Origin of the sequence: Billgrantia montanilacus (assembly GCF_003336675.1) — a bacterium.
GTDB lineage: Bacteria > Pseudomonadota > Gammaproteobacteria > Pseudomonadales > Halomonadaceae > Halomonas > Halomonas montanilacus.
Window position 1 is genome coordinate 225,622 of the sequence record NZ_QPII01000005.1, and the last position, 57,671, is coordinate 283,292.

47 protein-coding genes and 1 pseudogene (1 of these 48 running past the window's edge) are annotated in these 57,671 nt (G+C 59.4%); 21 read left to right on the forward strand and 27 right to left on the reverse strand.

Going from position 1 to position 57,671, the window contains the following annotated elements; translation table 11 throughout:
* Positions 1 to 2,020, forward strand: partial view of a GAP1-N1 domain-containing protein gene (locus tag DU505_RS09600; RefSeq protein ID WP_114478760.1) — the 3' portion only. Its footprint begins 749 nt before the window's first position; 2,020 of the gene's 2,769 nt are visible here — the last part of the coding sequence; the start codon falls outside the window, past its left edge; the stop codon is at positions 2,018 to 2,020.
* Positions 2,021 to 2,470: 450 nt separating this feature from the next.
* Here DU505_RS09600 and DU505_RS09605 read toward each other — a convergent pair whose 3' ends face one another.
* From DU505_RS09605 to DU505_RS09630, 6 genes are all read right to left on the reverse strand, one after another.
* On the reverse strand, positions 2,471 to 2,968 hold the full coding sequence (locus tag DU505_RS09605) for a JAB domain-containing protein (protein WP_114478761.1): 498 nt from the start codon (positions 2,966 to 2,968) through the stop codon (positions 2,471 to 2,473).
* A gap of 11 nt (positions 2,969 to 2,979) precedes the next feature.
* Positions 2,980 to 3,591: a lambda exonuclease family protein gene (locus DU505_RS09610; protein ID WP_114478762.1), complete on the reverse strand. Its 612-nt coding sequence runs from the start codon at positions 3,589 to 3,591 to the stop codon at positions 2,980 to 2,982.
* Between the two features lie 56 nt (positions 3,592 to 3,647).
* Positions 3,648 to 4,409 (reverse strand): ERF family protein, encoded by a 762-nt coding sequence (locus DU505_RS09615; RefSeq protein WP_114478763.1) that lies wholly within the window; start codon positions 4,407 to 4,409, stop codon positions 3,648 to 3,650.
* A gap of 10 nt (positions 4,410 to 4,419) precedes the next feature.
* Entirely contained in the window at positions 4,420 to 4,605 is a 186-nt protein-coding gene (locus DU505_RS09620; protein WP_114478764.1) for a hypothetical protein, read from the reverse strand.
* A gap of 77 nt (positions 4,606 to 4,682) precedes the next feature.
* Entirely contained in the window at positions 4,683 to 5,651 is a 969-nt protein-coding gene (locus DU505_RS09625; protein WP_114478765.1) for a DUF932 domain-containing protein, read from the reverse strand.
* A 68-nt stretch (positions 5,652 to 5,719) separates the two neighbouring features.
* The gene (locus tag DU505_RS09630) at positions 5,720 to 6,031 is read right to left on the reverse strand and encodes a hypothetical protein (protein ID WP_114478766.1); all 312 of its coding nucleotides are present in this window, start codon (positions 6,029 to 6,031) and stop codon (positions 5,720 to 5,722) included.
* Positions 6,032 to 6,563: 532 nt separating this feature from the next.
* Between DU505_RS09630 and DU505_RS22315 the strand changes: the two are divergent.
* The 3 genes and pseudogenes from DU505_RS22315 to DU505_RS09645 form a co-directional block, all read left to right on the forward strand.
* Positions 6,564 to 6,875: pseudogene (locus DU505_RS22315) on the forward strand (IS21 family transposase); the annotation flags it as partial.
* Between the two features lie 360 nt (positions 6,876 to 7,235).
* Entirely contained in the window at positions 7,236 to 7,412 is a 177-nt protein-coding gene (locus DU505_RS23095) for an AlpA family phage regulatory protein (RefSeq protein ID WP_422667013.1), read from the forward strand.
* A 216-nt stretch (positions 7,413 to 7,628) separates the two neighbouring features.
* Entirely contained in the window at positions 7,629 to 8,723 is a 1,095-nt protein-coding gene (locus tag DU505_RS09645) for a YagK/YfjJ domain-containing protein (RefSeq protein ID WP_114478769.1), read from the forward strand.
* 63 nt (positions 8,724 to 8,786) lie between these two features.
* Here DU505_RS09645 and DU505_RS22320 read toward each other — a convergent pair whose 3' ends face one another.
* Positions 8,787 to 9,605 carry a hypothetical protein gene (locus DU505_RS22320; RefSeq protein WP_147273062.1) on the reverse strand — a complete coding sequence of 273 codons (819 nt, stop codon included), beginning with the start codon at positions 9,603 to 9,605 and terminating at the stop codon, positions 8,787 to 8,789.
* 203 nt (positions 9,606 to 9,808) lie between these two features.
* Between DU505_RS22320 and DU505_RS09650 the strand changes: the two genes are divergently transcribed.
* The 6 genes from DU505_RS09650 (at position 9,809) to DU505_RS22325 (ending at position 21,457) form a co-directional block, all read left to right on the forward strand.
* Positions 9,809 to 12,688, forward strand: coding sequence for an SNF2-related protein (locus DU505_RS09650; protein WP_114478770.1), 2,880 nt, complete (start codon positions 9,809 to 9,811; stop codon positions 12,686 to 12,688).
* Between the two features lie 159 nt (positions 12,689 to 12,847).
* Positions 12,848 to 16,174, forward strand: a complete 3,327-nt coding sequence (locus DU505_RS09655; protein WP_114478771.1) for a DNA methyltransferase — start codon at positions 12,848 to 12,850, stop codon at positions 16,172 to 16,174.
* On the forward strand, positions 16,164 to 16,754 hold the full coding sequence (locus tag DU505_RS09660) for an ATPase (RefSeq protein WP_114478772.1): 591 nt from the start codon (positions 16,164 to 16,166) through the stop codon (positions 16,752 to 16,754). The genes DU505_RS09655 and DU505_RS09660 overlap by 11 nt, the downstream gene beginning before the upstream one ends.
* Positions 16,751 to 16,945 carry a hypothetical protein gene (locus DU505_RS09665; RefSeq protein WP_114478773.1) on the forward strand — a complete coding sequence of 65 codons (195 nt, stop codon included), beginning with the start codon at positions 16,751 to 16,753 and terminating at the stop codon, positions 16,943 to 16,945. The genes DU505_RS09660 and DU505_RS09665 overlap by 4 nt, the downstream gene beginning before the upstream one ends.
* Positions 16,945 to 20,322, forward strand: coding sequence for a DEAD/DEAH box helicase family protein (locus DU505_RS09670; RefSeq protein WP_114478774.1), 3,378 nt, complete (start codon positions 16,945 to 16,947; stop codon positions 20,320 to 20,322). Before DU505_RS09665 ends, DU505_RS09670 begins: the two co-directional genes overlap by 1 nt.
* Before the next feature lie 109 nt (positions 20,323 to 20,431).
* On the forward strand, positions 20,432 to 21,457 hold the full coding sequence (locus tag DU505_RS22325) for a hypothetical protein (RefSeq protein ID WP_147273063.1): 1,026 nt from the start codon (positions 20,432 to 20,434) through the stop codon (positions 21,455 to 21,457).
* 202 nt (positions 21,458 to 21,659) lie between these two features.
* Here the strand turns inward: DU505_RS22325 and DU505_RS09680 are convergent, their stop codons facing one another.
* The 10 genes from DU505_RS09680 to DU505_RS09710 all read right to left on the reverse strand — a co-directional run bounded on the left by DU505_RS09680 (position 21,660) and on the right by DU505_RS09710 (position 30,179).
* A complete protein-coding gene (locus DU505_RS09680) occupies positions 21,660 to 23,459 on the reverse strand; it encodes a DUF726 domain-containing protein (RefSeq protein WP_114478776.1) in 1,800 nt (599 codons plus the stop codon).
* Between the two features lie 377 nt (positions 23,460 to 23,836).
* Positions 23,837 to 24,253, reverse strand: a complete 417-nt coding sequence (locus tag DU505_RS22330) for a hypothetical protein (protein ID WP_147273064.1) — start codon at positions 24,251 to 24,253, stop codon at positions 23,837 to 23,839.
* Between the two features lie 33 nt (positions 24,254 to 24,286).
* A complete protein-coding gene (locus DU505_RS09685; RefSeq protein WP_114478777.1) occupies positions 24,287 to 25,303 on the reverse strand; it encodes a helix-turn-helix transcriptional regulator in 1,017 nt (338 codons plus the stop codon).
* Positions 25,304 to 25,362: 59 nt separating this feature from the next.
* Positions 25,363 to 26,001, reverse strand: a complete 639-nt coding sequence (locus DU505_RS09690; RefSeq protein WP_114478778.1) for a DUF2201 family putative metallopeptidase — start codon at positions 25,999 to 26,001, stop codon at positions 25,363 to 25,365.
* 610 nt (positions 26,002 to 26,611) lie between these two features.
* Positions 26,612 to 26,893 carry an ATP-binding protein gene (locus tag DU505_RS22960; RefSeq protein ID WP_281271454.1) on the reverse strand — a complete coding sequence of 94 codons (282 nt, stop codon included), beginning with the start codon at positions 26,891 to 26,893 and terminating at the stop codon, positions 26,612 to 26,614.
* On the reverse strand, positions 26,890 to 27,087 hold the full coding sequence (locus DU505_RS22965; RefSeq protein ID WP_281271455.1) for a hypothetical protein: 198 nt from the start codon (positions 27,085 to 27,087) through the stop codon (positions 26,890 to 26,892). Before DU505_RS22965 ends, DU505_RS22960 begins: the two co-directional genes overlap by 4 nt.
* A complete protein-coding gene (locus DU505_RS09700) occupies positions 27,084 to 27,458 on the reverse strand; it encodes a hypothetical protein (RefSeq protein WP_147273065.1) in 375 nt (124 codons plus the stop codon). Before DU505_RS09700 ends, DU505_RS22965 begins: the two co-directional genes overlap by 4 nt.
* Positions 27,459 to 27,482: 24 nt before the next feature.
* Positions 27,483 to 27,641: a hypothetical protein gene (locus DU505_RS23100; RefSeq protein ID WP_181872783.1), complete on the reverse strand. Its 159-nt coding sequence runs from the start codon at positions 27,639 to 27,641 to the stop codon at positions 27,483 to 27,485.
* Positions 27,642 to 28,426: 785 nt separating this feature from the next.
* Positions 28,427 to 29,689 carry a tyrosine-type recombinase/integrase gene (locus DU505_RS09705; protein WP_245947861.1) on the reverse strand — a complete coding sequence of 421 codons (1,263 nt, stop codon included), beginning with the start codon at positions 29,687 to 29,689 and terminating at the stop codon, positions 28,427 to 28,429.
* Positions 29,690 to 29,981: 292 nt separating this feature from the next.
* The gene (locus tag DU505_RS09710; RefSeq protein ID WP_114478825.1) at positions 29,982 to 30,179 is read right to left on the reverse strand and encodes a hypothetical protein; all 198 of its coding nucleotides are present in this window, start codon (positions 30,177 to 30,179) and stop codon (positions 29,982 to 29,984) included.
* 110 nt (positions 30,180 to 30,289) lie between these two features.
* Here DU505_RS09710 and DU505_RS09715 point away from each other — a divergent pair, with 110 nt between their 5' ends.
* Positions 30,290 to 31,153: a pirin family protein gene (locus tag DU505_RS09715; protein ID WP_114478781.1), complete on the forward strand. Its 864-nt coding sequence runs from the start codon at positions 30,290 to 30,292 to the stop codon at positions 31,151 to 31,153.
* A 56-nt stretch (positions 31,154 to 31,209) separates the two neighbouring features.
* On the opposite strand, the gene DU505_RS09720 is transcribed toward DU505_RS09715, so the two are convergent.
* Complete coding sequence (locus tag DU505_RS09720) at positions 31,210 to 33,708, reverse strand: EAL domain-containing protein (protein ID WP_114478782.1); 2,499 nt, start codon at positions 33,706 to 33,708, stop codon at positions 31,210 to 31,212.
* A 554-nt stretch (positions 33,709 to 34,262) separates the two neighbouring features.
* On the reverse strand, positions 34,263 to 34,496 hold the full coding sequence (locus DU505_RS09725) for a hypothetical protein (RefSeq protein WP_114478783.1): 234 nt from the start codon (positions 34,494 to 34,496) through the stop codon (positions 34,263 to 34,265).
* A 331-nt stretch (positions 34,497 to 34,827) separates the two neighbouring features.
* Here DU505_RS09725 and DU505_RS09730 point away from each other — a divergent pair, with 331 nt between their 5' ends.
* On the forward strand, positions 34,828 to 35,583 hold the full coding sequence (locus tag DU505_RS09730) for a phosphatase PAP2 family protein (protein ID WP_114478784.1): 756 nt from the start codon (positions 34,828 to 34,830) through the stop codon (positions 35,581 to 35,583).
* 324 nt (positions 35,584 to 35,907) lie between these two features.
* Here DU505_RS09730 and DU505_RS09735 read toward each other — a convergent pair whose 3' ends face one another.
* Entirely contained in the window at positions 35,908 to 37,188 is a 1,281-nt protein-coding gene (locus tag DU505_RS09735; RefSeq protein WP_181872789.1) for a Y-family DNA polymerase, read from the reverse strand.
* 2 nt (positions 37,189 to 37,190) lie between these two features.
* Complete coding sequence (locus tag DU505_RS09740; RefSeq protein WP_114478786.1) at positions 37,191 to 37,631, reverse strand: LexA family protein; 441 nt, start codon at positions 37,629 to 37,631, stop codon at positions 37,191 to 37,193.
* Between the two features lie 575 nt (positions 37,632 to 38,206).
* Between DU505_RS09740 and DU505_RS09745 the strand changes: the two genes are divergently transcribed.
* On the forward strand, positions 38,207 to 39,052 hold the full coding sequence (locus DU505_RS09745; RefSeq protein ID WP_114478787.1) for a hypothetical protein: 846 nt from the start codon (positions 38,207 to 38,209) through the stop codon (positions 39,050 to 39,052).
* 125 nt (positions 39,053 to 39,177) lie between these two features.
* Entirely contained in the window at positions 39,178 to 40,584 is a 1,407-nt protein-coding gene (locus DU505_RS09750; RefSeq protein ID WP_114478788.1) for an esterase/lipase family protein, read from the forward strand.
* A gap of 12 nt (positions 40,585 to 40,596) precedes the next feature.
* Here DU505_RS09750 and DU505_RS09755 read toward each other — a convergent pair whose 3' ends face one another.
* The 4 genes from DU505_RS09755 to DU505_RS09765 all read right to left on the reverse strand — a co-directional run bounded on the left by DU505_RS09755 (position 40,597) and on the right by DU505_RS09765 (position 44,335).
* Entirely contained in the window at positions 40,597 to 42,009 is a 1,413-nt protein-coding gene (locus DU505_RS09755; RefSeq protein WP_181872784.1) for a patatin-like phospholipase family protein, read from the reverse strand.
* Entirely contained in the window at positions 42,006 to 42,233 is a 228-nt protein-coding gene (locus DU505_RS22555) for a hypothetical protein (protein ID WP_181872785.1), read from the reverse strand. The genes DU505_RS09755 and DU505_RS22555 overlap by 4 nt, the downstream gene beginning before the upstream one ends.
* 10 nt (positions 42,234 to 42,243) lie before the next feature.
* A complete protein-coding gene (locus tag DU505_RS09760; protein ID WP_114478790.1) occupies positions 42,244 to 43,713 on the reverse strand; it encodes a c-type cytochrome in 1,470 nt (489 codons plus the stop codon).
* Positions 43,714 to 43,960: 247 nt separating this feature from the next.
* Positions 43,961 to 44,335, reverse strand: coding sequence for a hypothetical protein (locus DU505_RS09765; RefSeq protein ID WP_114478791.1), 375 nt, complete (start codon positions 44,333 to 44,335; stop codon positions 43,961 to 43,963).
* A gap of 370 nt (positions 44,336 to 44,705) precedes the next feature.
* Here DU505_RS09765 and DU505_RS09770 point away from each other — a divergent pair, with 370 nt between their 5' ends.
* From DU505_RS09770 to DU505_RS09800, 7 genes are all read left to right on the forward strand, one after another.
* Positions 44,706 to 46,517, forward strand: a complete 1,812-nt coding sequence (locus DU505_RS09770; protein WP_114478792.1) for a peroxidase family protein — start codon at positions 44,706 to 44,708, stop codon at positions 46,515 to 46,517.
* Between the two features lie 13 nt (positions 46,518 to 46,530).
* Positions 46,531 to 47,439 (forward strand): hypothetical protein, encoded by a 909-nt coding sequence (locus DU505_RS09775; protein WP_114478793.1) that lies wholly within the window; start codon positions 46,531 to 46,533, stop codon positions 47,437 to 47,439.
* Positions 47,436 to 48,791, forward strand: a complete 1,356-nt coding sequence (locus DU505_RS09780; protein ID WP_114478794.1) for an NADH:flavin oxidoreductase — start codon at positions 47,436 to 47,438, stop codon at positions 48,789 to 48,791. The genes DU505_RS09775 and DU505_RS09780 overlap by 4 nt, the downstream gene beginning before the upstream one ends.
* 7 nt (positions 48,792 to 48,798) lie before the next feature.
* The gene (locus DU505_RS09785) at positions 48,799 to 50,349 is read left to right on the forward strand and encodes a c-type cytochrome (RefSeq protein WP_114478795.1); all 1,551 of its coding nucleotides are present in this window, start codon (positions 48,799 to 48,801) and stop codon (positions 50,347 to 50,349) included.
* Positions 50,350 to 50,421: 72 nt separating this feature from the next.
* Complete coding sequence (locus DU505_RS09790) at positions 50,422 to 50,814, forward strand: hypothetical protein (RefSeq protein WP_095621012.1); 393 nt, start codon at positions 50,422 to 50,424, stop codon at positions 50,812 to 50,814.
* Between the two features lie 221 nt (positions 50,815 to 51,035).
* Positions 51,036 to 52,559 carry a putative bifunctional diguanylate cyclase/phosphodiesterase gene (locus tag DU505_RS09795; RefSeq protein ID WP_245947864.1) on the forward strand — a complete coding sequence of 508 codons (1,524 nt, stop codon included), beginning with the start codon at positions 51,036 to 51,038 and terminating at the stop codon, positions 52,557 to 52,559.
* Between the two features lie 102 nt (positions 52,560 to 52,661).
* Complete coding sequence (locus DU505_RS09800; protein ID WP_114478797.1) at positions 52,662 to 53,087, forward strand: DUF3617 domain-containing protein; 426 nt, start codon at positions 52,662 to 52,664, stop codon at positions 53,085 to 53,087.
* A gap of 55 nt (positions 53,088 to 53,142) precedes the next feature.
* On the opposite strand, the gene DU505_RS09805 is transcribed toward DU505_RS09800, so the two are convergent.
* Positions 53,143 to 56,289, reverse strand: coding sequence for an efflux RND transporter permease subunit (locus DU505_RS09805; RefSeq protein WP_114478798.1), 3,147 nt, complete (start codon positions 56,287 to 56,289; stop codon positions 53,143 to 53,145).
* Positions 56,289 to 57,413: an efflux RND transporter periplasmic adaptor subunit gene (locus tag DU505_RS09810; protein ID WP_114478799.1), complete on the reverse strand. Its 1,125-nt coding sequence runs from the start codon at positions 57,411 to 57,413 to the stop codon at positions 56,289 to 56,291. The genes DU505_RS09805 and DU505_RS09810 overlap by 1 nt, the downstream gene beginning before the upstream one ends.
* Positions 57,414 to 57,671: the final 258 nt, after the last annotated feature.

The following is a 57,671-nucleotide window of genomic DNA, read 5'->3' on the forward strand; positions in this document are numbered from 1 at the left end:
AGGGCGAGGAACACTCGCAGATGCGCTGCTTATCGTTCGAACTCAAGAGGCGTTCCCAGGGGGGCTTTGCCTGCCATCTGAGGATGCAGAGGTAGTAAGTGCGGCGCTCTTGAAACTGCCGGACAGCTCTGCGGGTGAGATCCGCACGGCATCGTTGACGAGGCTCGAACAGATTCAAAATCTTGACGCTGTCACAGACGCTGTGGCGCAGTGGGTCGAGACCCGAATTGTAGATGCTGACGATCAAGATGCCCTCTGGATTCTCCAGCACCACCTCAGTCCCTCTCATTCCGAATGGTGGAGGAAGGGGGTCAGCGAAGGGCTCGCTTCAGCTGTCAGCAGAGCCTCACGGTCGCTGGCTTCAGCCATCTGGCGATGGCTAGAGCTCCGACCTCAGGCGATCCAGTGGCTCCTCAGATACTTCGATTGCTCGGGCCCGACCGAGTCTTGGCTCGCGTCCGATGCTCCGGACTTGCCGAAAGGCCCGTTGCTGGACGAGATGGAGCAAGTCTGCTCTGCGATGAACTGGCCCACTTTGCTGGCCACCATACTCCGTGGCAGGCGGCACCTCTCGGATGTCGTAGGTATCGTCAGAACCGCCACAAAAACCCCGGAGGCAGGTCTCGAGGCGATGCTGGCGAGCCGCGGGGCTTCCGAGGCAGTGATCGCCGCAGCGACAACGGGTTGGCCACCGCTACTGGATCGAGCCGCAGAAGCTACGCGTGAACAACCACAGCTGTTTTGTGGTGTCGACAATCAGCCGGCTATCTCCGAGCTGCTGCGTAGGCACCTGGGTCTCGGAGGGCAGTTTCCAGAGGCCTTGATCACCACAAGGTTCCTCACGCGGGTATTCGACAGTCTTCTCGACGGTGACGATGCGGCAATAGCGATATCCGCAAAGCTTCCGACAAGAGCAGGCGGGGTCACCCTCGACTACGATAATGCTACAGCGGTGTTGGTGCAGATGAACGGTGATGTACTGGCCGGTGCAGCCGAAGCTTGGTGGGGACGTTTCACAGCCAGCGAACACGTCGCGGCGCCTCCGGAGCCAATTCGCCGCCTCGTTGTTGACTCGATTCGCAAACGCACGAAGGAAGCACCCATTGCCGTGGTTATACGACTGCTGAAACTGCTCCCTTCCATCGACGAGTCTTCGTTTGCTGATTGGGTGCTCCATACAAGCTTCTTCTGGGAGGACGGCGACCATCAGCGAATGGCCCAAGTGTTGGAGGCGAGACAATGGAATTCAGCTGCGACTTCATTTCGGCGATCATGGAAGCAGGAGCTTAAGCTTGTAGCGTGGTACGCGCAGTCCCTGCTGTCCTGGTCCGACTGCTTTTGGTGGCCGCCCTCGGGGGCTGGGTCAAAATCATTCGCAGGATTACCTGCGGCACACACCATCACGAGTACTGCAATGCGAATTACATTCTTGGCTGCCAACCCACTCAGTTCAAGCCGACTCGCACTTGACGAGGAAGCACGTTCCATCGACGAGAAGGTCCGCGACTCTAAGCACCGGGATCTCGTCACATTCCGCACGCGATGGGCCGTTCAGCCGCAAGACCTGCAGCAGGCACTGCTGGAGGACGAACCCGTGGTGGTCCACTTCTCCGGCCATGGAGGCGGGTCGAGCGGCATTGTACTGCACGCTCAAGACCAGGGAGCTGAGCACCTCGTCGCGGAAGATGCTCTCGTTGACCTCTTCAGAGTTCTAAAAGATGAGATTCGGGTCGTTGTGTTGAATGCGTGCTACTCGGAAGTCCAGGCGCAGGCGATCGTTCAAGAGATCGACTTCGTTGTAGGTATGTCGGACGCTGTGGCTGACGATGCAGCGAGGGTATTCGCAGCCGCCTTCTATCGCGGACTCGCTTTCGGTCGTTCGGTGCAGACAGCATTCGACCTCGGCATCAACGAGCTCCGCTTGGCTAGGCTTGGTGACGAAGATCATATTCCAAAGCTTCTTGTCCGTTCTGGCGTAGATGCCAGCACAGCGAAGCTGGTCGGAACAGCTTCGCTGTAGAATCCCAGGTTATTGTCTCCGACGCTGGTTTACACGAAACGCTCTGGCGAGTCCCCGATTTTCCGAGCCCTTGGGAGGTCTACCACTTGCGACCGAGCCCTCATCTTGGCAGGCAAGCTCCACAAATTTTGACTATTCCCTCGGCCAATCGGTACCTCGTCGCCAGTGGGTGGCCTGTCTCACTTCGGCTCTGTGGTTTCGCGGTGCCGACAGTAGCGTGGCGGCAGGCTGAGCGCAGCCAAGGCACTTATGCGGCCTGAAGGCCAGGAGCCACAGAGGCCGGAGCAGGTGGATGCAGCGGACGTGGCTTCGATCGAGCGCTGAACATGACGTTTATATCAGTAAGGCCTGAACATCCCTCCCTCCTGGCCGAATTTTGTCTCTCACCAAAAAAAGAGTGCGGAAGATACCGGTGCTACCCCTGAGGGCAGCACCGGGGTTATTTCGTAACTACAGATACCCGTGCTCCGCAAACGACTCGCAACGCTCGCTACCGACCACGATGTGATCGATAACCCGCACCTCGACCAGTCCAAGCGCCTCTTGCAGGCGCTGGGTAATGCGCCGGTCGGCGTCGCTGGGCTCGGGGTCACCGCTTGGGTGGTTGTGGACTAGGATCACTGCGGCTGCGTTGCAGGCCAAGGCCTGCTTCACCACCTCCCTAGGGTAGACACTGGCCGAGTCGATGGTGCCGCGGAACAGCTCCTCAAAGCGGATCACGCGATGCTGGCTATCGAGGAAGATGGCACTGAACACCTCATGCTCGTAGTCCTGCAGCAAGATCTGCAGGTACTCGAACGCCAGCGCCGGCTGGGTGATCTTGCGCCCCTTGGCCAGACGACGACGGGCGAAGGCCTTGGCGATGTTCAGAAGCTCCGCTTCGGTCACCGTGTCGGTAATGCGATAGGTACCGGCGGTCTCGCCGGCACTCAGCTTGCGATGGTTCATGATTGTTCTCCTCAAGCCGCCATCACTTGCGCCATGCGGCGCTCCATTTCTTCGTAGAACGCCTCGACCCGCTCGGCGATGGTGCGAATCAGCGCCTCGTCCCGGTAGGCGCGCTTCACGAACAGCGGCATACCCGGCCAGTAGCTGACGAAGTCGATCCATTCCCGCTCGCTGACCCACAGGCCCCCCTGGCACTGGGCCACGTGCTCCTGGGGCAGCTCACCCTCGAGCAGCAGCTCGATCTGGTACTTGGGCAGCTTGGTCTTGATCTCGGCCAGGCCGTTGCTGTCCACCAGGCAGTCCGGCGAGTAGCCCACGCCGTGGTTGAGGATGATGCCGACCTGCTCGAGGCGGGGCAGGCCAGAGGCTTCCTGGTAGAGCTCCCGCGCCACCGGTTCCAGTTCGTGGCCACGTTGCGTATGGGCATTGCCCTGGAAGGCATCCGAGGGTTCACCGGTGATGCGCTCGCCGATCAGCTGATGCATGTAGCTGATGGCGCCAGTACCGAAGCCTCCGGGCCCTTTGCCCTTGACCAGCAGGGCCTTCAGCTCGGACATGGTGACGATACCGAGGCGTGCGGCATGCCACTCGGGCGTGCCCTGTTCCAGTGTCAGGATCTGCATGACAATCTCCTTGTGACATGACGGCATAGCGGCGAGGGGTAACCCTCGCCGATCGCTCAGTGACGTTGACGGTTGGGCAGCGCCCGCTTGTGCAGGGAGGCGCGTAGCTTGTCGAAATCGCTGCGGGGGACCCGTTCGACCTCGCCGTACTTGCCGACGAACCACTCCTGGGTAGTGACAGGGCAGGCGATGATCAGCTGCTTGAGCTGACTCGCCTGGAACGGTGTGACCACCTTCAACGGTGGTGCGGCGCCATGACCGTTGTCGTCCTGGCCGCGGGTGGTGATGTTGAGCAGCGCGCACAGCACGTAGCGCTTGCCATAGCTGGTGGAGGAGCCGAAGGCCTGTACGGCGTTCTTGTTGCCGCTGACATCGGCCGGCAGCAGCATGCTGGTCTCCTCGCGATGACCACCCTGGTGCATTAGTACACCAGTCACCTGGATGCCCCGCTCCTGGGTCTGAATACGGAAGCTCACCGCGAAGCCGTGGCGCTGCATAATGGGACGCACGGTGTCGACGATATCCTCCAGCGTGGCATAGGCGCCGTTGTTGCCCTGGCCTCGTTCGGTAATGCTCGGCAGTTCCGTCTGCATGGCCGCCATGGCGGCGCTGTATGCCATCAGCGCCTGACGATCGAGGACACGCTCCTGCATCTGCAGCAGTCGCTCCATCTTGTCGATATCGACCTCGGGGTTGAGGGCAGCACGCTCGATCACCTGGATGATCGCGGTGCTCTCCTGCAACGGCTGGGCCGCCGGTACCTGGCCGTTATGCCCAGATAGCTTGGGGGAAGACGGCGGTTGGGTGGTGGTTGCCATGTTGGCCTCCTTACAGGTAGCGGTTGATGACCTCATGGAGCTGCTCGGCAGGGACCGGCTCCAGCGTCACGACCACGCGGTAGACCCGGCCCTCGGCCAGCACGTGGGTATGGGTTTCACGTTCATTGGCCCTCAGCAGTTGACGCGTCAGCTGGGTCAGGGCGCGGCAGATCTCGAATGACAATCGCGATGACATGAGTCCTCCAGAAATAGAAACGCCCGGCCTTTGGTGAGCCGGGCGCTATGCCATGATGGGATTGGGATGAATGAAGATCAGGCGACCAGCGCCATGGCCGACGTCAGGGCCTTGTCCTTGAGGCTCGCGCCTTGGCCGAACCAGGCGGAGTCCATGCGGTAGTCGTTGCTGCGAGCGCGCTTCTCGTGGTCGACGTACTCGGTGATGGCGTTGAGCAGGCCCCAGGCGGTGCCCTGGGCCGTGCAGAGCTGCGAGCCCCGCCCTTCGCCCTGGTAGAGCTTCTGGACGCGGTTGAGGGCCCGGACGTTGGGCAGCTTGGAGGGGTCGTCCAGCGGCGCCTCGGCGTTGCAGATCACCGACTGGAAGTAGGTCTTGATCTCCTCCTGGCTGACCTTGCGCTCCGCCAGGGTCTTCATGCGGTACATGAAGTCGTCCCACTGGGAGACCGAGATACCCAGCTGCTGCTTGACGCGCTGCGGGTTGAACTCGGTGCTGTGCGGTACCTTCACCCCCTGCGCCATACCGTCCACGGCAATGGTCAGGGTGTTGTTGCACACCACCCGCACCGACGTGGGTGTCGCCACTGTCGCCAGCGAGCCGTCACAGGACGTGGCCAACAGCAGATAGGCATTGACCTGGTCCTGCCCCTTGATCGCACTGCCCATCCCACTGCGGGCCAGCGCCCAGAACTTGCGGCCGCCCTTGAGCACCCCGGCGGTCTCCAGCTCATAGCCGGCGTACTCGGTCAGGTCGCGGTAGAACTCGAGTACCTCTTCCGGCTGGACCACCTTGTAGCGCTGCGAGACCACCGACAGGGGTGCCCGGGTATCCGAGCGATAGAGCACCTTCTGCTCAGGGAAGGAATGAATGCTGCCCAGGTGACCAGCACCATCGGCGATGAAGCGCACCGGGGATGCCTCGATGTGCCAGTCCATGCCGGCCTGCTGCCGCCAGACCTCCAGCGGTTGATGACGCGACAGCTGCTGCCCCAGGCCATGCCAGGGGGTGTCGCCGACGTAAGCCATTTGCTCGATCAGATGTGCCATGGGAAATCTCCTAGACGAAAAAAAGCCGGCAAGGCGCCGGCGGATAGGAAGAGGGAGGGTTGGGTGGGTCAATTCAGTACGCGGAAGCTATGGCCGCAGCCAAGGCACAGCCAGGGCGTGCCTTCACCGTGAGGAAACAGGTGCTGAACCAACTGGTTTCCGGTGGCTGCCCCGGCGATACCGCCAGTGGCAGCTGCAATCACCGCGGTGGCGATTCGGCTGAGGGGAAAGGGGCTGGTAAGTAGCCGACCGGGGTAGTAGAGCGACGTGTAGGCGCCCTTGAGGGAACCTGCCAGCGCGCCGGCAGCAATTCCCAGCTTGCGGGCGGTCTCGAGGTTGATCACGCGCTGCGTCTCGCAGCGTATACAGGGTGGGGGCATATGACGTCTCCTGTGCCGGTGGAAAAGCCCGGGAAGGGCTCAGGCCACAGGAGTGATATAGAGCTCAAAGATCTTCCATTCGAGGAAGACTAATATTGTTTTCATAACGCATTGAAATATAAGAATTAGGAACTAATTGTAAGTATGGACACGAACTAACTTAGCTTGCTGTTTGACTTGCTCAAGCGGCGGATCACTACGGAAAAACCACTGGCCACAATATGCTATAGGGTCTTGATTTCGAGACCGGCTGATCTTACCCAGCTTTAGTGGTGGAGACGGGCAAGGTTCTAGAGGGGAGCCTCAATCCTTGCATGTTCTTCATCTCGGCGAGATGGCCAGATGCCACTGCTCCGTATGGGAGGGTGCCCACCGATGTAGAGCGACAATCAAGATGACCAAAGGACGGCGGGATCCCCGAGGGGGATCCCGCCGGGTGATCGCGGCTAACACGGCATTGAGTGGTCTGCTCGCCAAAGAGGTGTCAGCGCCGGGGCGACACATCGCCGTGTCAACGTAAGTGAGGCTTTAAATGACTTTTCACCGTATTGATAGTCCCATCGCCCTCGCTGTCAAGGTCACGTTCAGCACCGCCACTGCCTACCGCCTACAGAATGACCCGCGGCTGCCGTCGCAAACGGCGACACCACGCACACGGCGCCGACCCGATCCTCTGGCCGGTCTCTTCGAGGAAGAGGCAGTCCCCTTACCTGAAGCGGCACCAGGGCCGCGTCCGGTCGCCCTGTTCGAGGGGTTGCGGCGCCGTCATCCCGAGCTCGAACACGGCCTTCGCCGTACCCTGGAGAGTCGGGTGCGCGCCTAGCGGACGGTGCGCGGGCCGGAGTAAGAGGTCATCTTCTGCCAGACTCACGAACTGGGACGGGTACGCCATCACAGTGCTCGAGATGGCCTGGTGCTAACCAACAAGACCTACAGTATTTTTTTTCAGAACGGTAAGCTTTGTGCCTTTGCATCGCCGTGAAAGATTTAATCTATTGATTTATAATGCCTATTTTGAGAAATGAGGTGCGATAATTAGAGGCCAAAGTGCTTGGTAGACGAATTATTACAAGAGCTTCGTGTTGGTGTGGAGATTGTTGTATCCCATGGCTAGAATTTAAAGCGTCAACCAACGGAAAGAAATGAGGAGGAAGTGATCATGCAGGACACCTGTTTACGAGATGTTCACCTAAGGGTCATCAGGATGAGAGAGATGGTTCTGAAGCTTGGAATTAGTCGCTCGTCGGTGTATGAGAAGATCAATCCTAAGTCAATGCGTTATGACGCTACTTTTCCAAAACCTATTAAGCTGGGAGCGTCTGCTATTGGTTGGGTAGAGAAGGAGGTTGATTTGTGGATTAAAGGAAGGGCCGGGCACTAACTTTGAGCGCCGGTTTTAAAGCTAGATTATGATTTCTTTCTTAAGGCGGAGGGGTGAGTGGGTTAGTAAGGCAAGGTTTTTTTGTTTGTGATTTAAGGATATATATATTATTCCTGCTGCTTAAATATTCCTTATGGATTTATAGGGTGGAGTAGTGTGCCTGAGAATAGGTATGTATACAGGTAGGTGTATGCGGTAAGCGGACGTGAGGAGCGGATGAAAATTAATAGGAATGATCTGAATGATCACTTTGTGGAAAAGTCCACTATTGTGACAAAAGATAAGTCTAGATTGATTATAAATCAAGATGCTAGGAGAGTGGCTCAATTTTTGATCAAGTTGAGGAAGGTTGCGCAAATATGTGGTATGTATGAACAGGGGCTTGAGATTCCTAAAGGAAGGATAAACACCAAAGGGTTAGTCAAAGTTGAAAAAAAGCAATGCAAAAACCTCATAAAAATATTGCTGAGATTTCAGCTGGCTGACTTTGAGGAGTTGAGGGAAATCTACCCTGAGCACCGTTTCTGCCCATATACTGAAGCGCTTTTGTCCGCTTTGGTTGAAAATAAGTATTTCGACATTATTTCCTACTGGAGAACTTTTGGGACACTACGGGATGATCATGCCTTGTCAATGGAGAATATTGTCATGAGCGTGAGGGATAAAGTCACTGGGAATGAGTTTAAAGCAACTGTTTCTAAGCATGAGCGCGCCGCAAATAAAAATTCCCGTGAAGCATGGAGCTATATCCGGAATTTGTTTCGGAGATATGCTAGGCTATTAGTCGTCAGAGTGGATTTTCATTACCGGGTGGAGTTTTCGAAAGGGCCAGAAAAAGTAACATTCGAGGAGGCGAGGGAGCACCGTACAAAACTACTAAGAAGTATGAGGTATCGCAAGGAGTTCAAGTGTCTTGCTGGCATGATTTGGAAGGTCGAGTATGCACCATTCAAGGGGTATCATATTCATGGGATATTCTTTTTTGATGGTAATAAGAGGAAGAATATATATCCTGTATGCGTCGGCCTCTCCGACTTCTGGGTTCATGAGGTAACGAAAGGAAAGGGATATACCTACGCTATTGATCCGAAGGTCCATAACTACAAGTATCCTTGCGTTGGGATGGTAGAGTACCATGAGGGGGATAAGCTTAAAGGCCTGAGGTTTGCTGTGGATTATTTGGCAAAGGTGGATTATTTGGCAAAGCTAAATGTTCCTGGGCGTCTGTTTGGAAGGATGGTCGTCAAGCCTTTACAAGGTAAAAAAATGGGTAGGCCAAGATTGCGTGAATCGAGTTTGGAGATTGTGTGAAACTTTATTCAAAGTTCTGCGTTAGCCTAGCTACAACGGCTAGGCTAACATAGCAGCATGGATTCACCTTGAGCTTGTCTTTCTAGACATGTTTGCGACATAGGCTTTCTCAACATCGGCATCGATCCCTTTTCTCAGCCATGTGTTGAGCTTGGTTTCCGCTTCCTTTCTATCTAAGGGGTAGATTGCTGAATAAGGACTGTTGTTATGCTCACTTAGAACTTTTTCAGAAAGTGAGCTTGCTGCATGCCCCTTCGTTTTCCAACCTTCTGGAGGGGCTTCGCTACTGAGTAGTCTAATAAATGATTCCTTTACGTTGTCATATCTAGAAGCTGAAAGCTGACCGTATGCTTTTTTGGCATTTGACTTATTGAGATTTATGTTTTCCTCTACGCAGGTTTTTATATCGTGCCCGAGGCCCTTGAACTCAAGGAGCGTTGACCATGACTTGTCGTGATGTTTGCATTCTTCAAGTAAGTCGGCGCAAGCCAGCCACATCATAGCGCGCGGAAAGGTGACTATTGTACTGCTGGCCAGTTCAGAGAATGCCTCTATCCGGAGATGTCTTTCCACCTCCGATGCCGATGTATTTTCTCGGAGCATATCAAGTGCCCCATTATAAAGTCTGTCGAATTCTACTAGTGATTTTTCTTCATCGGCTTCTTCAGCTTGGTGCCGCTCAACTAGCAACATATCAATATATTGCTCGCGGAGCTTTTCTTTAAATTTTTCTATTCGCTCTCTTAATGAGGTTTCAGAAATAATATAATAGTGGTCATGTAAAATCATGAATCCTCCTCGCATCTTTATCTGTTTATGATCATCCAGGTACTCTGGACGATAGTGAACGGGCGAGAGGGGGTTGCGTAACTCCTGGGGCATGGGGTGTCCTACCTGAGCTGCTCTTAGAAAAGTTCTTAACCTTCTAAAGTTAATGCGAATCGCTAGGGTTTGCAAAGGAATAGTGTGTGGCCTCCAAATCGGCAAAGCGCTTTTGTTGATTGGCAATGCACCAAGGAGGACTTGATCCTTCCCGCTATACAGCACAGAGTGTTACAAAAATCTGAATAATTGTAGGGGCAGGGATGACCACCGAGCGCATCACCGACTACCACGCCAAATACTTCGCCTACGAGCTCACTCGCCAGCGCAGGGGGGGAGACGTGGATCGTCTGGCAGCATCGCTGTTCGACGCCTCAGTCGATCTCAACCCGCATCAGATCGATGCGGCTCTGTTCGCCCTGCAGAACCCGCTGACCAAGGGGGTTCTGCTCGCTGATGAGGTGGGGCTGGGTAAGACCATCGAAGCGGCGCTGGTGATTTGCCAGTACTGGGCAGAGCGTCGGCGTCGCTTGCTGGTGATCGCACCGGCCGCCCTGCGCAAGCAGTGGGCGACCGAGCTGGCCGAGAAGTTCCACTTGCCTACCCAGGTGCTGGATGCCCGCACCTACAAGCAGCAGCGTGATCAGGGGATTTACGATCCGCTGGATCAGGACGCCATTAGCGTGATGTCCTACCACTTCGCGGCCAAGCTGGAACCTCAGCTGCGTACCATCCCCTGGGATCTGGTGGTGATCGACGAGGCCCACAAGCTGCGTAATGCCCACCGCGAGAGTCATCGCACCGGGCAGGCCATCAAGCGTGCCTTCGCCGGCAGCCGAAAGCTGCTGCTCACCGCCACGCCATTGCAGAACTCACTGCTTGAGCTCTACGGACTCTCCACGGTGATCGATGACCAGCTGTTTGGGGACGCGATTAGCTTCCGCCGCCAGTTCATGCGTGGTGGTAATGACATCGAGGGTCTGCGACGCCGGCTAGATGAATTTGCCAAACGCACCCTGCGCCGCCAGGTGCTGGAGTATGTGCAGTACACAGAGCGCAAGGCGCTAACGATCCCCTTCACCCCGTCCCAGGATGAGCAACGGCTCTACCATCTGGTATCCGGCTACTTGGCGCGGGAAGACAGCTATGGCGTGCCCACGCGACAACGCCACCTCGTGACACTGGTCATACGCAAGCTGTTGGCGTCCTCTACCACGGCCATTATCCAGACGCTGGAGACCCTCAAGGAGCGACTCGAGTCGTTGCAGAACCGTCACCAGGTCGAACAGGACTGGCTGGAGCGGCTGCTGGCCGATGAGTCGCTCGATGAGGAGCTGTTGGAAGCTGCGGAAACCGATGAAGTGGAGGAGGCCGATACCCCGTATCTGGAACAAGAGGTCAATCTCACTCGCTTGCAGGGTGAGATCGCCGAAATCGAGCAGTATCTGAGCCTGGCTCGGGGGATTCACGAGGATGCCAAGTCCCATGCGCTGGTCACCGCGCTGGAAACCGGCTTTTCTCGCATGGATGAGATGGGGGCGCCGCGCAAGGCGGTGGTGTTCACCGAATCCCGGCGCACTCTGGAGTACCTAAGCCGGTTTCTGGAGCGGAACGGCTTTGCCGATCAGGTTGTGACCTTCAGCGGCACCAACAACAGCCCCGGGGTTACGGGTATCTACCAGCGCTGGGTTGCGGAGCATGCTGGCAGCGACCGTGTGACGGGCAGTCCCGCTATCGACCGCCGTACTGCCATCATCGACCACTTCCGAGACAAGGCGCAGATCCTGGTGGCTACCGAGGCGGCCGCCGAAGGCGTCAACCTTCAGTTCTGCAACCTGGTGGTGAACTACGACCTGCCCTGGAACCCTCAGCGTGTGGAGCAGCGCATAGGCCGCTGTCACCGCTACGGCCAGCAGTTCGATGTGGTGGTGGTCAACTTCCTCAACCAGCGTAACGAGGCCGACAAGCGCGTGCTCGAGCTGCTGAGCGAGAAATTCCAGCTGTTCGATGGCCTGTTCGGCGCCTCCGATGAGATTCTCGGTCGGCTGGAGTCTGGCGTGGATGTCGAGAAGCGCATCGCCGATATCTATGCCACATGCCGCACGCCGACCGCCATCGAGGCGGCTTTCGCCGAGCTGCGCGAGCAGCTGGAGACTGATATCGATGCCCGCATGAAGGAGACGGAGAGCAAGCTGCTCGAGCATTTCGACGAACAGATCCACGACCTGCTGCGCGTTCAGCGCGACAAGGCCGAGGCTCAGCTAGACCGCACCGGTAAGCTCTTCTGGAAGCTGACCCGGCACTGCCTGGAAGAACAGGCCAAATTCAACGACAGCAGCCTGACCTTTCACTTGGAGGCTTCCCCGGTACAGAGCGTGCCTGCCGGTGACTACTGGCTGATTCGCAAGGGGAAGGGCATCAAGCCGCCCGAGCATGCCCACGTCTACCGGCTGACCCATCCGCTGGGCGAGCATGTCCTCGATAGCGGGCGCCGTCGGGAGACGCCGGCTGCCACGCTGCGCTTCCTGCTATCGGACCACCCGCTGCGAATCTCGGTACTCGAACAGCTCATCACTCGTAGTGGGTGGCTGGAGCTGAATCTGCTAGAGCTGGACAGCTTCCAGCATGAGGAGCACCTGGTCTTCACCGCCCTTGCTGACGATGGCACACATCTCGACCAGGAGGCCTGTGAGCGACTCTTCAATGTAGAGGGCGAGGTTGTTCAGGAAGCCAGCTCAGAGCCGCCTGAAGCGCTCTCAGCGCTCGCCAGGCGGCAGTTGGATGCCACCCTAAGCCGCGTACTGGAGGAGAACCATACCTACTTCCAGCGCGAGCGCGACAAGCTGGAGGCCTGGGCCGATGACCAGATCGCCTCCAGCGAGGCGCAGTTGGAGGACACCCGCGCGAAGATCAAGGACGCCAAGCGTCGCTCACGTACCGCCGAGACCCTTGAGGAACAGAAGGTGGCGCAGGAAGCACTGAAAACCCTCGAGCGGCAGCTGCGCCGCGACCGTCAGGCGATCTTCGACGTGCAGGACGAGATCGAGGAGAAGCGAGACGCGCTCATCGATGCCCTGGAGCGCCAGATGCACCGCAAGAGTCAGTCCCATCGGTTGTTTCGTATCCGCTGGGAGTTGGAGTAAACCGAGGCCGGCTAAGCATGACGGATGCAGGTCCGGCCGGTATCATCACCGCCAAATGAACTGTGATGGGTTGTGCTATCTGGCCAACCCAGTTTTTTCGCGCAATATTCTGATATTCCGATATTTTTTGGCGTATCGAGAGAGAACGAGAAAGGGTCTATGGCTGTTACCACCGCGGACGATCGCAAGGAACGCTTCATCAAGCTGCTTCATGAGCTCTTCCAGCTCGACAAGCCGGAGCTGGATTTCGGGCTCTATCGCATCATGCACGCCAAGAGCGACCAGCTTTCTCGGTTTATCCGCGAGGATCTGGCCCAGGCCATCGAGGATGCGTTTGCGGAGCAGGGCGACCAGCAGCTGGCTTCGATGCGCGAGGTGATCGAGGAGAAGCGCCGTCAGGCCGAAGAACTGGGCGCTCCGGACCCGGATAGCGCCCCGTCGGTGAAGCAGGCGCGGGCCGCTTACGATGTCGCCAAACGCGAGCAGAACGCCTCGGCGGACATCTACGACCATCTCTACCGCTTCTTCTCGCGCTACTACGACAAGGGCGACTTCATGAGTCGTCGCCACCATGTCGCCGAGAACGACAGCCGGGCCGCCCCCTATGCGGTGCCCTACGATGGGCGCGAGGTCTACCTCCACTGGGCCAACAAGGACCAGTACTACGTAAAGTCTTCTGAGACACTCTCAAACTTTACTTTTGAGCTCGGAAAAGCCATTCAGAAAGAGATGAAACGAAGAGGGCTACAGCCTTCATTGGATCTCGGTGTTGTACAAAATGCTTACAAGGTTCATCTTCGAGTAGTTGACGCCACCGAAGGCGAACATAACGATGTGAAGGAAAGCACTGAGCGCTACTTCATCATCCATCGCGATGAGCCGGTGCGTCCGGATGGAGCCGATCTGGTACTGCAGTTCGAGTATCGGCCGGACCCGGAGAAAACGGGCCAGAGTAGCACCTGGCAGAAGAAACTGCTCGAGGATGCGGAAGACGTCATCATGGCGTCGCTTCGTACCACAGATGGGGTTGCCGCCTTCCGAGATGGGCTGGCAACCAAGGCGCCAACAGACAAGCAGAGAGAGCGTACTTTGCTGGGTAAGTACCTGCAGCAGTACACCGGCCGCAACACCATGGATTACTTTATCCACAAGGACTTGGGCGGCTTCCTCTCCCGGGAGCTGGACTTCTACATCAAGAACGAGATTCTGCGCCTGGACGATATTGACAATGCCGGTGTGCTGATCGTCGAACAGCAGCTAAAGAAAGTTCAGGTGCTGCGCAAGATTGCCAAGCAGATTATTACCTTTCTGGCACAGTTGGAGAATTTTCAGAAAAAGCTTTGGCTCAAGAGGAAGTTTGTTAAAGAGGCTGATTACTGTCTCACGCTTGACAAGCTTGAAGGAAGAGAAGAGATTTTGTATGAGATTTTTCAGCAAGAATTGCAGCGTAAGCAATGGGTGGATTTTTACGCTATAAACTTGGATGAGCTTGATGGTGATTTGAGCAGCAAGAGTGTGAGTGAGCTTGTGAAAAATGAGAAATACCGGTTTCTCATGGTTGATACGGCTTTGCTCCCAAAGAGCCTCAAATATGAGATTTCTAATTTGTCGTATGGTGAAGGTGATTGCCTAGACGGCGTTTTAGTTCAATCAGATTCATTTCATGCATCTAGGCTCATGGCTAGTAGCCTTCGAAGCTCTGTTGATACAATTTACATTGATCCGCCCTATAATACAGGTAAGGATGACTTTATTTACAAGGATGGATACCAGTCATCTAGCTGGTTGTCTATGGTTTATGATCGAATTTCCAATTCTCATGAATTTTTAAGGGAATCAGGCGGTTTCTTCTCTAGTTGTGATGAGAATGAATTTAAAAATCTGTCTAGAGTTGTCGAGAATATATTTGGTGAAAATAATTTTGTTAGCGAATTCGTCTGGAAGACAGATGGTAACTTTGACAATCAAGCCAAGGTCAAGCTTGCGCATGAGTACATTTTGTTTTATTCAAAGAATAGAGACCACTTGCCTTATCCAAGCGCAATAGAGGGTTGGGCTAGTGAAGATAGCAAGCTGTTTAATGATAATATTGTCAACACAATAGTAAAAAATGGTCCCAAAAACCCTCCTGGTGATGTCATCCTGCCAGTAGGCTTTCCATCAAATGAACAGGACTTTTTTCTAAAAAATGACGATATAACATGGCCAAAGTACAGTGTTGATGTGGAAGTCAATGATTGGAAGCTTTCTCGTGAAGTCAAAGCAAGGTCTGGGTGGAGCTCCAAAACTTTACTTTTGCAGTTTATTGAGTCTGGGTTGAATCCAGTATATGACAACAAGGGTCAAGAGACAGTGTTCTACTTGACAAAGAATGGTGCAATTGAGTCAAAGAAAAAAAGAAGCAAAGACCATGGGCATATAACTTCATTGATACAAAAGGTAGGCACAACACAGTCTACCAGCTCACTTCTTGATCACATGGGCGTCCCGTATCCAGACTACCCTAAGCCTATTGGGTTGATGCGGCATATCGCATCTATTGTAAAAGATTCTAAATTTATATTAGATTATTTTGCTGGGTCTGGGTCAACTGCCCATGGGGTCATTGAGGAAAGCAGGGGGAGCGGTAAAAAAATTAAATACGCCTTGATCGAAATGGGTGAGCATTTTGATTCGGTGATGAAGCCTAGAATTCATAAGGCAGTTTACTCATCAAGCTGGAGGGATCAGGCCCCTAAAAAGGATGATCATGGTGAATTAGGGGGGCTGTCTCATGCTTTTAAATATTTTCGGCTTGAAAGCTACGACGACACCTTAAACAATCTCGAGCTTGACGATAACCCCCAGCGCGATGCGCTGATGGAACAGAACCCTGAGCTGCGCCGCGACTACACCCTCAAGTACCTGCTCGACGTGGAAACCCGCGGCTCGGCCTGCCTACTCAATACCGAGTGGTTCCGTGACCCTGAAGGCTACACGCTGAAGGTCAAGCAGCCCGGCAGCGACGAGACCCGCGAAACGGCTGTCGATCTGGTCGAGACGTTCAACTGGCTGATCGGCCTGCATGTCACTCACCTCGACAAGCCGCGTACCTATGTCGCCCGATTCAAGCGTGAGGAGGACCCAGAGCTGCCGGAGGACCAGAATACGCGGCTCAAGGCAGAAGGCCTGAAAGAGAATGAGGATGGCGCCTTCTGGATTCGCCAGGTGGAAGGGCACGTGCGCCGTATCCCGGGCAGCGACGAGGATCTGGCCAAGGTGCTGGTGGTGTGGCGCAAACTGACCGACGACCCCGAGAAGGATGCCGCGGTGCTGGAGGCGCTGCTGGCGAAATACAAGATCGGCACCACCGATAGTGAGTTCGATGCCATCTACATCAACGGACCGCACGGCTTGAATCTAACCGGCAGTGCGCGCAGCCGAGTGCACAGCCTGGAAGAGACCTTCCATGCCCGTATGTGGGAGGGATGTGACGATGATCTCTGAAGCCAGATCCCCTACCTGCTGGATCGTTGCCGGCCCAAACGGGGCTGGCAAGACGACGTTTGCGCTTCACTACCTCCCCCAGGTGGCCAAGTGTGCGCGGTTCATCAACGCCGACCTGATCGCTGCCGGACTGTCGCCATTGGCTCCTGAGCGGGAGCTGCTCGCCGCCAGCAGGATATTCCTACGTGAGATAGAAGACGCGATCGAGGAGGGCGATGATTTCGCTTTCGAGACGACGCTTTCGGGGCGTGGCTATCTGAGCCTGGTGAAGCGGCTGCTCGATAAGGGCTGGCGCGTCGAGCTGGTCTACCTGGCACTCCCCTCGACGGAGATGTCACGTCTGCGTGTGGCAGAGCGGGTATCTCATGGTGGCCACAATATCCCACTGAAGGACATTCAGCGCCGCTTCCCACGCAGCCTGCATAACCTGCTGACGCTCTACGCGCCCTGCGTTTCCCGTGCGCGCTGCTTCATGAATGCCGGCGGCACCCCGGAGCCGGTCTTTGAACAGACCGGGTACGAGCGCCATATTCTCGATGATCGCCACTACAACCTACTCGTCAAGGAGGCACGGCCATGACTCAGCTGGCACCGGATACTCAGGAGATGCTCGATAGCCTCCGTACTGCAGTCGCCGACACCTTGGAGCGTAAGCGTCGCCTCGGCCAGTACGCCGTGATCTGGCAAGACGGCAAGCCCGTGCTGGTGGGTGAAGATGCGCCTACGAAGCGAGTGGGCGAGCAGGATGAACAGGACCAGGAGTCGCACTGATGGCAGGTAGGCCACGCCAGACCAAGATCCAGCAGCTCAGTGCCAAAAGCGACTTCCTCAAGAAACTGGTGCTCAACCAGTGGGTGCTGGCGCGCTTCGGTATCGACCCGCTGGAGCAGTACCGGGACGGCGGCAGCCGAGTGCGTCCGATTACCCTGCTCAGCAAGACGCTCAAGGAGAGTGATCCCGGGCTGACCGGTGATCGCCACCATCACTATCTCCATGCCTTGCTGGGTAGCTATCAGCCCACCTGGAAGTACGGTGAGGAGGATCTGAAGCGTTTCGACGCCAACATCGTTGAGCATACCGATGCGCTCAACCAGCAGCGCGAAACCGAGGTCGATTGGAAATACTTCCAGTGGCTGACTCTGCTGTTCGTCGAGATATATCTCCACGAGTATTTCCGCGATCGCGAGGCGCTCAAGGCCAGCCTCAACTGCCAGGTCGAACGGTTCAATAGCTACTGGCAGGGACAGGGCTACCAGACAGGCATCGGCCCCTATGAGGATGATGACCTCAACAAGCTGTGCCTGCAGAACGCCACGGGCTCAGGCAAGACCCTGCTTATGCACACTAACGTGCGTCAGTTCCGTCATTATGCCCGTGAGCACCATCGGATTGCCGACTACGGCCAGATCATTCTGATTACGCCCAATGAGCGCCTCAGCGAGCAGCACCTGCTTGAGTGCCGTGACTCCAGCCTGGAGGCGGAGCGCCTGAGCCAGGACGGTGGTGACCTGTTCAGCGGCGAGCGGAAATCGCTGAGCCGCGTTGCGGTGACCGAGATCACCAAGCTCGGCATCGAGCAGGGCAAGAAGACCATGGCGGTGGACAGCTTCGGCGATGGCAACCTGCTGCTGGTCGATGAAGGGCACCGCGGACTGGGATCGGCGAGCGAAGAGAAGGGGTGGCTGTCGCATCGCAACAAGCTGGCCGGGCGTGGCTTTACCTTCGAGTACTCGGCCACCTTCAAGGAGGCCGTGGTGGCCGCCAAGGATGCTGCGGTGGAGGAGACCTACGCCAAGGGCATCCTGTTCGATTACGGCTACCGCTACTTCTACGAAGATGGGTACGGCAAGGATTACCGAATCTTCAACCTTCCGGAGAAGGAGACACAGCAGCGCTACACCTATCTCACGGCGGCACTGCTGGCCTTCTACCAGCAGCAGCGCTATTACCAGGAGGAGCATGGCCAGCTGACCCAGTGGAACCTGGCCGCGCCCCTGTGGGTGTTCGTGGGGGCCAGCGTGGTCAAGGACGACGGCAGCAAGGAGACCGCCAAGAACTACAAGGATCGTGCTTCCGATATCGCCCAGGTCCTGGGATTTCTGGCCTGGTTCCTCGGAGAGAAGGACGAGGCCCGCCGGGCACTCAGCGCCGTTTATGAGGGTGATGCGGCCAGTACTGGCCTGATCGACAAGCAAGGCAATGAGATCTTCTCGGGCAGCTTCCCCTGGCTTAAGGCGCAGGGGCCATCCGTTGAGGAGCTCTACCGCGACATCCTCACCCATACCTTCCATGCCCCGGGCGGCGGCACGCTGAACGTAGATCGCATCACCGGTGACTCTGGCGAGCTTTTGCTGAAGGTGGGGGAGGCAGAGAAGCCCTTTGGCCTGATCAATGTGGGCGATGCGCTGGGTCTGGCTGAGCACCTCGAGGATCGGAAGATCCAACACCTTCAGGTCCGCAAGTCTGAGCTGGCCAATCCTATCTTCGCCGAGGTCACTCGTGAGAGCTCACCGGTCAACCTGCTGATCGGCTCCAAGAAGTTCATCGAGGGCTGGAACTGCTGGAGAGTCTCCAGCATGGGACTGATGAACACCGGCAAGAAGGAGGGCTCGCAGATCATTCAGCTGTTCGGCCGCGGCGTGCGTTTGAAAGGCCGCGACATGAGCCTAATGCGCTCCAGCCGGCTCGATCCGGTGTTGGCACCGAAGCACCTCTATCTGCTGGAGACCCTCAACGTATTCGGCGTTGGCGCCGACTTCATGGCGACCTTCCGGGATTTCCTGGAGGACGAAGGCCTGCCGGGCAATGACCAGCCTGAGATCCATACGCTCAAGCTGAACGTGATGGAGGACGTGGGCAAGTCGCTGAAGATGCTGCGTCCCAAGGTCCGACAGGACACCAAGCAGGCTTACAGCTTTCACCGCGACGGCCCCCTGGTGCGCTTCGGGCACCCTGTGGCTACCGTCGGTAGTGGTTTCCGTCATGAGCTGGGCCTGACGCCTGATATCGTGCTCAAGGAGCGCAAGATAGAGCTCGACCGCTACCCCCGGGTCGAAAGTCTGCAGGCTTCGGGCGTGAAGGACGTAATGGCCAAGCCCGGCCAGGCCAAACAGCACGAGCGCTACTTCGATGACGACCGCCTACTGTTCCTGGACATGGCTGCCCTGGAGCGGGACATGGAGCGCTACCGCCGCGCCCGCGGCTACGCCAACCTGCTGATCGATTCTGGCCGACTCCCGGCGCTGCTGAAGAGCCAGGTGTGGTACACGCTGCTGGTCCCCAAGGACCAGTGGAAGCTGCATGCCGACAACTTCCAACGCTACCAGAGCATGGCGCTGGAGCTCCTGTCGCTGCTGATGGACCGGGTCTTCAACTACCACCGCCGAGCCTACCTGGAGCCGCGCATGGAGCTGGTCGCGCTCGAGGATGCCCGAGGCAACCTGCCGGATACCAAGGAGTATCAGCTGATTGTCGACGGTAGCGAATCGGCGTTGATCGACGACATCAAACAGATGAAGGAGGCCATCGAAAAGCAGCGTCAGGCGATCTATCGTTCGTCCAAGTCCAATGGCATCAGCGCCGTGCAAATCGGTGCCCATCTCTACAATCCGCTGCTGCACCTGGGCAAGGACAGCCGTATCCGCGTCGAGCCCGTTGCCCTCAACGACAGCGAGTTTCGCTTCGTTGAAGATCTGAAAGGGTGGCTGGAGCGAAACCATCAGGCGATAGGGGAACGTGGCGAGCAGCTCTACCTGCTGCGTAACCTGGTCAAGCAGGGAATCGGCTTCTTTGAAGCGGGGGGGTTCTACCCCGATTTCATCCTCTGGCATGTGCAGGACGACCGCCAGCGTATCGTCTTCGTCGACCCCCATGGGCTCCGCCATACCGGGCCGAAGGACGAGAAGATCGAGTTTGGGGAGCGAATAAAGGATGTGGAGCGGCGCCTGAAGAGTGAGCACGTTGAGCTGGAAAGCGTCATCCTGGCGCCTTCCAGTACCACGCGAGAATGGATAGTAAGCCACTGGGGGATGACCACAGAGGAGCTGCGTGCCAAGCACGTGCTGTTCATGTCAGATTCCAACTATCTGGACAGCCTGATGCAGGTGGTTGCCGGAAAATCGACCGCAGAGGTGGAGCTTCAACCATGACTCATTTTACCTGTCTTGTTGGTAACCTCTGTAGGATAGCGCCCGGGGCAGGCGTAAACAGAAAGCTTGATTTTTTACCTGATAACCAAAGTTGTTTCTGGAGTTGTTCGTGATTTGTAAGATTCTGCCTTTAATTGCGCTGTCAGTTTTTGTGATGGAAGGCCATGCGTCTACACGTGATCAAGCAATAGATGAAGCAGAGAGGGAGTATGAGTCGCAAGTAGAGGTTGAAAAAAGTTGTGCAGAAATTATTGAAGATAGTGTAAGTAGTGTTCCTGATAGGTGTTTGACTAAGGCGGAGCAGTATAGAGAGCTGACGGCCTCTGAGGCTATCCGCCCTGCAAGCAGAGTGTCTGGGGGAGTTGAAAGGTTTTTTGAGGCTGAGGCGGAAAAAGCATGTGAGGATATAGGTTTGGGAGGAGGGTTTTTTTCAAAATCAGAGTGTAAGGAAAATATTTCTTACATGGCGGTTCTGGCATATTCCCATGTTAATAATTCTGGCACTACGTATCCATATGGGGCCGCAAGAAAAAAAGGGAATGAGGCGCCTACTCCTACTACAGACGAAGACTTGGCTAAAGAGAAACTGGCAAAAAATATTCAGACAAAAGCGAATGCGTGCCAGTCGATGATTCGTGGCTCGGGTAAAAATGAACTTCCTGCGTGTTATTATTCTGAATTTGCGCTATCTGTGATTGAAATGTTTTCAGGAGAGCTGGATGCAGCATTTAACAATAAGAAAGATAGAGTTGATAGGTGCTTAGAAAATCCAAGCTTAGCGTCTTGCAAGGATGTTTCTGAGCATGCTGATAACCCGATGGTGACTAAAAGTATGGCAAGAAGTCGCTGGGAAAAGATTGAAGAAATTAAAGCCTGTAGAGACCAGGGTGGAATGGCAGAGTCAGTATCAATCTGGATGGCTGTTAATCAGAAGCTGAGGGCTGCTTCAGAGCTCGAGGAATATATACTTACAAGTGAGGAGGTGGAGGAAATAAAAAGTGAGTCGGAGTTAAGGGCGGTTCTTATGAGTGCTAGTGATGGATTTAATGATTACTGTGATGCGTTGGTTGATATTTATATCGAGGATGTAAAAAATAGCCTTTTTTTCAGCATGTATGAACTTGGCTATTATTGATAATATTTTATAAGAAAACTTGGCGGCTGCTGTATTATGGTCAGCGATTTTGCCGGTCCAGTCGCGAAAGCTCGAACGGAAGCCATGGGGGCATAGCCCCCACAGGCGCCATTTATTGAAAGCTCAATAAGTGGCGCCTGTGGTCATTGGTTGATTTCATTTTATGTTAGGCTGGAAATACATTCCTGGACCCACCTTCTCGCTAAGGTCTTGTATCCATTGAAACTTGGTTAAGCTGATGAAGGATGTTCACTAGGTTGGGCTTGTATTCAGTGTGCCTGTCTACTAATGATGTTACATCAACATTGACAACTTCGCACTGGCTAACACCTTTGCTGCTGAAGAATTCGATTTCTCCCAAGCCTGCCGGTTCATCACCACCTTGTGCCATGCGGTACAGTTTATTCAATATCTCATCATTAGATGAATAAAAGTTAAAAACTTTACCCTCTACAGACTGTAAAGCACCAGCCCATCGCTGTTTGTCGGTACGAGACACCGCCCCACCGAACAGGTAGGCCTCATCCACCTTACACCCAGATCCGACCAGAGCCACTAGTGAGTTTTGAATGACACGCGCCCCTAGCGAATGGCCATAAAGCTTGATTTTAATATCGGGATTGAAGGATTTGAAAAACCGAATTTCTTCAGCAAGACGATTGCCGTAAATCAAGGCATTTTCCACAGCCTCATACCAACATGTCATGCCGGACGTCGTAAAGTTCCTCGAGGGCCACGAGAAGCCTGCAATTGCACCAGGAACTTTACTTGCTTCGAATGGCATCCTCCAGTCAACAAACTGTCCCTTTGACGCCTCAGACATAAACCCGTCAATGCAGATATTGAGCACGCCAGACCTATTGTCTTCAACTATGTGCCGAAGGCCAAATATTTTTTCGGCAGCCCGAGCATCGTCTGACGTGTAATCATCTACGAATCCGCTAGCACGCACTCCCCATTTATGGATTTTCTTAAGACCCGCCACACCGGGTACAAAGTCTGATGCCACATCAGCGACCGCAAGCGCTCTACGTAAGTAATCAGCTCCACTCTGGGCGGCAGCATAGTCGTCCCGGCTTACATCATGCAAACGGCTGAAGGCATCAATACAGGAAGATTTGTAGGCCATGACAGCGGGGAAAATGGATTTAACCACTTCTTTCTTGTCTATATCTAACTCATTGACCATATGACGGATCCCCATGTCGGAGAGGGGGTCATCGTCTTTTTCAAAACGAGCGAGAGAGGCCACCAGTATAAGTTTCTTTTGCCACAGATGTTGTATTTCCATCAGTGAAAAACCGGGGTCTTCATTCACTTGATCTGGAGTAACATCAGCGTGCTGATAAAAGGCGCCGAGAATGTGGTTCAGGAACATAACCTCTGCACCACTGCTAGAAGCGTCATGCTGCTTCATCACCCTTTCATTGAAAGCTATCAAGAAAGTAGTTGCTTCGGGTGCGCTCAGCTCGTTAAGCTTTAAGGAGTTAAGCATGAACATTTTTTCTGAGGCTGAAATCGTCTCTAGCTCTTTTTTGCTAAGCGAGTTTTCATATATCAAGTCATAAATGTCACAGGAAGTTTTGAAGAAGGTTTCTGTCATTGCCGCCATGTCGGCCTTGGCTTTGTCGCTCAGGTGAATGTTTGGCTCAATGCTTTCATTGATAAATGTTTTTAATTCACCTCCGTTTGAAAGAAAAGACAAACCCTTCCTCTCAACGAAGCAATTCTCTGCCAGCTTGGCAAGAAATAACAGCAATTTTTGAGAGCCGAGCGATAACACTTCGTGGATGACCTCGCTAAAGAGCCAGCGTTCTCGCATATCTAAACGCATTGATACGGCTACATCATCATCCTCAAGACCAGAAAAAGCGCATAGTGTTTCGAGGAAAGAGACTTCTTTTTCATTCATTGGCGGTGTCTGGAAGAGAATCAAGCCCAATAGCTTGATGATTGCCTTACGTTCCGGCAGTTCTCTCTCTTGCAAAACGGAGTAGATCACATCATGTCCTCTTCTTTCGTTGACGTACCTGGGCACGCTGGTCTGTCCCTATTGATAAGTATCGGCAGGTAGAGGAGTAGGTTTATAGTCGCGACGAAATTTTTCCTATCAGAGCACTTCTGTATCATTTTCCAGCGCTTCTCGAACAGGTCACCACGGAGGCTGGGTCCCCTTGCGGTCGATCCGATGACCAAACTGGTCTAGGTGGACGGCCTCTGGCCTAACCCGCAGGCCGGCGTCAGCAGGTGCTACTCGTCGAACGACTCAACATTAGATCAACGATCAGTTGCTGACGGTGTTGGTAGTACAGCGACGAGCGGCTGATGCCCAGCAGCTGATACTGCCGCCGCAGACTCGGGGTGAGCTGGAACATGTATTTAGTTTTTGATGACGCGAGTATATTTAAAATTGCTCCCTTTTATGCTTTGCGGGCTGCTGCTCTTGGATTTTAGGTCGTCTTTTAGGCATATGTTGCAGATTTTTCTTGTTGCCTCGCTAGTTCGAAACCGTCTATGGCATATGACACAGCTTCTATATTTTGGTGAATTTCTTTGTGAGCTCTTGTCCTCTTTCTTGGCTTTTTTTGTGTTTGGTTCACTTCTTGGCTTGATTTTTTCGATTTCCGAAGGTGACTTGTTTCTAGCCGTCTGTTTCTCAAGAATTGATATTTTTTCTTTGTATTTTTCTATGAGATGAGCCTGTTGTTCAATTTTAAATCTCATTTCTGAGATTTCTGCTCTGAACTGATCCTTAACCTGCTCTTCTATTTTCTTTTGAAGGTCTTGATCTGTCATGTTTCTCTCTTATTAGTAAATTCCGCTTCAGCGTCAGTGGAATGTCATATCACGTGCGGCGATTGTTCGTGCCGTCTCTAGAATCTCATCACGCCAGTGGGGAGGTGACAGTACTTCGACACTGGCCCCCATGCCCATCAGCCACCACAGGGTCTGCTGGTCGTCGGGTACGATCGCTTCCAGCCGCTGCCAGTCACTCTCGGCGAGCGGCGTCAGCGTCTGGGATTCTGCCAGGGGCGTCTCGGCGAGTAACCAGGCCATCTGGGGCTCGACATGGGCGATCAGTGTCACGTCAACGGGGCTCTGCCTATAGCCGAAGGCGCCGCGGCGGATGTAGTCGTCTAGCTCGAAGTTGGGTGCCTCCCTCCAGAGGGCGTCACTAATCATGGCGGCTCTGAAGCGGTGCAGGGCAAACTGACGGATGTCCGTGTAGTCGTTCACCGTGGCTAGCAGATAGGTCACGCTGTGGCGGCTGACCAGCCCCTGGGGGTGCAAGGTGAAGCGTTTCTCTTCCTCTGCACTGCGCGACAGGTAGCTCACGTCCAGTGCTTTCTGTTCCAGCAGGGCCTGGGTAACGGCCTGCCACACACGCTCTTCCAGCGGCGCCGGAATCAATGCCTTGCCGTTGGGGATGGCGCGGACTCGCCTCGCCCATAGGCTCAGGCCGTTGCCGGCTAGATCATCGAGTAGCTGCCTGGCATCACGAAACTGCGGGGACAGCTGTCCTACCACTACTGGTGGCAGCAATCCTTTCAGATACTCTTCGGCCAGCACTAGGGTGAGGGCGCTGGGCACGTCCAGGGCCGGAAGGGTGCAATGAAAATCGCGGTCGAAGTACCAGCGGTAGGGCTTTTGGGTGTCGTCGCAGGTGAGCGGGAAGTGTAGGGCTAGTTTGTCGCGCAGATCGCGCTGCAGGGAGCGGGTGTCGATTTGGAAGCCACGCTCATGAAGCTTCTCGAGTAGCACCGGCGTTGAGATGCGCCCGGGGCTACGCGGGATTAGCTGCAGCATGGTCAGGTAGCGGAACAGGGTATCGCGGATCTCGGACATGGACGGTCCTTGTCGTGAGTGGCCAAGATGGCCTACAGCCTAACCGGATTTAGGTCCGCTCACCAGCAATTGAGCAGCCATGACGCCATCGGTGCGGGTAGTTGCGGACTGCCTAGATATCGCTTTACCAGCTCATGGATGCGCGGTGGCCAGGAATCGGTGAGGGATTTCGCCGTGGTGCCAGCGGACCAGGGCGTGGCGTCCAGGCTATGTTCGTCATCGAGCAGCGGGTTGCCGGCGAGCCAGGCATATACCTCTGGCAACGGCCTTCCCACGCAGGCGGGAAACAGCACCGCTTGCGGCGGCAGGTGCATTCCCAGCATCAGCAGCGCGGCATTGACCTCGTGATCGCAGGCCAGGTGCCAGCGGCGTAGGTCAGCGTTGGGAGCAGGCTGAAGCCGGAAGTGTCCCGCTGCGCAGTGCCAGACCAGGTGGGCCTGCATGAAGCGGCGCGTGGTGTCATCAAGGCCAGCACTCCAATTTGGGTTCACCAGGAGCCGAGAGCCATCGGTGGCGGCCGTAGCTACCCCGGAGGGTGCCTCCTCAATGGGCAACCCTTCGGCCAGCAAGGCTGAGGCGGGCTGCCCAGTTCGCCAATCTCGACGGTCGGCCTCCCATTGCCGAAGTGCCTCGGACCGGTTTTGGCGCGTTGTGTGCTGATGCCCCGTTGTGTCATTAGGTTTTGTTATCCATGCCATGATGACACTGCCCTGTCGTTTGGTGGTGGTCAACAGTGTCGTGTAGTGAAGCGACAATTCACGTCGCAAGTTTTGAGCTAGGCCAGGGGGAAGGTCAGAGGCAGTGATTGATGTCGTGCTCAGGACCAGCAGCTCACATTGAAGGTCAAGCCTGGATGGGCGGTCTCAAGTTTCTGAAGCTGCTGCCGATATCCAAGGGTAGAAAAATTGGAGGTACACTCATGGGTTGGATATTAGGCATCGTCGCGGTCTTCGTCGTCTTTTTCGTTTGGGTGATTCTAAGGGGAATTGGTCGTGCTTCTTCAGCTGGAGATTCCCCGGGCGTGGGGACGGTGTTGGCAGTTCTTGTGTTTGGGGGTGTTGGCTTCGCGGCAATGACCTATCTTACTGATAGTACTGGCTGGGCTGTATTTGGGGCCATCGTCGGTGGGCTAACGGTACTATTCCTTCAACAGGATTCGCCTACCACGTAGCAGCCTGAAGTGGAGGCACCTGTGACCGCCCATTCTTTGTCACGATGACACGGATAGCCGGTCAGAAACGGTTGATCAATATGGGCTGGATGCGGAAATCACGAGGATTTTTCGCGCTGCTGTTACAGCGTACTAACTCAAAGCTTGATGATGAAGTCAGCCCGCTCCTGCATCATCGCCCGTCGCTTTTCGAAAAGGTCACCGCGCCGGTAGGCTGCCTCCACCAGGGCGATGCCGTTGGCGGCCGCCAAATGGCTCTTCCCCCCGCGAGGAGGACCGAACTGGATCAGGTTGGCGCCCTCGTCGAGCCAGCGGTCGCCGCTGATCAACGCCATCACCTGGGCCTGGGAGACCATCGGCACCACCGTGAAGTCGAAGCTGCCGAGGGTCTTGCCCGGCGGCAGGCGGGCATCGGTCAAGTGGCGCTCGAGCCGGCGCCGGGCCCGCTCGGTGAGTTCGTGTTCGGCGAGGGGGCCAGTAGCCTCGCCGCCGGCCAGCCCTCCTGATCGGCTTGGACGGCGAATTGTGGCCAGATGGCCTTGAGGGTGGGCAGGCGCAGGTCGTTGAGCATCAGGGTGAGCCGCGTGGCATCGGTTATCGTGGAAGCACTCATGCCATACCTCCGCCCCTCGGGCGGTCCATCAGCGCGTCATAGATCCCCAGCGACTCCAGTCGCACCTCGACGTGGGGGAACTCGGCTGGGGCGGGAGCGAAGCCCTCCCGCAGAACGTCGAGTTGCTGCAACTCGCCGGCCTCGAGCAGCACCTTCAGGTGCTGAGCGAGTGCCGCTTCACAGCCCCACTCGTGGGCCAGTGCCAGCAGGCCGACCATGCAGCGACTGGCCAAGCGGGCGTTCCGCTCGGCGAGCAAGGCGTCGAAGGTGCGTCGATAGGCCTCCCGCGGGAACAGCTGGTCACGGTAGACCAGGTGCAACAACGCCATCGGCTTGCGCCGCAGGGCATGAATGACGTGATGGTAGTTCACCACATGGCCATGCCGGTCGCCGCCCTAGGCACGCCCGCGGGTCAGGGTCAACAACGAACTGCCACCGACGAACACCTCCAGGCGATCGTCATGCAGGTGCACTCGCAGCTGATGGCCAATCAGCCGGGACACTACAGTTAGGAATATCTCGCCCGTATCGCTCTGGATACAGGCTGGAGCCATAAAGATTATCGCGGCTTGGCCGATAGATAAGAGTGGTCTAGGATTTTATCCTTGTCACTTTTGGAATAAGAGATGCATGATATAATGTAAGAAGAATTCTTGGTCGATGATATGCAGGTTGAATCTTGGTTTAAGGAGTTTCTATTTTTTGTAATTCTTATCTGGTGCTGACTCCTTAGTATTGATGTGGCAATACGTGGGCGATAGGTTTAACTAGGAAAATGAGGGTGGAAGAGTGAGTTTCTTAAAAAAAGCGAAGGGTGTGTTCAACAGTGCCAAATGTAAAGTTGGAATGCATGGCGGAACATTCGTAAGGATTGATGGTAAGCCTGAATGTTACTTCCATAAAACATGCCCGGATTGCAAGGAGAGCATAGTAAAAAACAAGCATAAGTATGGGGATGGAGTTTATCCAAGAGAAAGGGAATGTTTGAAAAGATCAACCTGTGTTTACTGTGATCATATCGTGGAAAAAGTGATGCATCAGTATACTAAGAGCAGGGTAGGCGTTAAATGCAACATAATTGAACGTTGTGTTCGATGTGGTAGTGAGCGAGAAAAGGGAGGCAAAGAGCACATCTGGGGTGATTGGAGTGTAACCTCTCCGGGGCACTCATCTCGTGCTTGTGCACAATGCGGGGAGCAGCAACACAAACGACAAAGCTAGGTATGCGGGGCCAGTCACCATGTAAATTGATGACTGGCTTAATTTAGTTTTGTGCGTGGTATTATATTGAAAATTTCTATCTAAAAAATTTTAAGAGTAATAGCCTGTTGCTCCACCATTAGAATTTCCTATGTATGGAAGGTATGCGAGAAGTGTGTACAGTGATGAAGTCAGCCCACTCCTGCATCATCGCTCGCCGCTTCTCGAACAGATCGCCACGCCGGTAGGCAGCCTCCACCTTGTTCTCGATGGTGTGAGCCAGGGCCATTTCGGCCACGTCGCGGGGGTAGCTGGTGACCTCGCCGGTCCAGTCGCGAAAGCTCGAGCGGAAGCCGTGGGGCACGAAGTCACCACGCTCGCCGTCCAGGCCATAGCCCATGCCGCGCATCAGCTGCAGCATGGCCATGTTGGAGAGGGGGCGTCCATAGCGTGCGCCGGGAAACACATAGGAATTGCCCTTCACCCTTGGGAGCTCGCTCAGCAGTTCCACCGCTTGCTGGGGCAGCGGCACACGATGTTCTCGGCGCGCCTTCATCCGGTCTGCTGGGATCGTCCAGGTCTCATTGTCGAGGTCGATCTCTGGCCACTCTGAGCGAAGAACTTCCGAGGTCCGCGTCGCTGTCAGGATCAGAATCTGCAGTGCCTTGGAGGAGATGCTGGTATAGCCCTGGAGCTCAGCCATGAAGGCGGCAACCTCCTCGTAAGGCATGGCAGGGTGGTGGGTCACCTTCTTTACTCGGGAAGGCCTGGCCAGCAGCTTGTCGAGATGGCCACGCCAGCGAGCCGGATTTACGGGGTCTCGGTAGTTATGCGCCGCCGCGTAGTCGAGGACATTCTCGATCCGACCTTGAACCCGCTTGGCCGTTTCGGTCTTGCTGGTCCAGATCGGTGACAGGATCTTCTGGACGTCCTGGGTGGTGACCTCATCGACAGGCTTGCTCCCGATGACTGGCCGAGCGTAAGCCTTCAAAGTGCTGACCCATTGCCGGGCATGCTTGGCGTTTCGCCAGCTGCGGCGGTGGGACATGATGTACCGGGCGGCGCAGCTAGTGAAGGTGGGCGTTGCTTCGTCACTTTGGTCTTCCGCAATGTCGACTTCAATGGGATCGATTCCGCTTTTAACGAGCTTGCGGTTCTCGGATGCTCTTTCTCGGGCTTCCGCGAGGGACGTTTCTGGGAAGCTTCCCAGGCCCATGTAGCGCTGCTTGCCCTGTAGCTTGAAGCGGTAGATCCAGCTCACCGACCCACCGGCGGTGATCTGGAGGTACAGCCCCTGGCCATCGCCGGTCATGCCTTTCTTGCTTTCCTTCGCGAGCTTCTGTACCGCCTTGCTGGTGAGCTTGCCCATGAGTGTCCCTGTTGCGCCGCTGCTTGATGCCATGCAGCCTACCACAACCTGACCCACACTTTGACCCACACATTGGTCCAGGGTTTATCAGGACTGCATAAGGCAGTACTGGACAAGAAGGAATTAAAAACTATTTAATATCAATTGTTTGTGGGTCATCTTTGTATCGCATCGGATAACCAGTATACGGACTCCCCCTCCGCCACGAATATCGATTAAGCCGCTGATTTCAGCGGCTTTTTCTTTTTCCAGCTTATGGTGGCCATACTTTAACCGACACCTATGAAGAGGCTTTCTCTGGCATCACAGGATGCTGTTGGATAGGTTACTTTTTTCTCTTCATGAAAGGGAATATTTTACCCATTGTATCAGCGAGCACTTGATCGAGCGGCTTATGATCCAGGCTCACAGCGGCTCGCGCTGCGGTATATGTCCCTTTGTATTCCTGAGCTATTTCGCTATCGGTCATGCTATCAGGTAGCTGCTCCTTTTCCCTGATTGCGTCGATTACGGCCTTGTCCATGTCGCCCTCCATTGAAGCCCCTTGCTGTGAAGCATAGTGCAGAATCGCCCTGGCCATGCGCTTTGCGAGGTACCACACTGGAGGCAGCATGCCGCCATCAGGGAGGTCAGATGAAACGTCGTTCCGTAGCCTCGGTTCATCCCGCCTATCGCGACGATATCGGTGACCTGCAGACTCGCCGGCCCTTGCCGGGGCCGGGCGTGCCGCAGGTCGACCCGTTCCTGTTTCTCAATCACCACGGCCCGCAGGTCTATGCGCCCTACAATGCCGGGCTGCCGTTCGGACCGCATCCGCACCGTGGCTTCGAGACGGTGACCTTCATTCTCGAGGGCAGCCTGGCGCACCATGATTCCAGCGGTCATGCGAGCGTGATCGAGGCCGGCGGCGTCCAGTGGATGACCGCGGGCTCGGGGCTCGTGCACGCCGAGATATCGCCGCCAGAGTTCAAGCAGCGGGGCGGTGCGCTCGAAATCCTGCAGCTGTGGGTCAACCTGCCTTCGCGCCTGAAGATGGTGGCGCCGCACTATGTGGGGCTGCAGCGGGAGGACATACCCGCCGTAACTCTCGACGAGGGACGTGTGTCACTCGAGCTCATCGCGGGGGAGCATGCTGGCGAAACCGGGCCGGTCGAATCGTTGACGGGAGTATTCATGTCGGTGGTTCGTCTTGCCGCCGGTGGTCGGGCTGAACTGCCGGCGCCGTCAGGGCGTAACGTGTTTCTTTATGCGGTTTCCGGGCAGGCACGTGTGGCAGGCGACCGCGTGGAACCCTGGCATCTGATTGAGATGAACGACGATGGAGATACCCTTGTCCTCGAGGCCGAGACACGGTGCTGCCATCTCTTCGGGTATGCCGAGCCCATCGGCGAGCCGGTCGTTTCCCATGGCCCTTTCGTCATGAACACGCAGGAAGAGATCGCTCAGGCGGTGAGTGACTATCAGGCCGGAAAGTTCGGCTCGGGGCTTTCGCTGTGAGGGTCGAGGCGCTCGGTATGTCGAGTGCCGACAGGAGAGGGACCTCCGTATAGGTATCAAGCTGACGCGTTGTTGCCAAGCATGGCCAGAAATTCATTCGGTGGCATCGGTCGGCCAAACAGATAGCCTTGATACAAGCTGCATCCCAAACCGGCGAGAACCGAGCGCTGAGTTTCTGTTTCGACCCCTTCGGCGATCACGGACATCTCCAGGCTTTTTGCCAAGGCGATGATGCTGGCGGCGATGGGCGTCGACTGTGTGTCGTGACTCAGGTCGCGGACGAAAGCGACGTCTATCTTGAGCGTATCCAGGGGTAGCGACTTGAGATAGGCCATGGAGGAGTAGCCGGTCCCGAAGTCATCCAGTGCGAAGCGGATGCCCTGGCGCCGCAGCAGGGTCATCTTTTCGATGGTCCCCTGTGGGTCGCTAAGCAATAGGGACTCGGTAAGCTCCAGGGTCAAACACGCTGGGTCAGCGCCATGACGACCAATGGCTGAGAGAACCTGATTCACGAAGTCTGGTTGCTGAAATTGACGCACGCTCACGTTCAGGGACAGCTTCAGCGTGCGCAGCTCTGGCTGCTGGCGCCACTCTCCCAGCAACCGACACCCTTCCTGCAGAACCCAGTTGCCAAGTGGCAGGATCAGGCCACTCTCCTCAGCCAGCGGAATGAAACTCCCTGGGGATATTTGGCCGCGCCTGGGATGTTGCCAGCGGATCAGGGCTTCAGCGCCTACCACTCCTTGCACGGCATCCACTTGGGGCTGCAGGTGCAGGTGGAATTCATCGCTGTCGATAGCGAGGCGAAGTTCGCGCTCGAGAGCAAGGCGCTCCTCCAACTCCCTCTCCAGTGCGGGACAGAACAGCCGAGGAAGACCGTTGCGCTCACGCTTGGCCTCCAGCATGGCCAGGCCGGCGCGCTTGAATAGGTGTGCGGTCCCTCCCCCTTGGTGGGGCGAGAAGATCAGCATGCCGACATTGATTCGACACGGATAGGTGTGGCCTTGGAGCTGGTAGTCCGCGGTAAGAGAGGCCACGACGCGCTCGGTAAGGTCGTGTGCTTCGCGTTCGGCGGTGGGCCGATCCCGCGTCGAAAGTGGGGTCAGTAGGGCAAATTCATTCCCATCTAGCCGTGCCGCGAACAGATCGTTGCTGGCCCAGCCACGCAGACGAGCTGCCAGCTGGCGTAGCATCTCGTCTCCGACGTCCTGCCCCAGGCTATCATTGAGAAATTTGAAGCGGTCAATGTCGAACAGCACCAACAGAGCCAATGAGCTGGCGGACTCGCGGTGATTCTCGGACCCATCCAATCGTTCCTGCAGGGCTCGTCGGTTGGGCAGCTCGGTCAGAAAATCATGGTAGGCAAGATACAATATCCGCTGCTGGGCTAATTGCTCGGCCGAGCGGTCGCTGATCAGCGCTACGTAGTCTCGTTCTTCACTGTCGGCGTAGCGCACGCGGCTGACGCTCAACCAGGCAGGGAAGGATTTACCATTTCGGTGCTTGGCCTCGATCAGGCCGCTCCACTCGCCTTTCTCTGCCAGGGCTTGCCCGATACGCAGATTTAACGCCCGGCTGTCATCGACATACGCCAACTCCCATAGGGAGCGGCCAGTCGTGCCTTCATTCTCTAATCCCAGCAATTTCTCGAAAGCCATGTTGCAGAGTCGAATGCGGGCCCTGTCATCGAATAGCACAACCCCATCGCGTAGCGCCGAGATCACCTCCAGCAGTTGGGTTCGCGTCATATGCTGGTGTTGCTCGCTGGCTTTCAGGCGGCGCTGCACCCGAGTGGCGACGATGGTGAGCAGGGCTATCAGCAAGGCGCTTCCGCTGATCAGGTAGATCAGCCAGTTCGACTCATGAGTCATCGGCGGCGCCGCTGTGGCGCCAGGTAGAGGCACGAACCAGGCCGCCTGCATGGCCACGTAGTGCATGCCGCTGATGGCCAGCGATACGCATAACGCCGAGATAAGGGCGCCGGTTCGAGAGCTCTGCCGACCCGACTCCTGGCGGCACAGGCGGTAGGCATAGACGCTCAGGATGCCGAGGGCGATGGCCACGCCCAGCGATATCAGGAACAGGCCGAGGGAGTGATGGAGCGCCGCTGGCATGCGCATGGAGGCCATGCCGGTGTAATGCATGAGGCCGATGCCGAGACCTAGCCCGGCCCCGGCCAGCAGCGAGGTGCGGTGGGGTGGGACTTGCTGGCGGGATAGCACCAGCATGACCGCAAAACTGCCCAGTATGGCGGGAATCATCGACAACCCGGTCAGCGCCGGGGCGTGGGTTACCCTAAAATCGAGCCGGTAGGCATGCATGCCAGTGAAGTGCATGCTCCATACTCCAAGGCCCATTACACTGGCCCCGCTAGCCAACCACAGCCAGCGCCAGCTGGCTCGCCGGGCGGTGCCAACGAGATTGATGATGTCCAGGCCGGTATAGGCGGCTGCCAGCGCGACGGCCCACGATACCAACACAAGGGGAAAATAGTGCTCGCCCTGGATGGCGCCCAGGGCATGAGGGTCAATCACGAGATGGGTAAGTATCGTCATGCAGTATTCATCGGCAGCGCTCGCGGATTACTGAGGGACAAAAAGAGTCATTGATGACAATGGGAGGCAGCCGGAAACGAGCGCGCATCTCCAAAAAATGCAAGGGAACGTCCCAGGAAGAGGTGCCATTCAGGCAGGTGAGGCCACCGTGGCTTTCGTGGAAGCTGCAAGCCGCCAAACAGGCAACCCACCCAGGGAATCCGCGATGACCGACAGGAGCATGGCACTATCGGTGCTGCTTGAAAAGTAACACGGCTGGTCGATGCGGTGCTGGAGCAGGCTGATGAAGGGCAGGCCAGCCGCCGGTACCGGGGCTGGCCCCGGCGACCAAGGAGTCGATCACGACGGTAGGGACATTCAGTCCTGCCTCGTATCGAAAAGATCGCCGAGATCCCGGTCGTCACTATCCAGCCGGAAAGTGGCGCGGGGCGGGTCGAAGTCCTCCTGTTCGCCGATCACTTCGCCCGCCTGCGAGATGATGATGCTGCGCTTCTCGGCAAAGCAGTAGTGATAGCGTTTGATCTAGTCGTAGCTCCTGGTTCAGGTTCATCGTTCTACCGCCTTTGCGGCATCTGCTGTTCACCGGGCGTCACGCGGTTCGTAGCGGCTTGCGCCGTCCGGTCTCCGGCCAGCATGACGTCGTTGCGCAGCTCCCGACGTACGATGTCATCCTGGGCCAGGCGGTGGCCCGTCAGAGTATCCGCAAGTCGCCCATCCGGCAGGGCGGGTGGCCCACCAGCGGCAGCGAAAAGAGGGAGCTCATGCGAGAGGCGGTTGTGAGGTGTCATGGCTGTCTCCTGTTCCCCTGGTGTGATCGGCAAGCGCCGACCCAGGGGAGTGGAGTCGCACGCCGCTTTAGCTGCATTTCTATTCCGCCCGCAAGTTGGTGCTTAAATCGGCGGTGGCCAGAAGGCCGGACAACAAAAACCCGCTCAGCGAATGCTAAAGCGGGCCTCTGGCGTCGCTTTAGCTGCATTTTTAGAGCGCCCGCAAGCTGAGTTCAAATCGGCGCTTCCAGCACAGTAACCAGCCTGCCCATGCAGTGTCAATTCCGATCTCCGCCAGCAGGTCACCCCAACTACACTCCAAGATCAGGACTTGCACAGCAATGGAGTTGCTATGAAACACTTCGAGAAGACCAAGCATGTGGGCCACCGAAGCTTTATCATGCTGGCTCGGCTAGCCCGCTACGAGTTCGCGGCACTACTGTGCGTCCTGATACTTTTCGGAGGAGTCTGGGGGTTCGTCGAACTGGCCGATGAAGTATCCGAGGGTGACATCCAGAGCATCGATGAGACCCTGCTGCTCTCCCTACGCAACCCTGCCGATTACACAGACCCGCTCGGCCCTGGCTGGGTAGAGGAGTTGGGGCGGGATTTTACTGCACTCGGCGGTGTCGGAGTGCTCGTACTGATCTCGCTCGGCGCCCTGGGCTACCTGCTACTCGCCCGACGCTATCGCGCGGCGTTGTTTGCCTCGGTCGCGGTTCCCGGTGGCATGCTGCTCAGCACCTTGATGAAGGTTGGCTATGATCGCCCACGGCCCGATCTTGTTCCTCATGAATCCTTCGTCTACACCGCAAGCTTTCCCAGCGGCCACGCAATGATGTCAGCCGTGACCTACCTGACTCTTGCTGCTTTGCTCATTCGTGTTCAGCCTGAGCTGAGGTTGAAGGCATACATCCTGGTGCAGGCGATATTGCTCACGCTGCTTGTAGGCATGAGCCGTGTATACTTGGGGGTCCATTGGCCTACGGATGTCCTTGCAGGCTGGACGGCCGGCGCGGCCTGGGCGGCGCTGTGCTGGCTCGTGATGCGCTGGATGCAGCGGCGGGGGCAGGTGGAGTCGGAGGAGAGCTGGTCAGATACCGAATAGCGTGACCGCCAGCTGACGATCGTGGCTCTTGGCACATCGTTGCCTGAGCTGGCGGTACTGGGTATCGCCGGTCCTATCGCGCTGCAGTGAAAGTCACGATGAGCGTTCTGGCTTACACCACGTGTCGGTAATCTCTTACAGCACAAGGTATCTCAGGTTAATAGTTATCGCCCTTCTTAGCTGTCATAGTGAGCACATCGGACAAGGAGGCCCCACAGGGAAGATTGAGTCAGGGAGACTCACGCACCAGGGATGCTCAGGCAGGACGCTTGAGGTAGTGGAAAGGAAGCGAAGATCTGGCCCGGCCTCACGGCCGGGCTTCTTTTATCTGGCTCTTGCCGCGGGCAGCTCCTCCCAGCGCGTCGAGTAGCGCTGGGTGAGGTTGTCGCAGCGCAGGTGCCAGGCGGCCCCGGGGCTGGGCGTGCCGAGCGTTATGGTGCCGCGTCCCATGCGTTTGTTGAGCTCGTCCATGGTTGCCATCAGCTTCTGACTGCGCTGCCGGTCGGCGTCGCTCTGGGATGTGTCGAGTAGCGAGAGCTGCTGTCGATGGCAGTCGATGAGATCGAGCAGCATCACGCCGCCTTTCTGGTACCGGTAGCCCCTGCGGTAGATGCGCTGCAGGGCGTTGCCGGCGGCGTCGAGGATCTCACGGCTGTCGTCGGTGGGGCGGGAGAGCTCGACGGCCAGGCTGGGCGAGTATTGAGGCAGGTCGTCACGAAACGGGTTGGTCTTGAGGAACACCAGCACCGCGCGAGCAAGGCTGCCCTGGCTTCGCAGCTTTTCGGCGCCTCGCTGGCCGTGCTGACGGATCGCCTCGCGAATCTCGTCAACGTTCTCGGTGAGCTTGCCGAACGATCGGCTGGTCATGATGCGCTGGCGGGGTTCATGGAAGTCGTTCATCTCGATACAGGAGATGCCGCGTAGCTCCAGCACGGTGCGCTCGACGGTGACGCTGAACTGCCGTCGGATTCGCTTGGGATCGGCCTGGGCGAGGTCCCAGCCGGTGCGAAAACCCAGCACGGCGAGGCGTTCGGCAAGGCGCCGGCCCACGCCCCAGAGCTTGCCCAGCTCGAGGCGCTTCAGCAGGGCGCGGGTTTCCGCGCTCTCGGCCCGTAGCACGCAGACACCGCCATAGGCGGGGATCTTCTTTGCTGCTCTGTTGGCCAGCTTGGCCAGGGTGCGGGTGGGGGCGACCCCAACGCAGACGGGAATGCCGGTGTACTGTCGGACCTTATGATGGAGCTGCCGCGCATGCTCAAGCAGTTGGCCCGGCTCGAAGCCGTCGAAGCGCACGAACATCTCATCGATGCTGTAGGGCTCGACACCGGAAGAAAACTCCCCGAGCACCGCTTGCACCCGTTGGCTCATATCGCCGTAGAGCTCGTAGTTGCTCGAGAGCAGGCGAATTCGACCCTGGCCCACCAGGTGCTGGATGTCGAAGGCGGGCGTGCCCATCTCGATACCGAGGGCCTTGATCTCGTTGGAGCGAGCGATGAGGCAGCCGTCGTTGTTGGAGAGCACGCCTACGGCCTGGCCATTCAGCCGCGGTTGGAACACGCGCTCGCAGCTGACGTAGAAGCTGTTGCAGTCCACCAGGCCGATCATGCTCATACAGAGTACTCATGAATGACCGCGCGCACCACGCCCCACACCTGACAGTCGAGTTCCCCGAGGGGGATCGGCGCATAACGGGGATTGCCCGAGCAGAGATGCGGCTGGTTGCCGAGCAGCTCGTAGCGCTTCACGGTGATCTCACCGTCGACCATGGCCACCAGGATATGGCCGGGGCGCGGGTCGATGGAGCGATCGACCAGCAGCAGGTCGCTTTCGTGTATGCCCAGGCTCACCATGCTGTCGCCAGTGACCGTCATGAAGAACGTGGCCGCGGGGTGTTTTACCAGGCGTTCGTTCAGGTCGAGCGTGCGGCCTTCGTAATCCTGAGCAGGCGAGGGGAAGCCCGAAAGCCCTGCGCGGCCGAGTGCCAGCGGGTACGGCAGGGCCTGGGTAGCCGGGTCAGGGTGGGCAGGAATGAGGTGCTCCGGTGGCATGGCGGCTTATCTCGAATGCTGTTGATACATACAGTATTCTCGACAATGCCGGTGATAGGCAACAGGCAAACGCTAATGGAAGTTAGCGATGGGTGGCTTGGTGACAAGAATAGCCAGGCGAGGGAGGGACATGGGCTTGAACCACCTGAATACGGCGTGCGTAATAATCATGTTCTACCATCACTAAAGATGACCGTGATCAATCCCTCGACCCGAGAAGGTAGCACTGAATTCGGGCGCGTAGGGTGGCTGGGTGATATCGACCGCCACTCGATTCCGCCCCGTGAGGAGCGCGACGGACGACTAGGGGTCTGAAAAGCCGGCGAGCGAAGGCCAGGGCTAGGCCCGTTCCCTACGGGCCAACGCACTTCCCACATCCATGTGGGTCGCAAGGCAAAAATTGGCGAAGAGACGGAGTTTACGGGGTGTAAATGAGTACTTTGAGCCGATTTTTAACGCCGCATGGCCGAGCGCAGCCAGTTTTCGGACAATGCCTAGTGCTGAAACCAGTCGTATAAGGGTACAGCCGGACCTTCGCCTGCTTCAGGACCGCCTTCAATTGACAGGAGGTTCCCATGGCGATCCGGCTAACCGAGCCCCTGCGTCAAGAGTACGAGCAGCTGTTCGAGAGTTGCGACATCCTTTCCAAGCGCGAGGCCGAGGTGGAGCGCAGCGTCGATCGGCTGCTCTCCCATCGCGATCGCTACCAGACCGTTACCGAGCGCCGCGGGGTGCCCTGGCACTTCGTGGCGCTGGTGCACAGCATGGAATCGGGCTGCAGTTTCCGCTGCCACCTGCACAACGGCGATCCGCTCACTGCGCGCACCGTCCAGGTGCCTGCGGGCCGGCCGAAACGCGGTACCCCGCCTTTCGACTGGGAGGTGAGCGCCGCCGATGCCATGGCGCTGAAGCGCCTGGACGGCGACACCGATTGGAGCCTGGCCGGCACCCTCTATCAGCTGGAGCGGTACAACGGCTGGGGCTACCGTATGTACCACTCTCACGTGCTTTCGCCCTACCTGTGGAGTTTCTCGACGCACTACACCAGCGGCCGCTACGTGGCCGATGGTCGCTGGTCCGACAGTGCTGTCTCGCGCCAGTGCGGTGCGGCGGTGATGCTGCGGCGACTGGTCGAGCGTGGTGAGACGGACCTGGCCGACCAGCCGGCGGCAACGCTCTATGCGCAGGTAGCCACCGAGCCAGCCGGCGATAAGGGCAGCCAGCGCCCCCTGGTGTCGCGCCATCGCATGCGACGCAGCCGCCGTGATGCAGAGAAAGAGAAGGCCCAGCGGCTGCAGCGCTGGCTGACCAGCTTTCCGGGCATCTTCCTGAAGCCCGACGGTATCCCCGGGGATCGCACCTCGAATGCCTATCGCCTGGTCACCGGCCACTATCTGCCCGGCGACCCGCGCGGTGAGTGAGTCGCCGGATCACGCCGCGGCCATTCCGCGGACAAGCGGCTACCCTTGAGATAATGCGAGCGCCGAAGCGCCGGTGGGCGGTCGCGTCCCTCGCCGAAATACAAAAACGATAGTGAGGCCGTATCATGAGCCATCGTCCCCTGTTACTGCTGCACGGCTGGAACGACGAAAGTAAATCATTCGAGAGGCTGGTTGGGCACCTGCGCAAACGGCTGGGGGCAGGGCGCATTCAGCGCATTGCCATCGGTGATTACCTCTCCAAGGACGATGCCCTGCGCTTCGATGATTTGCAGGCGGCCCTGGATCGTGCCTGGACGCTGCAGGGGCTGCCGCGCGATGCTGCCAGCGTTGACCTCATCGTACACTCTACGGGTGGCTTGGTGATTCGCGACTGGCTGGTGCGCCACTTCGCTCCCGATGCCGCGCCGGTCAAGCATCTGGTGATGCTCGCGCCGGCCAACTTCGGCTCGCCGCTGGCCCACATGGGCCGTTCGATGCTGGGGCGTATCACCAATGGCTTCTTCAGCCGCCAGGCGGGGCAGGCGGTGTTGGAGACCGGGGCCAATATCCTGCGCGGCCTGGAGCTGGCCAGCCCCTTCAACTGGGCATTGGCCATGCAGGATCGTTTCGCTGAGGGCGAGGGCATGTATGCCCCCGGTCGGATCCTGTGCACCGTGCTGTGCGGCAATACCGGCTACGGCGGGATCCGCTCATTGGCCAACGAGGAGGGCGGCGACGGCACCGTCCGGCTGGCCACGGCGAACCTCAATTGCGGCCATATGCAAATCGCCTTCCGCGAAAAGGAGCGCGACAGTGGCCGAGTCACCGTGCCTGAGGTGGTCGACTACCGGCCGTCCAGCGGACGCAGTGCCTTTCGGATTCTCGATGGCCTGGATCACTCGGCGATCAAGCTCGACGCCGCCGAAAGCCGACTGAGCGGTGGTCAGAAGGAGGCACTGGCGCTGATCGAGCGAGGCCTGACCATCGACGACGATGCGTTCGACGACTTCTGTAACGAATGCGATGCGGCCAACCAGCAGCTGACCCGCCAGCCGGGGGATAGGCGTGGCAAACCGGGCTTCCAGAATACCGTGGTACGCGTGCGCGACCAGTTCGACGCGCCGGTGGGGGACTACCTGATCGAGTTCTACGACCCCCGCCGTTCGGATGGTGGTTCACTGGCACGCACCATTCACGAGTCGGCGATTCGCAAGGTGCATAGCTACCGGGCCGACACCTCGCTGCGTAGCCTGTACATCGATACCACTCGATTGTGTGACGCAGTGGGGCGTGCCGACACCCGGCTTGGCATGTCGATCACCGCCGAGCCGATGCTGGATGAGGACGAGCATAATGCCCGTTACACCCCGGTGGGGTTTCGCACCCTGGCCGACGAGGACATCGAGGATCTCTGCCTGGACGTCGACCAACTGAGAGCACTTTTCCAGCCTCATCGCACTCTGCTGGTGGATATCTGCCTACACCGTTCCCAGGCCGACAACGTGTTCCGACTGAACGATCCGCAAGACTGACTGGCTGGGGCTTCAATGGCTACAGAGGCGCCCGCCTGAGCCCTCGCGCTGGCCCACCAGCTGCTGGAAGCAGGGCGACTGCTCCAGCAGCTCGGCGCCGATTTGGCGCAGCGCATCCACCTCCTCGCTGGGTAGCCGGAAGCGGGTGGGAATGCGCTGGAAGCGCTCCCGCTCGGCGTCGTCCTGCAACTGATCGAAGCCAACGTAGATGTAGTAGAGATCGATCTGGTGCATCCCGGTACCGGCCTCCAGAGAGAGACGCTGGGCATCCTCGCGGTCGCGCAGGGTCTCCCTGAGCAGTTCGACCGTATCGAAGGAATAGTTGGCCAGGGGCGTGGTGGCGATGGTGTTGATCACCCGCTTGGGGCCGGGAGAGCGGGGCGAGGTGTCGAAGTCTGCCGCCAGGTCTTCCGACTTGGCGTCCACCACGATCACCACCAGCTTGTCGACGATTTCCCGGTTCATCTTGTTCAGCACGCTCCACTCCACCTCTTGCAGGGTGGGTGCACGCAGAGCGTCGAGGGCCGGGCGCAGGCCGATATTGTCGGAGACGCCGCCGTCGAGCAGATGCACGTGGTCTCGCTCGGGCTCCTGGTAGCGCTGCCAGTGGCGCGCACGATAGTAGCGGCGGGGGTTGGTATTCAGGCCCTCCAGGGCATTGGCCACCCAGGGCGGCTCCTGGTAGCCGCAGCGTCCGGGGTAGCTGTTGAGCGTCAACGGCGTGAAGGCGATGGGAAAGTTCGACGAGGCCGCCACGGCGCGTGACAGCGGGATACTGTCGAGATCGACGCACATGGGGTCCAACTGGGACTGCACGAAGGTGAACTGGGACCCCTTGTCCATGTCGGTGGCATTGATCAGCAGGAAGGGCTTGCGGCCGTCATCCGCCAGGTCGGCGAAGCTGGCCTGGTCGAAGAGCCGCTCCTGGTAGACCTCCTCGGCGAGTTCGATGCGCCCGAAGGTAGGCGAGGCCAGCCTGGCCCAGTTGTAGGGGTTGAGCAGCCGTCGCTTCAGGTCCGACTCGACGTCCCGATAGAGGAAGTCGCGCTGAAACCGGCCTCCCTCCTCGAAGATGGCGTCACGGTGCAGCCCGTAGTAGGCCGCGGTAAAACTGCCGCCGGATACCGACGAGATGACATCCACCTCGTCCAGCAGGTTGCGCGGCTCCCCGTCCATCTCGACCCAGCTGTCACGCAGCGTTTCCAGCACGCCGTAGGCGAGGGCAGCGGCCCGTGTGCCCCCGCCGGAGAAGCTGAGGATCACGAACAGCTCCTCGCTGTTTTCCGCGCCCTCGAGGTTGGCATAGCGGTAGCCGCTGCCGGTATCGACACGTTCCAGGGGTTGGGCCTCGGGGAAGGAGGCGCAGCCGGCCAGCACCGTCAGCGACACCAGCAGGCCGATCGACCGCTTGGCAACGGGGCTCACCGACTCGGCTCCTTGAGGGTGAACTCGACGACCAAGGGCGCCGAGGGTAGGGTCTCGACGATCTCCACTCGCTGGCACTCGGGCTCGAAGTCCGGCGGTGGGGCCAGCGTCACCGTATACCAGCCGGCATCGACCTGGCACACCGACTGGGTCCAGGCGGCGGGCTCGCCGTCGATCCAGACCTCGCGGCGCTGGGGGAAGACCACCTTCAGATACTCGGCCATGGCATAACTCCTATAGCGTCTTGAGGTATTCGATCAGCGCCGCCTTGTCATCGTCGTCGAGCTGGGTACCGAACGCGGCGCCCTCATGCCCCTGATTGCCGTTGCCCGGCTCGGCGGTGTCATACAGGAAGCCTTGGCGTTCGGCGGCCTCGCCGTCATGGATGAAACCCAGGCGCTCGGGGTGGTAGACGTCATAGCCGCGGTAGAAGCGCCTGGGGCGCTGATCGGCAGGCTGGAGCAGGTCTTCCAGGGTGGGGACCGAGCCGTTGTGCAGGTAGGGTGCACGCAGCCAGATGCCGGTGAGCGGCTTGGCCACATAGCCGTCGGTCTTGACGAAGGCGTTGAAGTCCCAGGGGTATTCCTCGGCGTAGGCGTTGTAGCGCTCGGCGGCCTCGGCGGTCCACATCTCGAGGCGGTGGGGGTCGGTGCCGACCTCCGGCTGGGGTATCACAGTGCCGGTTCGAGCGCCCTCCAGGCCGTGGCAGCCGGCGCAGGTCTGCTGGAACACCGCTTCGCCCTCTGTGGCCAGGCCGGGGTCGAGATCGTCCAGGAAGGGGTAGGGCGGCGGACGCTTGGTCAGCAGGTACGCTTCCAGGTTGGCGAGGTCGTCCACGGGCAGCGAATCCGGGCGTGCACCGTCACCGATGGCGCCGCTCAGCACCACCTCGGTCAAGGAGTCGTTGAGGCCGTCCCAGTGCAGGGCGAAGCCCTCCTGCTCGTCCATCGCCCACAGCGGCATGATGTCGGAGTTGCCGATGGTGTCGTCCTCGGCGGGGTCTAGTGCCAGCAGGTCTGGGTGAAACTTGACCGGGTTGAAGGGGTCGATGCGCCCCGGCCCCCAGCGCGGGCGCTCGTCGGTCCAGGTGAAGCGGGTGGCTTGTTCCTGAAGTCCGTCTCGGGTTCGCGGAATGATCAGGAAACGGTAGAGCAGGCGGTCGAGCCAGGAGAGGTCGGTCTCCGCCTCGATGGCCGGCAGCAGGGCGGCGGCGGTGAAGTCCGGGTCATTGGCGGCATTCCCCAGGAAGGTCAGGTAGGCCTGGGGATCGAAGGTCTGGTGGGGGCCGGTAGGCACGATCTGGCGTTCGGCGTCTTCAGCGATGCGGTAGCTGGCGGTGTGGCAGGCCGCGCAGTTGATGGCGATACGCGGGAAGCCGATGGTCTTCCTGGAGAAACCGGTCGGGGTCGCCTCGCCCTCCTCCCAGAGCATGCCCAGGGCGGCGTAGCCGCCTTCCCCGGGCAGGTGCTGAGGGAAGACATCTGGCAGCACGCGCCAGATCCAGTAGGGAATGCCCTCTTCCTGCTCGGCGCCGATGGAGCCGTAGAGATAATAAGCCTCGACGCTGTCGAACCGCTGTGGCTCCTCGCGGAACAGCTGGTACCAGCCAACGACGGCAATTGCCCCGCCGGCTATCAGCAGCAGGATCAGCCATACCCACCAGCGCCGCGAGGTCCTTGAAGTATCTCGGTGACTGGATGCCATGGCTGTCTCTCCTCGAGTTTGGGAAACACTGCACAAATGCCTACGCGAGCGAATCGCTGCGTTGCGCGGTGCCGAAGCGTCGGACCGGCGGATCCTCACCTATACCCCATAGGCTCCGGTTGACTCGCAGCCTTCGGCTTCTCGCCCCTTCGGGGCCAGCCTACGGCTGTTTGTCGCTTCGCTCGGTTCTGTGCTCCGGGCGCCTTGCGCTTCATCTCGCTCGTCGATTTGTTCAGCGCTTCCTTTGTTATGCCGTTTTTTCGGCGCGGCAAAGCAGCAGCAGGATGCCCTGGGTCACGCCGAAGAAAAGATCGATCAGGGCGAACAGTGGAAACTGCGGATGGAGCAAGGTAAAGAACACCACCCCGGCGAAACGTGCCAGGACGGTCAGCACGGCGATGGCCCGGAAGTGAAAGGGATCGAACGCCGCCGGCAGATAGAACAGGCTGAGCAAAATCAGCAGCCAGGCGGCGAAGGCGGGCCACACTGTCTCGACAACGGGGTCTCCCCCGACCAGGCTGATCACCGCGTTGGGGACAAATACCGCAGGCAGGGCGAAGAGGAGGTTGGCCATCACGCCCAGCAGTACCATGGCACGAAATCCCGCTGCGTAGCTGGCCATCCCCCGACGCCCCCCTGCTCGTAAAATGCGCCTCTGGTCCCTTTCTGGTGGTAAGTCAAACCCTGTGCTAGAGATTAGTAGTCAAGTTCGGTGAGGTCACGTAAGACTTGTGTAACTGAGATCTCTAGGAGTCTGTCGGATTTGACCGATCGTCACGAGAGATTTGGATTTCGAGACAAGTTTATCGATCTGATGAGGCGAATAGCCCGCTATTTAACGAACCAGATCGAATGAAATTGGCCGAAAGACCGGATCTCGCAGTAGATCAGCGTTAAGTCCGACAGGCTCCTAGGCCTTGGGGAGTTTGAGGTTGCCGGTCGACACCCATTCGTTGCGTTGGCAGCAGCGGTATTGGTCAGGGGGGAGTCCCATGTTTGGTCAACGGGGTGGTAGCGGTCTGCTCGGTCGCGCCTTTCGGCGTATCAATCGGCGCCGTCAGTGGTATCGATTTCCCTTCCCCATCGCCGTTCTCAATCTCGTCGCTCTGCGCCGCAACCTGCGCTGGCATAACCTCTACTCTACCGAACGGGAGCGTCCGCAGGATCCCGAGCGGGAAAACATCGACGTGCACCAGTTCCGCACCGCCGACGGCAGCTACAACGACCTGGCGGAACCCGCCATGGGCAAGGCGTATACCCGCTTCGGGCGCAACGTGCCGCCTGCCGAGACCTTCGGCGAGACCGGCGAGAGACTGATGACACCGAGTCCCCGGGTGATCAGTCGTCGCTTGATGACGCGAGATCCCTTCGTGCCGGCGACCACTCTCAACGTCCTGGTCCCCGCCTGGCTGCAGTTCATGGTCCACGACTGGTTCAGCCATGGCAGCAACGACACCGAGGCCGAGCGCTACGAGGTGCCCCTGGACGAGGACGATGACTGGCCCTGGGAGCGCATGACGGTGCTGCGCAGCCGCCGCGACAGCACCCGCTCGGCCGCCGATGAGGGGCATCCCGACACCTTCCTCAATACCGAGACCCAGTGGTGGGATGCGTCCCAGATCTACGGCAGCAGCCTGCGCCGGCAGCGCCTGGTGCGCACCGACCCCGACAGCGGTGAACTGCTGGCCGACGGCAAGCTCTACCTCAAGCCCGATGGCCACCTGCCGCAGGATGAGCATGGCATCGAGCTGGCCGGTACCAACGGCAACTGGTGGGTGGGGCTGTCGCTGATGCACACCCTGTTCGCCATGGAGCACAATGCCATCGTCGACCGCCTGCGCATCGAGCATCCCGACCGCGACGGCGAGTGGCTGTTCCAGAAGGCCCGGCTGGTCAATGCGGCGCTGATCGCCAAGATCCATACCGCCGAGTGGACCCCGGCGCTGCTCGATACCCCGGAGCTGCGGCTCGGCATGCGCGCCAATTGGTGGGGCGTGCTCGACGAGCACTTCTACCGCAGCCGGGGGCGTGTCAGCGACAGCGAACTGTTCAGCGGCATCGTCGGCTCGCCGGTGGATCACCATGCCGCACCCTACGCCATCACCGAGGAGTTCAGCGCCGTCTATCGCATGCACCCGCTGATTCCCGACGATTTCAGCTTCCGGCGTCTGGACGACGACACCCTGATCAAGGAGTGCGGCCTCACCGAGGTGGCCGGCTCTCTGACCCAGGCGCTCTATGAAGAGATGCCGCTCAGCGATGCGCTCTACTCGCTGGGCACCAGCCACCCCGGCGCCCTGGTGCTGCACAATTTTCCGAGGCACCTGCAGCAGCACGAGAAGCAGGCGCCCCATCATCGAATGATCGACCTGGCCACGGTGGATGTGCTTCGCGACCGCGAACGCGGGGTGCCGCGCTACTGCCGCTTCCGCCGCTTGATCGACATGTCGGCCCCCGCGAGCTTTGCCGAGCTGACCGACAATCCCGAGTGGCAGCGCGAACTGGAGGCGGTCTATGGCGACGTGGAGGAGGTCGACCTGCTGATCGGTTGCCTGGCCGAGACCCCGCCACCCGGCTTCGCCTTCAGCGATACCGCCTTCCGGATCTTCATTCTGATGGCCTCGCGACGCCTCAAGAGTGACCGCTTCTTCACCGATGACTACACCCCCGAGGTCTACACCCAAGCGGGCATGGAGTGGATCGACAACAACGGCATGAAGTCGGTCATCGGACGTCACTTCCCCGAACTGGCGCCGCGGCTGGAAGGTGTGCGCAATGCCTTCTTCCCGTGGAACCGCGGATAGCGTGGGAGGCAGCATGGCTAGACGCCTGCACATCCCCGGGCTGATCAGCGTTCTGGAGGTCACCGATCCCGGTGAGATTCGTCTGCTCGACGGCGACTCACGCCTCGACCGTTCCCTGGCACCCAGTGGCGGCTTTATCAACCGCCTGCGCCTGGCGCGCCTGCGCGGTGCTTTCGTCTTCGATGGTAAGCCGCTGCCGGCCCTGCTGGGCCGCGAGGCCGAGGGGCGTGAGTCGCGCCACGCCGAGCTGGGGCGGCGCCTGGACGAGGGCGCCGGGGCAGCGACCTGGCGCCAGGACCCGGCCTTCAAGACCCTGGTGGAGGGGGTCGCCGGCCAGGCCGATGTCGAGGCGCTGGGCCCCGCCGCCCAAGGGCTGCTGGGGCGGCGGTTCCACGACGATTACCGGGCCGACGAGGCGATCTTTGCGGCGGCCCGTCGGCTCAATGACTATCCGCGCACCCAGGCGTTACGTGCCCTTCTCCAGCGCCTAAGCGGCCAACTCCGCCGCGACCGCCAGCTGCTGCATGACAGCGCCCGGGGGGATGCCATGACCCTGCATGCCACCAGCGTGGCGGTGCATAACCTGGTGGGGGCGCTGGAGGCGATGCGCGCCCTGGCCGGCACGCCAGGCGCCACGTCGCTGCCCCAGGCGGCGGTGCTGGCACGCTGCCTCAGCGTGCCGGAAACGCTGCTGCGCCAGGTGCTGGCGCCGCTCTCGACACCGTGTTCCCCGCATCGCCTGGTGCCCGGCGATCTGGTACTGCTGCGACTCGCCGAGGGTGTTCGGCGCAGCGGCGACCGGGAGTTGGCCTTTATGAGCGATAGCTGGGCGCGCTGTCCGGCCCAGCGTTTCATCCTGGCGCTGCTGGCCGATATCTGGGAGCGGGCCGTGGCATCCCGGTCAGGGGAGGGCGGACGATGAGCGAGGATGTCATCTTCTCGCCGCTCAAGTGGCGTAACCTGGAGGTCAAGAATCGCCTGTTCCGCTCGAACATTTCCGGGCGATTCGACAACGAGGACGGCAGCCTGACCCAGACGCGCATCAACTGGGAGTGCCAGTTTGCCCGGGGCGGCGTCGGCGCGATCATCTCCTCCTTCGTGCCGGTGCAGATGGAAGGGCGCATCATCGCCGGCTATGCCACCATCCACCGCGATGACTTCATCCCGCTGTGGCAGCGGCTCGGCGAGGCGGTGCACCGCTTCGACTGCAAGTACATCCTGCAGCTCAGTCATTCCGGCCGGCAGATGGATCTCCCCGGCGTCCACAATCAGCATCGCCGGTCGCTCAGTTCAACCGACCACAAGGAGTCCCTGCACGGCTTCCTGTGCCGGGCCATGAGCGGCCACGAGATAGAGCGCACCATCGAGGCCTTCGCCGACGGGGCCTGGCGGGCCCGGGAGGCCGGGCTCGACGGGGTGGAGCTGCACGCCGCCAACGGCTACCTGTTCACCCAGTTCCTGAGTTCCGCCATCAATGACCGGCGCGACCGCTACGGCGGCTCGCTCGCCAACCGGGCCCGCTTCCTGCTGGATGTGATCCGCGCCATTCGCGAGCGGGTGGGACCGGACTTCCACCTGCAGGTCAAGATCAGCGCCGTGGACCAGAACGACATCCTGCCCTGGGAAGGCAAGGGCAATACCCTGGCGGAGAGCCTGCAGGTGTGCCGCTGGGTCGAAACGGCGGGCGCCGATGCCCTGCACGTGTCGGTGGGCAGCCTGTTCCCCCACCCCCTGAACCCACCGGGGGACTTCGCCTTCGACACCATCGCCAGCACCTACGACGCCATGCTCTCCGCCGGCACCAACACCTTCCGCAACTACCTGCTGTTCCGCTACAGGTCGCTGCGCTGGATCTTTCGCTGGCTGTGGTCGCGTCACCAGCGCGGCCACGTCGTGGAGGGGGTAAGCCTGGACGAGGCGCGTGCCGTACGCCAGGCGGTGGGCATTCCGGTGATCAGCACCGGGGGTTATCAGCGCGCCGCCCTGGTACGCGAAGCCATCGCCAGCGGGGCCTGCGACGCGGTCTCCAGCGCCCGCGCGCTGATCGCCAATCCCGACTTGCCCCGGCAGTGGCAGGCCGGGCAGGATGAACCGGAACGTCCCTGTACCTTCTGCAACAAGTGTTTGCTCAACGCGCCCAAGAATCCCCTGGGCTGCTACGAGCTGTCGCGCTTCGACGGCGACCACGAGCGCATGATCGCGACCCTGATGAGCATCTACGACACCCGTCCCGAGCTGCGCCTGCCCCCGGTGCCGCCAGCGCAGAATCCGTGAGGCTGCCATGAGACGACAGGAGCCGTCCGTCACCGCCGTGCAACAGGAGGCCCGCCGCCGGCGCTGGCGACGCCTGCCGCTGACCCTGCTCGTCCTGGCCGTGGTGGCGGCCGGCCTGCTGGCCCTGGCGATCGGTGTGCCGACTGTGTGGCGCTACAGTGGCGAGTCGGTGCGTCACTACGCCGACCCGGAGACCCACTTTCGGCATGGCTCCATCGGCAGCGAGGTCAGCGGCCTGCCGGTGCGGCTGTGGCGGGTACTGCCTGACCTGTTTCCGGAAGTCTTCGACGATCGGCACTACGAGGTATTCGGTTTTCTCTACGCGCCGGGCGACGAGGCGAGCCGTGGGGATCTGCCCATTGGCGTCGGAACCCGGGAGATGCGCGGCGTGGACGTCGCCTGGTTCAACTGTGCGCTCTGCCACGTGGGGACGGTCCGCGAGTCGCCGGATGCCGCACCGCGACAGATCGCCGGCATGCCGTCCAACAACCTGGACCTTTACGGCTTCATCGGCTTTTTGCTGGAGATCGCCGATGACCCGCGGCTGGCGCCGGACAGCGTGCTGGCGGCCATGGACGAGCAGGGGCAGTCGCTGGGCTGGATCGAACGGCGGGTGTGGCGCTATGCGGTACTGCCCCGGGTGCGTGAGGGGCTGCTCGAGACCCGCGCCACGCTCGCGCCACTGCTGGCCGAGCAGCCCGCCTGGGGGCCGGGGCGCGTGGATACCTTTAACCCCTACAAGCTGCTGCAGTTCGACATGAACATGGATGAACTGGCCGAGGCGGAGCGGATCGGCACCAGCGAGTTCCCCGCCGTCTTCCTGCAGCGCCCCCGGCAGGGCATGGATCTGCACTGGGATGGCAACAACGCCTCGCTGCAGGAGCGCAACCTGAGCGCCGCCATCGGGGCCGGAGTGACCGAGGAGAGCGTCGATCACCGAGGCATCGAGCGGGTGGCCGACTGGCTGCTGGACCTCAAGCCGCCGCCCAGCCCCTATCGTCCCGATCCCGAGGGGGTGGCAGCCGGCAAGCCGCTCTACATGCGTCACTGTGCCGACTGTCACGGCTACCAGGAGGGCGAGCGCTACGTCTTCGAAGGGGAGCGCCTCGGCCAGGTGGTGCCCAACGAGCAACTGGGCGTCGATCCGGCCCGGCTCGACAGCTACACCGAGACCCTGCAGCGCTATCAGCTGACCCTGTTCGAGGACGACGAGCGCTATCGCTTCCGGCACTTCCGCAAGACCGATGGCTACGCCAACCTGCCCCTCGACGGCCTCTGGCTGCGCGCACCCTATCTGCACAACGGGGCCGTGCCGACCCTGTACGACCTGCTGCTGCCACCGGTGGAGCGCCCCCAAGCCTTCGTGCGCGGGCTGGACGTGCTGGATGAGGAGAAGGGCGGTTTCGTGGCACCCGACTGCACGCCCGGCGAGCCCCTGGTGGAAGGCTTCTGTTTCGACACCAGCCAGCCCGGCAATGGCCGCCAGGGGCATACCTACGGGACCGAGCTGACGGTGCAGGAGCGCTCGGATCTGCTCGATTACCTACTGACCTTTTAGGCTTTGTCCGAAAAGTCGGCGAGCGCAGCCAGTCTTCGACAGAGCCTAAGCAATTGGCCCAGGAGCACTGATATGCAGACCTCAAACGATGTGTTCGCGACCTATCGGCGGGTGATGACGGTGGGGATCGCTCTCAACGTGCTGCTGGGCCTGTGGCTGTGGCTATGGCCCGTCAGCCTGCTGGGCGTGATGGGCGCCGACCTGCCGTACCCGCTGACCTGGGTGCGCTACGCCGGCCTGGCCATGATCGTGGTTGGACTGCTCTACCTGCCGGCTGCCCTGGCACCGCTGCACAATCGGCTGGTGGCGCTGCTGTCGATACTGTTTCGTGGCCTTTTCGCGCTGTTCTTCTTGTTCGCCACTGGCCTTCTATGGCTGCCGGCGCTGTTCGAGGCGCTGTTCGCCGTGCTGCAGGGCGTGACCTTCTGGCGGGCCTGGCGCGGCGACCTGATGGCCAAGCCCTGACGCAGGGGGGCGGCGAATGGCACCCGTCGTTTACCTGTCGGTCATTTCAGATTTTTCTGCTATAACTAGGCCTATAGACTAAAAATGGTGACGGGATGTCATTGACTGGCTTGCTGTCGATAACTCGACGGTATGCGCTCGCAGGGATACTGGCCGGGCTGTCGACGACAGCGGCTGGCAGCGTAGTGGGTTCAGCGTCGGTGCCTGCCTTGGGATGGGCGGTGCTCGCTATCGTAGTCATTGCATGCATGGCGTTGGCGGCAGTGGGCGGTGCCTGGTGGGACCGTCGCAGAGGAGGGCGGGAGCGCGCTGACTCGTCGGCCGACAAGGCAGGGCTGGCCAATGATTCAGATGACATGGTCTCTTTGCCATGTGGTATTTCCACGGATATCACCGAGTGCCATGCGATCCAGGAGAGCAACTATCGCCTGACCTTCTATGATCCGCTGACCGGCCTGCCCAACAGGCGCCTGATGCTCGATCGCCTGGAAATGGTGGTCAAGGGTTCTCGGCGTACGGATCGCTATGCAGCGCTGATGTTCATCGATCTGGACAATTTCAAGTTGGTCAACGACACCCAGGGACTCTATCAGGGCGACCACCTTCTGCGTCACGTCGCCAAGCATCTATCGAATGTCGTGCGGGAGAGCGATACCCTGGCCCGCCTGGGGGGAGATGAATTCGTCCTGCTGATCCATGATCTGGCTCCCAACCAGGAACAGGCGGCTCACGCGGCCGAGGGCGTGGCCAAGAAGCTGTTGACTTGCATTCTGGAAGCCCAGCAGGATCAGGAGCAGGTCCTGACCCTGCCGATTACCGGCAGTATCGGCGTCACGCTGTTTGCCGATGGCGAGATCAGCGTGGAAAGTGCCATGCAGCAGGCCGACATGGCGCTGCAACAGGCCAAGGGGGCGGGGGGCAATACCCTGCGTTTCTTCAATGCCAAGATGCAGGCCACGGTAATGGCGCGTGTCCATCTGGAAGCCGACCTGCATCAGGCACTGGCTCGGGATGAGTTTCGCCTGCATTACCAGGTGCAGGTCGATTCCCTGTCCTGCGTCACCGGGGTCGAGGCGTTGATTCGTTGGGAGCATCCGCAGCGTGGCATGGTGTCGCCCGGCATGTTCATTCCCCTGGCGGAAAAGAATCGGCTGATTCTGCCGATCGGCTACTGGGTCCTCGAAACCGCATGCCGGCAGTTGGCTGCCTGGGCGCGGGAGCCGGAGTGGGAGCGGTTGAGCATCGCCGTCAACGTCAGTTCCGTGCAGTTCCACCAGCCGGACTTCGTGGCGAGGCTGCAGCACATACTGGAGGAGACGGCGGCCAACCCGCACCGGCTGACGCTGGAAGTAACCGAAAGCCTGCTGATGGATGATCACCAGCGGGTACGCACTATCATGCTGCGTCTCAATCAGCTCGGCATCCGTTTCGCCCTGGACGACTTCGGTACCGGCTACTCTTCGCTGAACTATCTCAAGCGGTTGCCGCTGGACGAGTTGAAGATCGACCAAGCCTTCGTCAACGGCGTGCTCGACGATCCGGTGGATGCGGCCATCGTCCAGGCCACCATTACCCTGGCGGCGAGCCTTGGCCTCGACGTGACCGCCGAAGGGGTGGAGACCGAGGCGCAGCACCAATGGCTCCGGGCGCATGGCTGCGAAGCCTTCCAGGGTTATCTCTTTGGCAGGCCGCAGCCAGTGACGGAGCTGCAGGTCGATCAGCTTTCCTGTATCTACGATGCGTGAGAGTGCATCGGTCGGCTTTCCCTCCGGCTCCCTGTCTGGGGTAAGCTATGTCACATGCCAGTCTTCCGCTACCGCACTTCACTAAACCACCGGAGAGTCTTCATGCCCTTTCGTTCCTTGCTTGCCGCCGCCGTGCTGATGCTGCCGCTGACCGCCGTGGCAGAGTCGCCCAATATCGTACCCGGCCAGTGGCAGTTCACCAGCACCACCTCGGTCAAAGGCGACATGCCGATCCCCGACCAGACCGAGAGCCATCAGGAGTGCATCGTGCAGGGCGACCTCGACGATGCCGACTTCCAGTTCCTCGAAGTGGAAGAGGGGTGTGAGCTGCTGGAGCACAACGTGTCCGCAGACGGTGTCGACTACAAGATGGTGTGCCACGCCGATGGTGGCCAGGCCGATATCAATGGCCGGATGGATTTCCTGGGTGAGCGCGTCGAAGGCAACGTCAATATCCAGACCGAGTCGCCGATGGGTGAGATGGTCATGGATACGACGATCGAAGGCGAGCGCCTCGGCGACTGCTGAATGGCTGATAGCCGCGGGACATGCGAAGGCCACCCCCCAGGGTGGCCTTCGCCGTTCATGCCTTCTGGCTGTCGGTGCCGTCCTGATTGGGAGTCCCGTCGTTTCCGGCGGTCATCTCCGCTTCCAGGCGGCGTTTGACATCGCCAGGGGAGCCGGTATGGCGGGCCAGCAGGTCGTAGGCAACCGGTACCACGAACAGCGTGAACAGGGTGGCGGCGGCGACGCCGGAAAGAATCACCGTGCCGATCACCATGCGCGACTCGGCACCGGCACCGCTGGAGACGATCAACGGAATGGAACCGGCCATGGTGGTCACCGCGGTCATCAGGATCGGCCGCAGGCGCGTTACCGCGGCGTCGAGCAGGGCATCGCGGAAGGCCAGACCCTCGTCGCGCAGCTGGTTGGCGAACTCCACGATCAGGATACCGTTCTTGGCCGCCAGGCCGATCAGCATCACCAGGCCTACCTGGCTGTAGATGTTGAGCGATTGGCCGGTGACGAACAGCCCCAGCATGGCGCCACTCATGGCCAGAGGCACGGTGAGCATGATCACGAAGGGGTGGATGAAACTCTCGAACTGGGCCGCCAGTACCAGGAATACCACCAGCGCACCCAGGATCAGTAGGAAGGTGGTGGCCCCGCTGGCCTGGCGGAAGTCGCGGGAGGCGCCGCTGACGTCGGTCTGGGCCTGCCCGGGCAGTACCTCGGCGGCGGCGGCTTCCAGGTAATCCAGGGCTTCGCCCAGGGAGTAGCCGTCGGCCAGGTTGGCTTCGATGGTGATGGCACGCAGTCGGTTGAAGCGGTTCAGGGTGCTGGCACCGGCGAAATCGGAGAAGTTCACCAGGCTGGCCAGGGGAATCAGCTCACCCGAGCGTGCCGAGCGCACCTGGATGTTGTCCAGCGCGCGTGGGCTGGCCTGGCTACCCCGGTCGCCCTCGAGGATGACGTCGTACTCCTGGCCGCTGTCCAGATAGCGCGTCACGTTGCGGCCACCCAGCAGCACCTCGAGAGTACGGCCGATCTCGGTGATGGTGACGCCCAGGTCGGCCGCGCGGGGATAGTCGATATCGACGCGTAGCTGCGGCTGGGTCTCGCGATAGTCGCTATCCAGCCCGATCAGTCTCGGGTTGTCCTCGCGGATATGATTCATCAGGGTGTCGCGCCACTCGGCCAGCTCTTCGTAGGTGCCGCCGCCCAGCACGAACTCCACCGGCTTGCTGATACGCTGGCCAAAGCCCTGGCGCATCACCGGGAAGGCCTGCACCCCAGGCAGATCGGCCAGCTCCCGGCGAACCTCGTCCATGATCGACCAGGCATCGCGACGCTCGCCCCAGGGGGCCATGCTGATGATGGCGAAGCCGTTGTTGAAATTCTCGATATTGCCGAAGCCGCGCGGGGCGCGCACTACCACTCGCTCGAGTTCGCCGCTCTCCAGCATGGGGGCGAGCCGGACTTCGATCTCATCCATGTAGTCCATGATGTAGTCGAAGGTGGCACCCTCCGGGCCGTTGACCAGGATGATGAAGCTGCCGCGATCCTCCTGCGGGGTGTACTCGCTGGGCAGCAAGTCGGCGAGCCAGACGGTGGCGGCAATCAGCGCCACGAACACCGCCAGCACCGCGGCACGCGCCTTGAGCACCCAGACCAGCAGGGCGCGATAGATCTTTTGGGTGAATTCCAGCAGCCACTGTACGGCCAGGGCGATGCGGCCCTCGTGCATCGAAGGCTTGAGAATCTTCGAGGCCATCATCGGGGTCAGGGAGAGCGCCAGAACGCTGGAGATGGCCACGGCGGCGGCCATGGTCAAGGCGAATTCGGTGAACAGGCGGCCGACGTTGCCCTGCAAGAAGCCCAGCGGCACGAACACGGCGATCAGCACCAGCGTGGTGGCAATGACCGCAAAGGCGATCTGGCGGGTGCCGCGGAAGGCCGCCACCAGCGGGGTCTCGCCATAGTCGTGCATGCGCCGGTGAATGTTCTCCAGTACCACGATGGCGTCATCGACAATCAGGCCGATGGCCAGCACCAGGGCGAGCAGCGTCAGCAGGTTGATCGAAAAGCCCATCAGGGCCAGCGCCATGAAAGCACCGATCATGGCCACCGGCACCGTTACCGCGGGTATCAGGGTGGTACGCACATTGCCGAGGAACAGAAAAATCACCACGACGACCAGGCCCATGGCGATGAAGAGCGTGACCACCACCTGGTGGATGGCACCGGAAACGAATACCGAGGCATCGTAGTTGAGGGAGAGCGACATGCCCTGTGGCAGGCTGTCCTGCACCCGCGCCAGCTCTGCCTGCACACCCTCGGAGACCTCCAGCACGTTGGCAGTGGACTGTTTCATGATTCCCAGGCCCACCATCGGCACGCCGTTGGCGCGGAAGATCGAGCGATCCTCTACCGAGCCGATTTCCACTCTCGCCACGTCGCCCAGGCGCACCAGGTAGCCATCGGGGCTCTGGGTCAGCGCCAGGCGCTCGAAATCATCGGGCTGGTTGAAGGTACGCGGCAAGCGGACCATGAACTGCCGGTCGCGGGACTCGATCGACCCGGCAGGCAGCTCCACGTTCTCGGCGCGCAGGGCGCTTTCCACATCGCCCACGGTGAGGTTGCGGGCCGCCAGGGCATTGCGGTCGAGCCACACCCGCATGGCGTACTCCCGTCCGCCCCCCACGCGTACCCGCGCCACGCCGGGCTGTACCGAGAAGCCGTCCACCAGATAGCGGTCGGCATAGTCGGTGAGCTCGGGAATCGTGTAGTCGTCGCCGGTGAGGGCGAGCCACAGTACCACCTCCTCGCTCGAGTCGGCCTTCTGCACTTCCGGTGGGTCGGCTTCGTCGGGCAAGTTGCGCAGGGCGCCGGAAATGCGGTCGCGTACGTCGTTGGCGGCGGCATCGATGTCCATGTCCAGCCGGAACTCGATGTTGATCCGTGAACGGCCATCCTCGCTGGAGGAGGTGATCAACTGTATGCCCTCGACCCCGGCGATGCGGTCTTCCAACTGCTGGGTGATCCGGGTTTCGACCACGTTGGCCGAGGCGCCGGGGTAGCGGGTGTCGATGCTGACCACCGGCGGGTCGATGGAAGGGTACTCCTGCAGCGGCAGGCGCTGCATGGCCAGCAGGCCGAAGGCCACGATCAGTAGCGCCAGTACGGTCGCCATCACCGGGCGCTGGACGGAGAGGTCCGAGAGCCGCATCAGGAGCTTTCCTCACTGCGGTTCTGCTCGAGTATCTTGCGGATCGTGGCATCGTCGTCGGCGATGCCCAGCAGCCTCACGCTGTCCCCCTCCCGTGCACGCTGCAGTCCATGATTGACCACCAGTTCACCCTCGGCCAGGCCTTCGAGTATCTCGACCTGACCGGTGCGGCGCTCGCCCACGGTGACGCGGCGGCGTTCGAGCCGGTTGCCGTCGGCTTCATCGATCACCATCACATATTGCCGGTCACCGCTGGGAACGAGGACCGATTCCGGCGCCACCACGGCCTGCCGAGGGCTGCGCTGGACAACGACCTCCATCAACATGCCTGGGCGCAGCCGAAGCTCGGGGTTGGCCAGTTCGGCGCGAACGCTGACGCTGCGGCTGACCGGGTCGACCCGCGAGCCGACGCTGGCGACCTCGCCCTCGAAGACAGCGTCGGGAAAGGCCGCGCTATGCGCGGTCAGCGGCAGTCCGGGCTCGAGAATCGCCAGAAAGACCTCGGGCACGTTGAAGTCGAGCTTCATCACGTCGGTCTTGTCCAGGGTCACCAGCTGGGTTCCGGGGGTGACCAGGCTGCCCACGCTGATGTTGCGAAAGCCCACCCGGCCGTCGAAGGGGGCGCGCAGTTGGTAGTTGGTCAGGCGCGCCTCCAGCCCCTGGATCTCGGCTTCCACCTGGCGCAGCCGTGCCTGGCTGTCCTCAACGTCGGCGCGTGGCGCCATGTTGCGCTCCTGCAGCTGGGTGAGCCGGTTGACTGCACTGCGTCGCTCGTCGCGCTGGGCCTGGGCGGCACGTAGCTGTGCCTGCTGCTCGCCATCCTCCAGGCGGATCAGCATCTGGCCGGCTTCGACCAGGTCACCGTCGCTGAAATTAAGCTCTGCGACGATCTCGGTAACGGTAGCGGAGAGGGTGACGCTCTCGTCGGCGCGCAGGGTGCCCAGTGCCTCGAGGGGGTCGGACCAGGGCTCCAGCGTCACGCGGGAGGCGATCACCGCGGTGCGCTCCTGGGCGGCAAGCGGCAGGCTCAGCAAAAGCAGGGCGAGTGATAGCAGCAACAATGATGGCAGCAACAACACAGTGTCGCGCCACGTGGGGGGCTTGAGGCGTGAAATCGTGTTCATTGGGGCTCTTGTGGTGTATCGAACGATGCATGACTGAAGACGACCCAATCCATTGGGGCACCGCTGATAATACTAGCCACGCGGCTTGGCGGAAGTGTGACAACAATTCACAAGTTCCACGCAGCGAATTTAATTGTACATATATTGTACAAAAAGGGAAGGGAAGAAGTGTGGGTAGGGCAGGGCGTGATTGTTGGAACCCTTTCCCTGGAATGCTTTTTTGGTAGGCTTGTTGACCCTTGCCCAGTCTGGTGCAGC

What these genes read in the sequence shown, in the direction of transcription:
- DU505_RS09775 (WP_114478793.1), top strand. Translation starts at nt 46,531, where the DNA reads ATGGCTAGACGCCTGCACATCCCCGGGCTGATCAGCGTTCTGGAGGTC.
- DU505_RS09690 (WP_114478778.1), bottom strand. Translation starts at nt 26,001, where the DNA reads ATGGCATGGATAACAAAACCTAATGACACAACGGGGCATCAGCACACA.
- DU505_RS09760 (WP_114478790.1), bottom strand. Translation starts at nt 43,713, where the DNA reads ATGGCATCCAGTCACCGAGATACTTCAAGGACCTCGCGGCGCTGGTGG.
- DU505_RS09610 (WP_114478762.1), bottom strand. Translation starts at nt 3,591, where the DNA reads ATGCAGATCCTGACACTGGAACAGGGCACGCCCGAGTGGCATGCCGCA.
- DU505_RS09705 (WP_245947861.1), bottom strand. Translation starts at nt 29,689, where the DNA reads ATGGCATCAAGCAGCGGCGCAACAGGGACACTCATGGGCAAGCTCACC.
- DU505_RS23100 (WP_181872783.1), bottom strand. Translation starts at nt 27,641, where the DNA reads ATGGCTCCAGCCTGTATCCAGAGCGATACGGGCGAGATATTCCTAACT.
- DU505_RS09615 (WP_114478763.1), bottom strand. Translation starts at nt 4,409, where the DNA reads ATGGCAACCACCACCCAACCGCCGTCTTCCCCCAAGCTATCTGGGCAT.
- DU505_RS09625 (WP_114478765.1), bottom strand. Translation starts at nt 5,651, where the DNA reads ATGGCACATCTGATCGAGCAAATGGCTTACGTCGGCGACACCCCCTGG.
- DU505_RS09750 (WP_114478788.1), top strand. Translation starts at nt 39,178, where the DNA reads ATGAGCCATCGTCCCCTGTTACTGCTGCACGGCTGGAACGACGAAAGT.
- DU505_RS09745 (WP_114478787.1), top strand. Translation starts at nt 38,207, where the DNA reads ATGGCGATCCGGCTAACCGAGCCCCTGCGTCAAGAGTACGAGCAGCTG.
- DU505_RS09800 (WP_114478797.1), top strand. Translation starts at nt 52,662, where the DNA reads ATGCCCTTTCGTTCCTTGCTTGCCGCCGCCGTGCTGATGCTGCCGCTG.
- DU505_RS09605 (WP_114478761.1), bottom strand. Translation starts at nt 2,968, where the DNA reads ATGAACCATCGCAAGCTGAGTGCCGGCGAGACCGCCGGTACCTATCGC.
- DU505_RS09665 (WP_114478773.1), top strand. Translation starts at nt 16,751, where the DNA reads ATGACTCAGCTGGCACCGGATACTCAGGAGATGCTCGATAGCCTCCGT.
- DU505_RS09660 (WP_114478772.1), top strand. Translation starts at nt 16,164, where the DNA reads ATGATCTCTGAAGCCAGATCCCCTACCTGCTGGATCGTTGCCGGCCCA.
- DU505_RS22965 (WP_281271455.1), bottom strand. Translation starts at nt 27,087, where the DNA reads ATGAGTGCTTCCACGATAACCGATGCCACGCGGCTCACCCTGATGCTC.
- DU505_RS09715 (WP_114478781.1), top strand. Translation starts at nt 30,290, where the DNA reads ATGAAACGTCGTTCCGTAGCCTCGGTTCATCCCGCCTATCGCGACGAT.
- DU505_RS09725 (WP_114478783.1), bottom strand. Translation starts at nt 34,496, where the DNA reads ATGACACCTCACAACCGCCTCTCGCATGAGCTCCCTCTTTTCGCTGCC.
- DU505_RS22320 (WP_147273062.1), bottom strand. Translation starts at nt 9,605, where the DNA reads ATGCCCCAGGAGTTACGCAACCCCCTCTCGCCCGTTCACTATCGTCCA.
- DU505_RS22555 (WP_181872785.1), bottom strand. Translation starts at nt 42,233, where the DNA reads ATGGCCGAGTATCTGAAGGTGGTCTTCCCCCAGCGCCGCGAGGTCTGG.
- DU505_RS09740 (WP_114478786.1), bottom strand. Translation starts at nt 37,631, where the DNA reads ATGCCACCGGAGCACCTCATTCCTGCCCACCCTGACCCGGCTACCCAG.
- DU505_RS09685 (WP_114478777.1), bottom strand. Translation starts at nt 25,303, where the DNA reads ATGTCCGAGATCCGCGATACCCTGTTCCGCTACCTGACCATGCTGCAG.
- DU505_RS09770 (WP_114478792.1), top strand. Translation starts at nt 44,706, where the DNA reads ATGTTTGGTCAACGGGGTGGTAGCGGTCTGCTCGGTCGCGCCTTTCGG.
- DU505_RS09620 (WP_114478764.1), bottom strand. Translation starts at nt 4,605, where the DNA reads ATGTCATCGCGATTGTCATTCGAGATCTGCCGCGCCCTGACCCAGCTG.
- DU505_RS09805 (WP_114478798.1), bottom strand. Translation starts at nt 56,289, where the DNA reads ATGCGGCTCTCGGACCTCTCCGTCCAGCGCCCGGTGATGGCGACCGTA.
- DU505_RS09710 (WP_114478825.1), bottom strand. Translation starts at nt 30,179, where the DNA reads ATGGACAAGGCCGTAATCGACGCAATCAGGGAAAAGGAGCAGCTACCT.
- DU505_RS09790 (WP_095621012.1), top strand. Translation starts at nt 50,422, where the DNA reads ATGCAGACCTCAAACGATGTGTTCGCGACCTATCGGCGGGTGATGACG.
- DU505_RS09780 (WP_114478794.1), top strand. Translation starts at nt 47,436, where the DNA reads ATGAGCGAGGATGTCATCTTCTCGCCGCTCAAGTGGCGTAACCTGGAG.
- DU505_RS09735 (WP_181872789.1), bottom strand. Translation starts at nt 37,188, where the DNA reads ATGATCGGCCTGGTGGACTGCAACAGCTTCTACGTCAGCTGCGAGCGC.
- DU505_RS09730 (WP_114478784.1), top strand. Translation starts at nt 34,828, where the DNA reads ATGAAACACTTCGAGAAGACCAAGCATGTGGGCCACCGAAGCTTTATC.
- DU505_RS09630 (WP_114478766.1), bottom strand. Translation starts at nt 6,031, where the DNA reads ATGCCCCCACCCTGTATACGCTGCGAGACGCAGCGCGTGATCAACCTC.
- DU505_RS23095 (WP_422667013.1), top strand. Translation starts at nt 7,236, where the DNA reads ATGAGAGAGATGGTTCTGAAGCTTGGAATTAGTCGCTCGTCGGTGTAT.
- DU505_RS22330 (WP_147273064.1), bottom strand. Translation starts at nt 24,253, where the DNA reads ATGACAGATCAAGACCTTCAAAAGAAAATAGAAGAGCAGGTTAAGGAT.
- DU505_RS09810 (WP_114478799.1), bottom strand. Translation starts at nt 57,413, where the DNA reads ATGAACACGATTTCACGCCTCAAGCCCCCCACGTGGCGCGACACTGTG.
- DU505_RS09655 (WP_114478771.1), top strand. Translation starts at nt 12,848, where the DNA reads ATGGCTGTTACCACCGCGGACGATCGCAAGGAACGCTTCATCAAGCTG.
- DU505_RS09785 (WP_114478795.1), top strand. Translation starts at nt 48,799, where the DNA reads ATGAGACGACAGGAGCCGTCCGTCACCGCCGTGCAACAGGAGGCCCGC.
- DU505_RS09720 (WP_114478782.1), bottom strand. Translation starts at nt 33,708, where the DNA reads ATGACGATACTTACCCATCTCGTGATTGACCCTCATGCCCTGGGCGCC.
- DU505_RS09670 (WP_114478774.1), top strand. Translation starts at nt 16,945, where the DNA reads ATGGCAGGTAGGCCACGCCAGACCAAGATCCAGCAGCTCAGTGCCAAA.
- DU505_RS09645 (WP_114478769.1), top strand. Translation starts at nt 7,629, where the DNA reads ATGAAAATTAATAGGAATGATCTGAATGATCACTTTGTGGAAAAGTCC.
- DU505_RS09765 (WP_114478791.1), bottom strand. Translation starts at nt 44,335, where the DNA reads ATGGCCAGCTACGCAGCGGGATTTCGTGCCATGGTACTGCTGGGCGTG.
- DU505_RS09650 (WP_114478770.1), top strand. Translation starts at nt 9,809, where the DNA reads ATGACCACCGAGCGCATCACCGACTACCACGCCAAATACTTCGCCTAC.